47 protein-coding genes (1 of these 47 running past the window's edge) are annotated in these 57,671 nt (G+C 70.8%); 16 read left to right on the plus strand and 31 right to left on the minus strand.

The window, feature by feature from the left end; genetic code table 11:
* Positions 1–1,576, minus strand: a 1,576-nt coding sequence (locus ABUW04_RS31485; protein ID WP_449341761.1) for a protein kinase domain-containing protein, incomplete at its 3' end; no start/stop codon positions are given.
* 255 nt (positions 1,577–1,831) lie between these two features.
* Here ABUW04_RS31485 and ABUW04_RS31490 point away from each other — a divergent pair.
* From ABUW04_RS31490 to ABUW04_RS31510, 5 genes are read left to right on the plus strand one after another with little or no spacing between them, the layout of a single operon-like run.
* Positions 1,832–6,058, plus strand: coding sequence for a hypothetical protein (locus ABUW04_RS31490; protein WP_380567898.1), 4,227 nt, complete (start codon positions 1,832–1,834; stop codon positions 6,056–6,058).
* 20 nt (positions 6,059–6,078) lie between these two features.
* A complete protein-coding gene (locus ABUW04_RS31495; RefSeq protein ID WP_380567899.1) occupies positions 6,079–6,507 on the plus strand; it encodes a hypothetical protein in 429 nt (142 codons plus the stop codon).
* 7 nt (positions 6,508–6,514) lie between these two features.
* Positions 6,515–7,192: a nucleotide exchange factor GrpE gene (gene grpE / locus ABUW04_RS31500; RefSeq protein ID WP_380567900.1), complete on the plus strand. Its 678-nt coding sequence runs from the start codon at positions 6,515–6,517 to the stop codon at positions 7,190–7,192.
* A 38-nt stretch (positions 7,193–7,230) separates the two neighbouring features.
* The gene (locus tag ABUW04_RS31505) at positions 7,231–9,795 is read left to right on the plus strand and encodes an Hsp70 family protein (protein WP_380567901.1); all 2,565 of its coding nucleotides are present in this window, start codon (positions 7,231–7,233) and stop codon (positions 9,793–9,795) included.
* 29 nt (positions 9,796–9,824) lie between these two features.
* Positions 9,825–10,187, plus strand: coding sequence for a tetratricopeptide repeat protein (locus ABUW04_RS31510; RefSeq protein WP_380567902.1), 363 nt, complete (start codon positions 9,825–9,827; stop codon positions 10,185–10,187).
* An 84-nt stretch (positions 10,188–10,271) separates the two neighbouring features.
* Here the strand turns inward: ABUW04_RS31510 and ABUW04_RS31515 are convergent, their stop codons facing one another.
* The 7 genes from ABUW04_RS31515 to ABUW04_RS31545 form a co-directional block, all read right to left on the minus strand.
* Positions 10,272–11,375 carry a hypothetical protein gene (locus ABUW04_RS31515; protein WP_380567903.1) on the minus strand — a complete coding sequence of 368 codons (1,104 nt, stop codon included), beginning with the start codon at positions 11,373–11,375 and terminating at the stop codon, positions 10,272–10,274.
* A 120-nt stretch (positions 11,376–11,495) separates the two neighbouring features.
* Entirely contained in the window at positions 11,496–11,990 is a 495-nt protein-coding gene (locus ABUW04_RS31520; protein ID WP_030254051.1) for a DUF3180 domain-containing protein, read from the minus strand.
* Between the two features lie 56 nt (positions 11,991–12,046).
* The gene (folK, locus tag ABUW04_RS31525) at positions 12,047–12,634 is read right to left on the minus strand and encodes a 2-amino-4-hydroxy-6-hydroxymethyldihydropteridine diphosphokinase (RefSeq protein WP_030254049.1); all 588 of its coding nucleotides are present in this window, start codon (positions 12,632–12,634) and stop codon (positions 12,047–12,049) included.
* Positions 12,631–12,990, minus strand: a complete 360-nt coding sequence (folB, locus tag ABUW04_RS31530; RefSeq protein ID WP_030254047.1) for a dihydroneopterin aldolase — start codon at positions 12,988–12,990, stop codon at positions 12,631–12,633. Before folB ends, folK begins: the two co-directional genes overlap by 4 nt.
* 275 nt (positions 12,991–13,265) lie before the next feature.
* Positions 13,266–13,736 (minus strand): nuclear transport factor 2 family protein, encoded by a 471-nt coding sequence (locus ABUW04_RS31535; protein WP_030254045.1) that lies wholly within the window; start codon positions 13,734–13,736, stop codon positions 13,266–13,268.
* Positions 13,733–14,605, minus strand: coding sequence for a dihydropteroate synthase (gene folP / locus ABUW04_RS31540; RefSeq protein ID WP_380567904.1), 873 nt, complete (start codon positions 14,603–14,605; stop codon positions 13,733–13,735). The genes ABUW04_RS31535 and folP overlap by 4 nt, the downstream gene beginning before the upstream one ends.
* 155 nt (positions 14,606–14,760) lie before the next feature.
* Positions 14,761–16,605, minus strand: coding sequence for a phosphatidylglycerol lysyltransferase domain-containing protein (locus ABUW04_RS31545; RefSeq protein WP_380567905.1), 1,845 nt, complete (start codon positions 16,603–16,605; stop codon positions 14,761–14,763).
* Positions 16,606–16,823: 218 nt separating this feature from the next.
* Between ABUW04_RS31545 and ABUW04_RS31550 the strand changes: the two genes are divergently transcribed.
* A complete protein-coding gene (locus tag ABUW04_RS31550; protein ID WP_030254039.1) occupies positions 16,824–18,011 on the plus strand; it encodes an alpha/beta hydrolase in 1,188 nt (395 codons plus the stop codon).
* A gap of 167 nt (positions 18,012–18,178) precedes the next feature.
* Positions 18,179–19,438 (plus strand): alpha/beta hydrolase, encoded by a 1,260-nt coding sequence (locus ABUW04_RS31555; protein ID WP_380567906.1) that lies wholly within the window; start codon positions 18,179–18,181, stop codon positions 19,436–19,438.
* Here the strand turns inward: ABUW04_RS31555 and folE are convergent.
* The 6 genes from folE to dacB all read right to left on the minus strand — a co-directional run bounded on the left by folE (position 19,435) and on the right by dacB (position 27,123).
* Positions 19,435–20,043: a GTP cyclohydrolase I FolE gene (gene folE / locus ABUW04_RS31560; RefSeq protein ID WP_380567907.1), complete on the minus strand. Its 609-nt coding sequence runs from the start codon at positions 20,041–20,043 to the stop codon at positions 19,435–19,437. The genes ABUW04_RS31555 and folE overlap by 4 nt on opposite strands.
* 97 nt (positions 20,044–20,140) lie before the next feature.
* Positions 20,141–22,150, minus strand: a complete 2,010-nt coding sequence (ftsH, locus tag ABUW04_RS31565) for an ATP-dependent zinc metalloprotease FtsH (protein ID WP_030254028.1) — start codon at positions 22,148–22,150, stop codon at positions 20,141–20,143.
* Positions 22,151–22,398: 248 nt separating this feature from the next.
* Positions 22,399–22,953, minus strand: a complete 555-nt coding sequence (gene hpt, locus ABUW04_RS31570) for a hypoxanthine phosphoribosyltransferase (RefSeq protein WP_030254026.1) — start codon at positions 22,951–22,953, stop codon at positions 22,399–22,401.
* Between the two features lie 83 nt (positions 22,954–23,036).
* Positions 23,037–24,143, minus strand: a complete 1,107-nt coding sequence (gene tilS / locus ABUW04_RS31575) for a tRNA lysidine(34) synthetase TilS (RefSeq protein ID WP_030254025.1) — start codon at positions 24,141–24,143, stop codon at positions 23,037–23,039.
* Between the two features lie 238 nt (positions 24,144–24,381).
* Positions 24,382–25,569 carry a zinc-dependent metalloprotease gene (locus tag ABUW04_RS31580; protein WP_380567908.1) on the minus strand — a complete coding sequence of 396 codons (1,188 nt, stop codon included), beginning with the start codon at positions 25,567–25,569 and terminating at the stop codon, positions 24,382–24,384.
* A gap of 27 nt (positions 25,570–25,596) precedes the next feature.
* The gene (gene dacB / locus ABUW04_RS31585; protein ID WP_380567909.1) at positions 25,597–27,123 is read right to left on the minus strand and encodes a D-alanyl-D-alanine carboxypeptidase/D-alanyl-D-alanine endopeptidase; all 1,527 of its coding nucleotides are present in this window, start codon (positions 27,121–27,123) and stop codon (positions 25,597–25,599) included.
* 97 nt (positions 27,124–27,220) lie between these two features.
* Here dacB and ABUW04_RS31590 point away from each other — a divergent pair, with 97 nt between their 5' ends.
* Positions 27,221–27,715 (plus strand): inorganic diphosphatase, encoded by a 495-nt coding sequence (locus ABUW04_RS31590; RefSeq protein ID WP_030254020.1) that lies wholly within the window; start codon positions 27,221–27,223, stop codon positions 27,713–27,715.
* A 94-nt stretch (positions 27,716–27,809) separates the two neighbouring features.
* On the opposite strand, the gene ABUW04_RS31595 is transcribed toward ABUW04_RS31590, so the two are convergent.
* The 6 genes from ABUW04_RS31595 to ABUW04_RS31620 all read right to left on the minus strand — a co-directional run bounded on the left by ABUW04_RS31595 (position 27,810) and on the right by ABUW04_RS31620 (position 35,759).
* Positions 27,810–28,199: a nitroreductase/quinone reductase family protein gene (locus ABUW04_RS31595; protein ID WP_030254015.1), complete on the minus strand. Its 390-nt coding sequence runs from the start codon at positions 28,197–28,199 to the stop codon at positions 27,810–27,812.
* Positions 28,200–28,227: 28 nt separating this feature from the next.
* Positions 28,228–28,866, minus strand: coding sequence for a class I SAM-dependent DNA methyltransferase (locus ABUW04_RS31600; RefSeq protein ID WP_380567910.1), 639 nt, complete (start codon positions 28,864–28,866; stop codon positions 28,228–28,230).
* A 98-nt stretch (positions 28,867–28,964) separates the two neighbouring features.
* Positions 28,965–31,922, minus strand: coding sequence for a TniQ family protein (locus tag ABUW04_RS31605; protein ID WP_380567911.1), 2,958 nt, complete (start codon positions 31,920–31,922; stop codon positions 28,965–28,967).
* Positions 31,919–33,031, minus strand: coding sequence for an ATP-binding protein (locus ABUW04_RS31610; RefSeq protein ID WP_380567912.1), 1,113 nt, complete (start codon positions 33,029–33,031; stop codon positions 31,919–31,921). The genes ABUW04_RS31605 and ABUW04_RS31610 overlap by 4 nt, the downstream gene beginning before the upstream one ends.
* The gene (locus ABUW04_RS31615; protein WP_380567913.1) at positions 33,028–35,085 is read right to left on the minus strand and encodes a helix-turn-helix domain-containing protein; all 2,058 of its coding nucleotides are present in this window, start codon (positions 35,083–35,085) and stop codon (positions 33,028–33,030) included. The genes ABUW04_RS31610 and ABUW04_RS31615 overlap by 4 nt, the downstream gene beginning before the upstream one ends.
* Positions 35,082–35,759, minus strand: a complete 678-nt coding sequence (locus ABUW04_RS31620; protein WP_380567914.1) for a TnsA-like heteromeric transposase endonuclease subunit — start codon at positions 35,757–35,759, stop codon at positions 35,082–35,084. Before ABUW04_RS31620 ends, ABUW04_RS31615 begins: the two co-directional genes overlap by 4 nt.
* A gap of 417 nt (positions 35,760–36,176) precedes the next feature.
* Between ABUW04_RS31620 and ABUW04_RS31625 the strand changes: the two genes are divergently transcribed.
* Positions 36,177–36,905 carry a hypothetical protein gene (locus ABUW04_RS31625; RefSeq protein ID WP_380567915.1) on the plus strand — a complete coding sequence of 243 codons (729 nt, stop codon included), beginning with the start codon at positions 36,177–36,179 and terminating at the stop codon, positions 36,903–36,905.
* A gap of 206 nt (positions 36,906–37,111) precedes the next feature.
* Positions 37,112–38,602 (plus strand): ATP-dependent nuclease, encoded by a 1,491-nt coding sequence (locus tag ABUW04_RS31630; protein WP_380567916.1) that lies wholly within the window; start codon positions 37,112–37,114, stop codon positions 38,600–38,602.
* A 359-nt stretch (positions 38,603–38,961) separates the two neighbouring features.
* Here the strand turns inward: ABUW04_RS31630 and ABUW04_RS31635 are convergent, their stop codons facing one another.
* The 5 genes from ABUW04_RS31635 to ABUW04_RS31655 all read right to left on the minus strand — a co-directional run bounded on the left by ABUW04_RS31635 (position 38,962) and on the right by ABUW04_RS31655 (position 45,575).
* A complete protein-coding gene (locus tag ABUW04_RS31635) occupies positions 38,962–39,888 on the minus strand; it encodes a hypothetical protein (protein ID WP_380567917.1) in 927 nt (308 codons plus the stop codon).
* Between the two features lie 206 nt (positions 39,889–40,094).
* Positions 40,095–41,372 carry a hypothetical protein gene (locus ABUW04_RS31640; protein WP_380567918.1) on the minus strand — a complete coding sequence of 426 codons (1,278 nt, stop codon included), beginning with the start codon at positions 41,370–41,372 and terminating at the stop codon, positions 40,095–40,097.
* Between the two features lie 260 nt (positions 41,373–41,632).
* Positions 41,633–42,808 carry a C40 family peptidase gene (locus ABUW04_RS31645; protein WP_380567919.1) on the minus strand — a complete coding sequence of 392 codons (1,176 nt, stop codon included), beginning with the start codon at positions 42,806–42,808 and terminating at the stop codon, positions 41,633–41,635.
* Between the two features lie 205 nt (positions 42,809–43,013).
* Positions 43,014–43,931, minus strand: a complete 918-nt coding sequence (locus ABUW04_RS31650; protein WP_380567920.1) for a hypothetical protein — start codon at positions 43,929–43,931, stop codon at positions 43,014–43,016.
* A gap of 24 nt (positions 43,932–43,955) precedes the next feature.
* A complete protein-coding gene (locus ABUW04_RS31655; protein ID WP_380567921.1) occupies positions 43,956–45,575 on the minus strand; it encodes a threonine/serine exporter family protein in 1,620 nt (539 codons plus the stop codon).
* Between the two features lie 252 nt (positions 45,576–45,827).
* On the opposite strand from ABUW04_RS31655, the gene ABUW04_RS31660 reads away from it, so the two are divergent.
* The gene (locus ABUW04_RS31660; RefSeq protein ID WP_030254008.1) at positions 45,828–46,136 is read left to right on the plus strand and encodes a hypothetical protein; all 309 of its coding nucleotides are present in this window, start codon (positions 45,828–45,830) and stop codon (positions 46,134–46,136) included.
* A 158-nt stretch (positions 46,137–46,294) separates the two neighbouring features.
* Here the strand turns inward: ABUW04_RS31660 and ABUW04_RS31665 are convergent, their stop codons facing one another.
* The 3 genes from ABUW04_RS31665 to ABUW04_RS31675 form a co-directional block, all read right to left on the minus strand.
* Positions 46,295–46,510 carry a hypothetical protein gene (locus ABUW04_RS31665; RefSeq protein WP_030254007.1) on the minus strand — a complete coding sequence of 72 codons (216 nt, stop codon included), beginning with the start codon at positions 46,508–46,510 and terminating at the stop codon, positions 46,295–46,297.
* Positions 46,511–46,748: 238 nt separating this feature from the next.
* Positions 46,749–47,147: a hypothetical protein gene (locus ABUW04_RS31670; protein ID WP_037595152.1), complete on the minus strand. Its 399-nt coding sequence runs from the start codon at positions 47,145–47,147 to the stop codon at positions 46,749–46,751.
* A 136-nt stretch (positions 47,148–47,283) separates the two neighbouring features.
* A complete protein-coding gene (locus ABUW04_RS31675) occupies positions 47,284–47,670 on the minus strand; it encodes a Zn-ribbon domain-containing OB-fold protein (protein WP_380567922.1) in 387 nt (128 codons plus the stop codon).
* Between the two features lie 182 nt (positions 47,671–47,852).
* Here ABUW04_RS31675 and ABUW04_RS31680 point away from each other — a divergent pair, with 182 nt between their 5' ends.
* Positions 47,853–48,458, plus strand: coding sequence for a TetR/AcrR family transcriptional regulator (locus ABUW04_RS31680; protein WP_380567923.1), 606 nt, complete (start codon positions 47,853–47,855; stop codon positions 48,456–48,458).
* A 36-nt stretch (positions 48,459–48,494) separates the two neighbouring features.
* On the opposite strand, the gene trxA is transcribed toward ABUW04_RS31680, so the two are convergent.
* Positions 48,495–48,872, minus strand: coding sequence for a thioredoxin (trxA, locus tag ABUW04_RS31685; protein WP_030254004.1), 378 nt, complete (start codon positions 48,870–48,872; stop codon positions 48,495–48,497).
* Positions 48,873–48,954: 82 nt separating this feature from the next.
* Entirely contained in the window at positions 48,955–51,870 is a 2,916-nt protein-coding gene (locus ABUW04_RS31690; RefSeq protein ID WP_380567924.1) for an ATP-binding protein, read from the minus strand.
* 181 nt (positions 51,871–52,051) lie between these two features.
* Here ABUW04_RS31690 and ABUW04_RS31695 point away from each other — a divergent pair, with 181 nt between their 5' ends.
* Entirely contained in the window at positions 52,052–53,092 is a 1,041-nt protein-coding gene (locus ABUW04_RS31695; RefSeq protein WP_030254002.1) for a terpene synthase family protein, read from the plus strand.
* Between the two features lie 81 nt (positions 53,093–53,173).
* Here the strand turns inward: ABUW04_RS31695 and ABUW04_RS31700 are convergent, their stop codons facing one another.
* Positions 53,174–54,157 carry a helix-turn-helix transcriptional regulator gene (locus ABUW04_RS31700; RefSeq protein ID WP_380567925.1) on the minus strand — a complete coding sequence of 328 codons (984 nt, stop codon included), beginning with the start codon at positions 54,155–54,157 and terminating at the stop codon, positions 53,174–53,176.
* A gap of 96 nt (positions 54,158–54,253) precedes the next feature.
* On the opposite strand from ABUW04_RS31700, the gene ABUW04_RS31705 reads away from it, so the two are divergent.
* The 3 genes from ABUW04_RS31705 to ABUW04_RS31715 all read left to right on the plus strand — a co-directional run.
* Positions 54,254–55,768, plus strand: a complete 1,515-nt coding sequence (locus ABUW04_RS31705) for an MFS transporter (protein ID WP_380567926.1) — start codon at positions 54,254–54,256, stop codon at positions 55,766–55,768.
* Positions 55,769–55,968: 200 nt separating this feature from the next.
* The gene (locus ABUW04_RS31710; RefSeq protein WP_380567927.1) at positions 55,969–57,639 is read left to right on the plus strand and encodes a sensor histidine kinase; all 1,671 of its coding nucleotides are present in this window, start codon (positions 55,969–55,971) and stop codon (positions 57,637–57,639) included.
* Positions 57,636–57,671, plus strand: partial view of a roadblock/LC7 domain-containing protein gene (locus ABUW04_RS31715; protein ID WP_030253998.1) — the beginning only. It continues 366 nt past the right edge of the window; only the first 36 of its 402 coding nucleotides appear in the window; its start codon is at positions 57,636–57,638; its stop codon lies off the right edge, out of view. Before ABUW04_RS31710 ends, ABUW04_RS31715 begins: the two co-directional genes overlap by 4 nt.

Below are 57,671 nucleotides of genomic sequence, written 5' to 3' on the forward strand. Positions count from 1 at the left end.
AGCCGCTCGCGCCCCGGCTCCACAGCGCCACGCCGCCGTCCGCCAGCACCGCGCCGGCCCGCAGGCCGCCCGGTCCGGCGGCCAGGGCCGCCGCCGCGACCGGTTCGGCCAGCAGCTGCCGGGAGGCCGGCGGCTCGGCGGACTCGGCGCCGTCGTAGGAGGTGCGCCGGTAGCGGTCCGGATCGGCCACCGAGCAGTGGAACAGCCGCCCGTGACGCTCCACCAGCAGCGCCCAGCCGCCGTCCGGCTCGGCCGTGGCGGCGAGCACCCGGTCCGCCGGGCAGCGCCGCAGCTCGCTGACGGACAGCGCGACGCCGGGGGTCCAGCGCAGCATCTGGACGGTGCCGCCGCGCGCCGTCCAGGCCGCCACCTCGCCGAACGGCGTGGTCGCGGCGGCGATGCCGGCGACGCTGTGCAGCGCCTCCGACCAGCCCTGACCACTGGTGCCGCACCAGAGCACCCCGCGCCGGTCCACCGCGAACACGGCCACCCCGCCGTCGGCCGCGCGGCCCGCCGCGATCTCCCGCACCCCGGCCGGTCCCCCGGCCGGGGGCAGCGCCGGGGCCGGCGGCGGTGCGGCGTCCGGCTGCAGCCTGGTCCGCGCCCGGTCCGGCGAGGCCGCGAAGAACTCGACGCCGCCGGGACCGCCGGTGACCACCACCGGACGCCCCCAGCCGTCCGCCACCAGCTGCAGGCAGCTGATCCGGCCCTCGGCCGGCAGCGCCCGCAGCAGCTCACCGCCGCGCTCGGCCCAGGGCACCAGCGGCGACGGACGGCGCTCCGGCGCCGCGTCCAGGGCCTCGCAGAGCCAGTCGGCGACGGCGCCCGGCAGCCCGGCCTCGTGCAGCTCGCGCCGGGTCTGCGCGTCCGGCTCGTGCAGGTCGAGCCGGCCGGCGTCGGGCAGCAGCAGCGTCCTGGCCAGCGTCCCCACCGCGAACAGGTCCTTGGCCGCGGTCGGGTAGCCGCCGACCTGCTCCTGCTCGGGCGGGACGTGCCCCGGGGTGAAGACCGCCACCGTCAGCGCGGCGTCCAGCGGGGTCAGGAAGGTCAGGTCGATCAGCTTGACCAGGGCGTCGGCGTCCACCAGCACATTGGCCGCGGAGATGTCGCGGTGCACCCAGCGCTTGCCGTGCAGGTCGTCGACGATCCGGCAGAGCCGCAGCAGCACCTCGGCGGCGGCGGCCGGACCGCCGGTGGCCGAGCGGGCCCACTGGTCCAGCGGCACCGCGTCCAGCCACGGCGATATCTGGTAGGCCACCAGGCCGGTCGACGGCCGGCCGGGAGGGTGCGGCCAGGGGCCGAGCAGGAAGGTGGGGACGACCAGGTCGGCCACCCCGAGCCGGTTGGCGTTGTGGGTGACGTCCTCCCAGCGCCCCAGCCAGCGGCGCACCTCGGAGGGGTCGCGCTCCAGCATGATCTTCGCGGCGACGATCTCCTTGCGGCCGCTGTGGCTGGTCCGCTCCGCGCGCCAGACCTCGGCCTCGCCGCCGCGGTGCCGGAACTCCAGCAGCCGGTACTGCTCCGGGTCGTGGTCCGGGCCGAAGCACTGGCCCGCCGTCCAACGCGACCGCGGCACGCCACGCCCCTGCTGCATCCCGCACCCCCCGCCGCACCGACCACAACAGAGCACCACGTCCAGCCGAACCAGGGTAGACCGTCCCCGCTTTGGGGGGCACAAACTGCTGCGTTGCGGCTCGATCTTCCCTACCCTGGAAAAGGTCGCCCGGTTAACTGATCATCAATTCGGCTGAGGCAAGCAGTACTTGACGGAGCAGCAGGGGGAACCTCCGGAAATGGCCAGCAACTGTCAGCGATTCGTCCGGGGGGTCCGATGATCGCGCTGCTCGCCGTGCCCGTGGTGGTGCTGCTGCTCCTCGGCGGACTGGTCCTGCGCAGCCGGGCCCGGATCGACCAGCGCGGGATCGACCGGGCCCTGGCCGCCGCCAAGAAGGCCGCCGACGCCGGACGTTCGCCGCAGGCCGTGCAGCGCTACGGCAGGCTGGCGGCGCGGCTGGCCAGGGCCGGCACCGCGCCGGAGCTGGCCGCCCAGCGCGGCACCGCCGTGCTGGGGCAGGCCGGGGCGACCACCGACCGGGTGCAGGCACTGCGGCTCTACCGCGAGGCGTTCCCGCTGCTGGCCGACCCGGTCGCGGCGCTGCCGCCGTGGACCCTGCACGCCCTGGCCGAGCAGCGGATCCACGAGGGCGACCGGCCCGAGGACCTCGATCTGCTGCTGGCCTACCTCGGCGCGGTGTACCGGGATCCGGCCGCCGCGGCACACACGGCCGCCGAGCCGGTGCTGTTCTGGCTGCAGGCCCGCTGCGGCGCCGGGGCCGCGGCAGGCGGTCCGGGCGCCGGACCCGACGGTGACCGCGACACCTTCACCACCCGTGCCCTGGCCGCGCTGCCGCAGGCCGAGTGGACGGTGCTGGCCCGCGCCGCCGCCCTGTCCGCGCAGGGGCGCTCCGCCGAGGCCCGGGCGCCGCTCACCGCCGTGGCGCAGGCGGGCGGCAGCGCCGAGGTGTGGTTCCGGCTCGGCGCCGTGCTCAGCCGCCTCGGGCTGGACCAGGAGGCCGTCACCGCGTTCAGCGAGACCCTGGTCAGGCCGCCGGGAGTGGCCGGCCCCTGGGGCACCGGGCCCTGGGGGCGCGGCACCAGGCTGCCGGTCGAGGCCCGGCTGTTCCGCGGCCTGGCCCAGCAGCGGCTGCAGCACTGGGAGGCCGCCTCCGACGATCTGCTCGCCGCGGTCCGGCTCGGCCCCGGCGACCCCAGGACGCACTACGCACTGGGCTGCCTCGCCCTCGACTCCCCCACCCCCGACCGCGACACCGCACACGCCTGCTTCATCGCCGCGCTGCGGGCCGACCCCCGGCACGCCCCGGCCAGGTTCGGCCTGGGCCTGCTGCACGAGTGGTCCGGCGAGGTGGCCCTGGCGGCGGCCGAGTACCAGGCCGGGACGGCGCTGCGGCCCGACTGGCGGCCCGGCCGGATCCGTCTCGGCGCGGCGCTCGGCGCGGCCGGGCAGCACGCCGACGCGGTACGCGGCCTGACCACCGAGGCGGACCGGCCGAAGGACGCCTGGAGCGACACCGCGGTCTTCCATCTGGGCCTGGCCAGGGCCGGGCTCGGCAGCCCCGACGCCGCCCTGGACAGCTGGCAGGCGCTGCCCGACGACCGCCACCAGGTCCTGGCCCGCAACCGCGCCGTGCTGCGGAGCCTGCTGGCGGCACGGGAACTGACGGAGCGTCGGCCCGGCCGGGCGATGCGGCTGTGGGAGACCTGCGTGGCGGCCTTCCCGGACACCGCCGAGTACCGGACCGCGCTGGTGGAGGCCGGGCTGCGCGAGGCCGGCCTGGCACTGCTCACCGGCCGGGACCGGGCCGAGTCCCTGGACCGCGCGGACGCCGCGCTGGCCGTGGCGGCCCGGCACGAGCGGATCGACGGCGGCAGCCCGCGGCTGCGCCGGCTCAGGGGCGCGCTGGCGATGCTGCGCGACGACGCCGCCACCGCGGCCCCGCTGCTGGCCGGGGACCGCCCCCGGCTGGCCGCGCTGCAGCTCGCCGCCGGACAGCCGCGTACCGCGATCGCCCTGCTCAGGACGGTGGAGTCGGCCGAAGGGCCGACCGGCGCCGGGGCGGGCCCGGTCGAGGAGCCGGCCCTGCACCGGCTGCGCGCGCTGCTGGCGGCACGGGCCGGGGCCTGGCCGAACGCCTTCACCGCGCAGGCCCAGGCCCTCACCGCGCACGGCCCGCACGGCAGCGACACGGTCACCCCGGGCACACCCTGCTCCGGCACCGGCGCCACCGCCTGTGCCCAACCCGCGGTGGCCGGCTGCGGCCAGTGCGGCCGCCCCGCCTGCACCGCCCACCTGCACCGGTCCCGACCGCCGGCGGCGGAACCCGACGGACCTCAGCCGGCCGACACCACTGCCCTCCAACCGTCCGGGGAGCGACCGCAGCCGGCCGACGCCACCGTGGTCCTCGGAACGGTCGGTGAGCCGCCCACGGAGCCCGCCGACACCACCGTGACCGCCCCGCTCCCCACCCGCTGCCACACCTGCCTGGCCGCGGACCTGCCCGCGCTGCTCGCCCACGCGCTCCGGGCCGGTAGGCCCGAGGAGGCGGTGCCGCTGCTGGCCGCCTGGGCCGCCGTCCTGCCCCGCGACAGCGCCCCGGCAGCGCCGCTGCGGAGCGCACTCCCCCGGATCCGGCTGCACTGCGGCGACCCGGAGGCGGCCCTCGCCGAGGCCGCCGAAGCCGGTGCGGACGCCGACACCCTGCGGCTGGTCCAGCTGCACCGCGCCGCCGCCGCGGCCGCCGCCGGGGACCTGGAGCTGACGCTGACCGCCCTGCGCGAGGTCGAGGCGGTCGCCCCCGACGACCCGGTCGCCGCCGCCGCGCTCCCGCTGCTGGCCGAGCACGAGGCGCTGGCCCACAGCCGGGCCGGACGGCACGCGGACGCCTGGGACCGCTTCCACCAGCTGTGGCAGGACCGCCCGCAGGACCTGCGCGCCCTGCACTCGCTGGGCCTGGCCAGCTACCGGCTGGCCTCCGAACGCGGCGTCGCCGAGGCCGACGACGCCGTCTGGGAGTGGACCCTGGCCTGCTGGGCCGCCGCGCTGCACCACCCCGGCCTGTGGCCGGGGATCGCCGAGGCCACCGGCCGCCCGGTCCCCGAGGACCGCGGACAGGCGGTACGGACCGCGCTGACGGAACGCATCAGGCAGGACTTCCTGACCCGCGACGCCGCCCGCGACAGCGACAGTGACGGTCCGTCGGCCACCGGCTGGGCGGTCCGCTGGGGGCTGGAATGCCAGGCCGCCGCGATCCTGGCCCGGTACGCGCCGACGCTCAGCGCGGAGTCCGGCTCGGCGCAGCCGGTGGTCCGCGGCCCCCTGCTGCAGTCGCTGCTCCCCGGGGCCCGGCAGGGGCGGGCCCTCGCCCAGGACCTCGACCTGCTGCTGCGGCCGGACCACAGCGGCCCGCTCGCCGAGCAGCTGCGCCCGCTGTTCGGACCCCTCGGCGCCTACTGGTACCTGGTCCAGCAGAAACGCTTCGACGACGCGGCCGACGGGCTGCGGGCGCTGTCCACCATGGAGCGCGGCACCGAGGGCTCCGCACTGCTGGCGACCGCGGTCCGGGCCGGGGCCCAGGGGCACTACGCCCACCAGCGCTGGGCCGCCGCGCTGGACGGCTTCGAGGAGGTCGCCCGGCTCGGCGCCGAACTCACCCCGGCGCACCGCACCACCCTCGCCGACGCCGGCGTCAAGGAGGCCCAGCGGCTGCTCGGCGAGGACCGGGACGCCCACCAGGCGGCCGTCGACGTCCTGGTGCGGACCCTGGCGCTGGCCCCGGGGAACCCGACCGTCGCCGCCAACCTCAGCGCCGGCTACTCGCAGCTCGGCCTGCGGGCCAACAACCAGCGCAAGGACTACCCCGAGGCGGTGCGGCTGCTGCGGCTGGCCGTGAAGCACGCCCCGGAGGACCCCACCGCCCGCGAGTTCACCGCCGCCGCCCTCACCAACTGGGCCAACCAGCTGATGAACGCCGAGGACGACGCCTCGCTGGCGCAGGCCGCCGAACTGCTCACCGAGGCGCTGAAGCTGGAGGGCAGCAAGGAGCGCCGGCTGATGCTCAGCAATGTGCTCTACGCCAGGTCCAAGGCGATCGCGCTGACCCGGTCCCGGCTGGACACCGCCCTGGAGCTGATGACCCAGTCGGTGCTGTTCGACCCGGAGTCGGACGGCAACGACCTGCGCACCACCGCCCCCGAGGCCGAGCGCAGGCTGTCGGTGGTGCTGCACAACCGGGGCGTGGAGCTGCTGAAGGCCAAGAACCACCAGGGCGGGGTCGCCTTCCTGCTGGCGGCGCTGCAGGTGCAGAACAACCAGGTGACCCGGCAGCAACTGGCCGACGCCTACTGCGGCGAGGCCTACCGCCTCGCCAACAGGAGCCAGTTCCGCTCCGCCAGGAACGAGATGCGGACCGGCCTGGGCTACGACCCGCAGAACAAGGACCTGCTCACCCTGCAGGCCGCACTGCGGCGACGCGGCTACTGAGCCGGGAGAGGACCACACCCATGCCCCTGTCAGGACCGTCGCCCTACGAGATCCTCGGCATCGACGGCTCCGCCGGAAGCGCCGAGCTCAAGGCCGCGCAGGCCAGGGCGATCCGGGCGCGCAAGCACCGCCCCAACGAGGTGGCGCAGGCCGCCGCGGCGCTGCGCAACCCGGAGAAGCGCCTGGAGTGGGACCTGCTGGAGCACCTGCCGGCGCAGACCTCGGCCGGCCTGGACGAGGCCTTCGCCCCGGTCGGCGCGGAGCAGCCGCTGCCGGACCCGGGCGCCTTCACCATGCCGCCGGCCGCGGACCTGCTGGTGCTGCGTGAGTCGGAGCTGACCGCCGACTGGGCCGATCCCCCGCCCGAGGCCGGGGTCGAGGCGCTGCGGGTGCCCGCCGCGTACCAGGCCGGAACCGCCGTACTGCCCCCCGTCGAGATCCCGGAGTAGCCGACCCATGACCGAGACCGGAACCGAGGTCAGCACCGATCCGCTGGCGATCACCGAGGACTTCCTGCCCGTACCGGAGCGGGCCCTCGACGTCGACCTGGCCGACGCCTTCACCAAGCTGCTGTTCCGCAGCTCCATCGCCCGGCGCCGCCGGGAGGAGGACGCCAGAGCCGCCGAGTCGGCCCAACGCGGGCTGCTGCTGGGGCTGCTGGAGGTGGACGACGTGCTGTTCGCGGTGCAGGAGAAGCAGGCCCAGCTGCCGCCCGGCATCCCCCGGCCGGACAACCTGGTCGAGATGGCGGCGGCGGTGCAGGGCATCCTGCGGAAGAAGCTGGCCGTAGCCGAGGTGTCCCCGATGCGCCTGCTGAACTACGTCGCGCACCCGGCCGTCGCCGACATCGTCGGCCGTGTCCCCAGCGCCGACAAGCCCGACGAGACCGTGGTGGCGGTGGTGCGCAACGGCTTCAACTGGCGCGGGGACGTGCTGCGCCGGGCCGAGGTGGAGGTCGCCGTGCCCTGGACCGGGCAGGACCCGGAGCCCGCGCCCGCCCTCGCCCCCGCCGCGGCGCCCGTCCCGGAGCCGCAGGACGCCTCCGAACCCCGGCGCCCTCCCGCTCCCCGGCAGCGCAAGCAGCCGTCGGCGCGCAAGCCCCGCAAGACCCGCAGCTCCCGCAAGCACAAGTGACCACCCGTCAGCAGCCGCCCCGAGGGGAACCCCGCAGCATGATCCGTACGCTCGGTATCGACCTGGGCACCACCAACTCCGTGGTCGCCCAACTCCGCCGTGGAGAGCCCGAGATCGTCTACAACAAGCAGAACCAGGAGGCCACCCCCTCGGTGGTGGGCCGCGGCAGGCGCGGCGAACTGCTGGTGGGGACCTCGGCGCGGGGACGGATGGCGACCGACGGCGAGAACGTGATCCGCTCCGCCAAGCGCTTCATGGGCCGCAAGTTCCGCGACCCGCAGGTGCAGGCCGCGCTCGGCGAGCTGGACTACAAGGTCACCGCCGGGCTGGACGGCGACGTCAACGTCTGGCTTGACGGCCGCTCCTACACCCCGATCGAGATATCCGCGATCATCCTGCGCAAGCTCAAGGAGGACGCCGAGGGCCGGGCCGGCGCCCCGTTCCAGCGGGCGGTGATCACCGTCCCCGCCTACTTCGGCGAGCGCCAGGTCGCGGCCACCCAGGAGGCGGGCCGGCTGGCCGGCTTCCATGTGCTGCGGATCATCAACGAGCCCACCGCCGCCGCCCTCGCCTACGGCATGACCGGCGACCTCGGCGAGGACGGCCGCACCGTGCTGGTCTACGACCTCGGCGGCGGCACCTTCGACATCTCGATCCTGCTGCTGATCCCCGGCTCCTGCCAGGTGCTCGGCATCGAGGGCGACAACCTGCTCGGCGGCGACGACTTCGACAAGGCCATCACCAGCGCCCTGCTGGACGACATCAAGGCGGAGTACGGCGCCGACTACCAGCCGCACCGGCTGGACCGCTCCCGGATCACCGGCACCGCCGAGGCCACCAAGATCGACCTCTCCAGCCAGCAGGCCACCGAGGTCACCCTGGCCGGGATCGGCGACGGCAGCCAGATCTTCGAGGCCGAGTTCGACCGCACCCGCTTCGAGCGGCTGATCGAGGACCAGATCGAGCGCACCATCGAGCTCACCCACAAGGCGATCATGGAGGCCAACCTCACCGTCGCCGACATCGACGAGGTACTGCTGGTCGGCGGCTCCACCTCGATCCCGCTGGTGATCCGGCGGCTGGGCGAGGTCTTCGGACCCAAGCGGATCAAGCTCGGCGGCAATCCGATGCAGTGCGTCGCCCTCGGCGCCGCCGTCCAGTCGGCGCTGCTGGGCGAGGTCGAGTGCGCCGAGTGCCACCAACTGGGCGCGCTCACCGACGAGGTCTGCACCGGCTGCCAGGCGTCCCTGGTCGGCGCCGAGCGGATCTCCTGCCCCACCTGCTACCTGCCGGTCTCCCCGGACGAGAGCGCCTGCCCCAAGTGCCACCAGGCCCTGGACGGCAGCGGCAGCACGTCCGGCGGCGTCAGCAGCGGCCCGGCCGGTGCCGCCCGCCCGGTGCCGGCCGCCCGGCAGGAGCCCCGCAGCTGCCCGCGCTGCGGCACCCCGGCCGCCCCCGGCGACCGCGAGTGCGACCTGTGCGGCTCCCCGCTCGCCGGGCAGGCGGGCGCCGACACCCAGGCCGACGGACCGTCAGGGCTGCGCTGCGCGGAGTGCCGGACCGTCAACGAGCCCGGCGCCGAGACCTGTTCCGGCTGCGGCGCCTGGCTCCAGGTCGCCAACCCCTTCGACATCACCCCGAAGAGCCTCGGCATCGAGCTCAACGACGGCAGCTTCGCCGTGATCATCCCCAAGAACTCCAGCTACCCCACCACCGACCCGGTCAGCCGCGACTTCCACGTCGCCGGCTCGGGACGGCAGCGGCTGGAGGTCGCCGTGTTCGAGGGCGACCGGGAGATCGCCCAGCAGAACGAGCTGATCGGCCACCTCAGCCTGCGGCTCCCCGACGGCTTCTCCGGCCGGGTGCCGGTCACCGTCTCCTTCGGCCTCTCCCAGGACCGCACCATCACCCTCTCGGTCCGCATCCACGGCGGCCCGCAACGCACCGTCAAACTCGAACGGGTCACCCTGGAGCCGGAGCTCAAGGCCCAGTTGGACGAGAAGCGGATGGCCATCGAGGGCTACACCGAACGCTGGGAGGACGAGCTCACCGACGCCGAACGGCGGGCCGCCCGCAAGGCCATCGAGGACCTCGACGACGTCTCCGCGGGCCAGACCCGCGGCCGCTCCGCCGAGGAGCTGCTGCGCGCCTTCGAGGAGCAGGCCAGGATCCAGAGCCGGGCCCGCGGCACCGACGCCTACCTGGGCGCGGTGCTGGCCTTCTGTGACAAGCTGCTCAGCGACGAGGACCTGGCCGCGATCCGCCGCGCCCGCAAGGAGCTGAAGTCGGCGCGCGACCGCGCCGACTTCGAGGCGATGAAGCGGCTCACGCTGGCCGCGGACCGGCTCACCGACTCGATGGGGCCCAACGTCCTCATGGTGACCTACAGCCATGTGTTCGTCAGTCAGAACCTGCTCTCCCCGGCCCTGTCCCAGCGGCTGCGCAGCGCGCTGCGGGCGATCGACGAGGGCATGGAGGAGGCCAACCTGGAGAAGGTCAACCAGGCCCTGTCCGCGCTGGTCGGCCTGCACGCCGAGGCCCTGCGGGAGATGGACGACGCCCCCGCCCCCGACATCCACAGCACCCCGGTGCGGCCCGAGTAGTGGGACACCCCCCAACAGTGAGGACGGCCATGTCAGACATCCGGGTCAGCTGCCCCCAGTGCCGGCTGGACGCCCTGCCCGACACCCTGCACTGCCCCGGCTGCCAGGAGGACCTCGCTGCGCTGGCCCATCTTGTGTACCGAGGCCGCATCAGCTACAACACCGGCCTGACCCACGCCCGCGACGGCGACCACGACCGGGCCCGGGCGGCCCTGGAACGCGCGGTCCAGGAGGAGCCGGACCTCACCCCGGCCTGGCTCCTCCTCGGCAAGATCGCCGCCCACCAGGGAGACGCTCCGCGCGCCCACGAGGCCCTGACCCGGGCAGCAACCCTCGACCCAGCCGACCCAACGATCCAAGCCGCACTGTCCGCACTAACAGCAACCCCATAGGGGCGCGGGGAACTGCGCTGCCAACCATGCACCTCCGTAGAGGGCTGGTCGCGCAGTTCCCCGCGCCCCTAAAGACACAAAGAGCTAAAGCGCCCGTAGTGAGCGGACGTCAATCGGCTCGGTCTCGTCCTCCGCGGTGAGGTCGTGCACGACGTCCTCCGCCGTCCCCGCGGCCCCGTCCGCAACCCCCGCGTCCGCGTACTCCCGCTGCGCCGCCGCAGCCTCCGTACCGACCACGTCCGCGAGATCCCCCAACTCGGTGGAGATCGCCGTCTCCTGACGGCTGAAGAAGTTGAACGTCCCGCTGCTGCCGGCATCCTGCCGCAGCACGTCCCGCGACTGCCGAGGCAGCACCGGGCTGGCCGGACGCAGCGGCGGCAACGCCGCCCGCGCCCACGCCGGTCCCGCCGGCGCCTCCGCCGCGGTCGCGGCCGCCTTCTTGACCTTGGCGGCCTTCGGCGCCTTCGGCCGGAACGCCGACCGTTCCTGGACCCGCTCCCGCACCCGCTCCTGCTTCGGTTCCGGCTCGGCCGCCACCTGCTCCACCACGGGCTCGGCCACCGGCTCCACCACGACCCCGCCACCCGCAGCCCCAGCGACGCCGCCCACGGCGCCGGCGCCCGCCGCCCCCGCGGCGATCCGCTGGGCCTGTCCCACCGCCGCCCGCCGCTCCAGGCCCCGCAGGGCGGCGGCGGCCTTCAGATAGGCCGTCGCCGTCGGACGCATGCCCCGCAGCGCGACCTCCTTGCGCTGGGCCTCCTCGGCCTCCCGCAGGGCCTGCTCCGCCGCGATCCTGGCGCGCTCCCGCAGCAGCCTGGCGTTCTCGGCCTCGGCCCTGGCGATCTGGCTGCGCTGCGCCAGCAGCCGCCGCTCCAGCCGCTTGACCTGCTCCTCGGCCGCCTCCGCGGCGTACTCCAACTCGGCCACCCGGTCCTCGAAGCGGGCCTCGTCCCGGGACCTCGCGGCCACCTCGGCCTCGAGTTCGACCTCGCCGGCGTGCTCACGCAGCCGCAGCAGCACCGCACCGGCGAAGGCCCCGACGGACGCGGCCACCACCAGGACGCGGAGCGTCCCCGGATCGGTCACGAAGACCGCGGATATGAGTGCGGCGATGGCCAGCACTCCGCAGGCGGTCGGAGGGAGGAGCCTGCTCAGAGGCGAGGACTGGCGGTGGCGACCACGTGGCATGGCCAGAATCTAGCGTGACCGCGCTGCCCATGTCAGGCCAGGTCCCAAATGTGGTCTTGACAGGACCATCACATGACGTTGGGTGTACCGACCATGACGGTCGGCGACCCTTCCGAGGCCTCAGGGCCGCTCCGCCGAGCTGTGCACCGGCGTCGACGGGTCCTGGTCCTCCGGCAGCCGGCAGATGTACTGGATCCACAGCCCGGCCGCCATCACCGCGATTCCGGCCAGCACCGCGAACAGCGCCGTCAGCGCCTGCCCCCGGCGGGCCGAGGCGTCGCTGCTGCTCAGCAGGAACACGCCCATGCCGCCGTAGACCCCGGTGACCAGGGCCGAGACCAGCGCGCTCGCCTGGCCCAGCACGACCGCCCGGGCGGCCGACAGCGGGTCCACGCCCTTGGCCCCCGGCACCCGCTCCCGCTGGGCCTTCAGCCTGCCGCGCAGCGAGATCGCGGTGGCCGCCAGCACCACCGCGATGATCGCCAGCACGACCGGCGCCGCCGTGGGGACGCCGGGCAGCGACCCCATCGAGTTCCACAGCTGCGACCCGGCCCAGGACAGCACCCCGGCCACCAGGGTGATCCCGACGAGTACGACAGCGCGTAGCGCCTTCAAGATCTCCCCTTCAGATCGTCCCTAGCTCAAGCTGAGAGCCTACTCGCCGCCGCGAGTTAAGCGGGCAGGTGCAGCGAGAGGTCGTCGCGCTGCCGGACCCCGGCGGTGCCGACCGCACCGAGCAGTTCCGCGACCGGTCCGGCGCCGGGGATCTCCGCCACCGGGTCCACATCCAGCCAGGGGGCCAGCACGAAGGCCCGCTCATGGGCGCGCGGGTGCGGCAGGGTCAGCGTCGCCGAGTCCTCGACCACGCCCTCGTAGGCGAGGATGTCGACGTCCAGGGTGCGCGCGCCCCAACGGACCTCGCGGACCCGGCCGAAGGCGTCCTCGACCGCGTTGGCCCGCTCCAGCAGCGAGTGCGGCGGCAGCGTGGTGCGCAGCACCAGCACTGCGTTGAAGTAGGTCGGCTGACCCTCGGGGCCGCCGACGCCGTCGGTCTCGTAGACCGGGGAGACCGCGCGGATCCGTACGCCGGGGGTGTCCTCCAGCGCGTCCACGGCACCCTGCAGGTTCTCCAGCCGGTTGCCGAGGTTGCTGCCCAGCGCCACGACGGCGAGGACCGGGTTGTGCAGGGTGAAGTCGGCCTCGTCGACCTGCTGCTCCACCTCGGGGGCGACGGGGCTGGTGGTGGGATCGCTGCTCATCCGCGGCTCCGAACGATGGTGATGGTCACGTCGTCGAACGGCACGGTGATCGGGGCGTCCGGCTTGTGCACGGTCACCTCGACCTCCTGTACCGCATCGTGCTTCAGGCACTGGTCGGCGATGCGCTGGGCCAGGGTCTCGATCAAGTCGACGGGCTCGCCCTGCACGATCGCCACGACCTCCTCGGAGACGACCCCGTAGTGGGCGGTCCTGCTGAGATCGTCGCCCGAGGCGGCGGGACGGGTGTCCATGCCGAGGACGATGTCGACCACGAAGGTCTGGCCCTGCTCCCGCTCGCGCGGAAAGACGCCGTGGTGGCCACGGGCCCGGAGGCCCCGCACCGCGACCCGGTCCAGGCGCTGCTCCCGGTCGGACAAAGGAATCACTCCCACTGATCGAGCGCCCCCGTCCGGCTGCCGGCCGGGGCCGGGCAGGCGGGAACGTTGCAGGCGGCACTGCCTGCCCAGTCGAAAACTGTCTCAGTCAAACTACCTCCGGGGACTGACAGTGAAAGCGGGCTGCAGGGCCGTCCGGCCGTGCCCGCCGCCACCCCTTCGGCAGTCGGGTGAACATCCGCGGTGCGCGGTCGCATTCCCCGGAACGGGACCGGTTCCGAACCGGTCCGCGCGTCCTACTCCTCGTCAGCACCGCTGGTCAGCACGGGTGAACCGTGGTGCGACCAGAGCCGCCAGCCCTCCGCGGTGCGCCGGAACAGGTTGCTGGCCACCACCCGGCCGCCGACCAGTGGCCCCAGCTCGCCCTCGGCCTCGGCCTCGCCGCCGGAGAGGATGTTCTCGGTGCAGGTGACAAGTGCCACATCGCCGAGGACCTCCACCTCCACGTCGGTGAGGAAGAACTGGATGTACTCGGTGTGCGCCATGATCAGCGCGTAGGAGCGCAGCACCGAGGCCCGTCCGCGCAGCACCGGCCAGCCGGGGTGCACGCAGACCGCGCCGCGGACGTCGTCGGCGTCCGCGCCGGACACCCAGACGTCGGTGAGCCGGTCCAGGTCGCCGGCCTCCAGCGCGGCGTAGAGGGCCGCGTTGGCGGCCTCCACCGCCTGCTCGTCGCCCTCCGGCCGGGTCTCCTCCGGCCCGGTCACTTGCCGCCGTCCCTGGCCGCGCGGAGCGCGGCCTCGACCCGCACCGCGTCGGCCGTCGCCGGCACCTCGTGCACCCGTACCGCCCAGGCGCCCTGGGCCGCCGCCAGCGCGGAGACCGCGGCCGTGGCGGCGTCGCGGGCCCGGGCCGGGCGCGGGTCGCCGGTCACCGGATCGGCCAGCAGGGTGCCCAGGAACCGCTTGCGCGAGGCCGCGACCAGCACCGGCCGGCCCAGCCCCGACCAGGCGTCCAGCCGGGCCAGCAGGGCCCAGTCGTCCTCCCTGGTCTTGGCGAAGCCCAGCCCGGGATCGACGATCACCTGGGCGGGGTCGACCCCGCCCGACACCACAGCGTCCATCTGGCGCTCCACTTCCTCGATGACCTCGCCCACTACATCCCCGTAGGAGGCCAGCCCATCCATGGCCGCGGACTGCCCGCGCCAGTGCATCACCACGAAGGGGACGCCGGTCCGGGCGGCGACGCCGACCATGTCCGGGTCGGCCCGGCCGCCGCTGACGTCGTTGATGATCCGCGCCCCCGCGTCGACGGCGGCCTCGGCGACGGCGGCCCGCATGGTGTCCACGCTGACCAGGGCCCCGCCCTCGACCAGCCCCCGGACCACCGGCAGCACCCGGCGGAGTTCCTCCTCACGGGTGACCCGCACCGCGCCCGGGCGGGTTGACTCGCCGCCCACGTCCACCAGGTCCGCACCCTGGCGCACCAGGTCGAGCCCGTGCGCTACGGCCCGGTCCGGGTCGAGCCAGAGGCCGCCGTCCGAGAAGGAGTCGGGGGTGACGTTGACGATGCCCATCACCCCGCTGCGGTGCCACTCGGGGAGGCCGGGGAGCGGGGACTTGTACGTGCTGCTCATGCCGCCATTGTGGTGCAGGGTCCTTCGGGTGCGGCGCCTGCCTGGTCGGTCGCGCAGTTCCCCGCGCCCCTGAGCATGTGCAACTGGCCCGGTTGCACCAGCTAGGGGCGCGGGGAACTGCGCGACCAGCCACCCCGGGCCTGCACCCGAAAGACCTACGTCCGCGCCGGAGTCCCCCTGAGCTCACCCCTGGCCTGCTGCGACGGAAGAACCGGCTTGGGCCTGCGCCGCAGGAACTTGGGCAGCTCCATCACGATGAACGCCTCCGCCTGCAGCGCCGAGAGGCCGATCCTGGGCAGGTCCCGCGCGGTCGGGTAGACCAGGAAGCGCGGCTCCCAGATCGGGCGGAACTTGGCGTTGAACTTGTACAGCGACTCGATCTGGAACCACCGCGACAGGAACACCAGCAGCCCGCGCCACGCCCGCAGCACCGGCCCGGCGCCGATCCGCTCGCCCCGCGCCAGCGCCGAGCGGAACATCGCGAAGTTCAGCGACACCCGGCTGATCCCCAGCTCGCCCGAGGCCTGCAGCGCCTTGACGATCAGCAGCTCGTTCAGCCCGGGGTCGGCGTCCCGGTCACGGCGCATCAACTCCAGCGAGATCCCCTCCCGGCCCCAGGGCACGAAGTGCAGCACCGCGCGGATGTCCGAGGCACCCTCGGCCGCCCCCTCGGGGAGCTTGTGCGCGGTGACCACCACACAGCCGGTGTCCGCCGGGTCGCCGAAGCGGCCCAGCGCCATCGAGAAGCCGCGCTCGGTCTCGGTGCCCCGCCAGGCGTCCGCGGCGTAGCGGATCTGCTCCAGCTCCAGCTCGCTGAGCTCGTCGACCCGGCGCACCTTGCAGACGTAGCCGGACCGCTCGATCCGCTTCACCATCTGCCGGACGTTGCGCATGGCCCGGCCCTCCAGGGTGAAGTCGGCGACCTCGACGATGGCCTCGTCACCGATCTCCAGTGCGTCCAGACCGGCCTCGCGGGTCCACACCTCGCCGCCGGTCTCGCTGCAGCCCATCACCGCCGGCACCCAGGCGTGCCGGTGCGCCTCCTCCATGAACAGCTTGATCGCGCCGGGCCAGGCCTCGACGTCGCCGATCGGGTCGCCGGAGGCCAGCATCACCCCGGACACCACCCGGTAGGCGATCGCGGCCTTGCCGCTGGGCGAGAAGACCACGCTCTTGTCCCGGCGCAGTGCGAAGTAGCCCAGCGAGTCCCGGGCCCCGTGCTTCGCCAACAGCTCGCGGACCTGCTGCTCCTCCTGGGTGCTGAGCTCGGCGACCGGCTTGGACGGCTTGGTCGCCAGCCACACCGTGGAGACCGCGGTCAGCAGGCCCAGCCCGGCGAGCGAGTAGTAGACCACGTCATTGGTGCGGTCCGCGGTGTAATGGATCGGGCCGCCGATTCCGATCAGGCCCCAGACCACCTGCCAGAAACGGTCGCCGAAAGTGGGTACTCCGAGCGTGGTCTTGGCGTGCGAACTGACGATCACCAGGCCGAGTCCGAAACTCACCAGGTACATCGCGATGAAATTGCCCAGGGCGCGCCAACGGCTGCGCGGATCCGACAGCGCGTAGAACTCGCGCCTGTTCACCAGTACGACGACGAACACCACCACCGTCACCGCCGCGGTTCCGGTGTGGTGCCAGCGCAGCGCCTCCAGCAGGGCACCGATCGGCAGCAGCACCGCCACGGCCTTCCAGGCCCGCTGCTTCCTGCGGCGCAGCGCGTGCGCCAGCATGATCAGCAGGATGCCGACCACCAGCGAGGCGGCGGTGGCCACCGTGGTCACCGTTCCTGGGAGGAAGCTGGCCAGCTCGTGGACCCTGGATCCCTTGAAGTGCGGTGCCACCGCGCCGACGATGTCGCCCAGTCCGACCAGCGCCGTCGCGTATCCGACGACCCCCGGAACCCACGGACGGGACACCTTGGGCAACTGGATGCCCTTGCGGGAACGGCCGTCCGCGGCCTGCTGCTCGGCCGGGGTGGCGGCCTGGGGATCGCTCATGGTGGACCAGAGTAGAGGCTCAGGTAAGGACTTCGGTCAGACCCGAGTAGGAGAGCATCCGTCCCAGGCATGAGTTTCCGCTCTACAGGTAACTTTCCGGCAGTACACAGCAACTTCCCAGGCATGCTGGAGCGTCTGGACCTCCGCAGCCCGCACTCCGTCAGGGGGAGCAGGTACCGGCAGAGCACGGATCCAGGCCAGGCAACAGGATGTGGAACATGGGACTCACCAGCCAGAAACTGCAGATACTCGTCGCGCTGATTGCGGTGGGCTGTTTTGTGGCGACGGTCTGGATCTGGCCCCGTCTGGGTCGGCGCAATTGGCGCGCACTGCTCGGGCGGGTGGGTCTGCTGGCCGCGAGCCAGATATTCACACTTGCCGCGATCGGCCTGGCCGCCAACAACTGGGGAGCCTTCTACAGCTCCTGGAACGACCTGCTGGGCACCGACGCCGGCAACGGCACGCCGGTGACCATCAACAGCGGGGTGCACCCCAGCTCGGCCACCCAGGACAGCCAGGGGAACTCGATCCAGGTGCTGGACAGCAAGCCGGTGCCGCTGAAGCTCCCCGACGCCGGCAAGGACGCCACCGGCGGCATCCTGCAGCAGGTCACCCTCAAGGGCGGCAGCACCGGCTTCTCCGAGGACGCCTACGTCTACCTCCCGCCGCAGTACGGCCAGGCTGCGTACGCGCACACCAGGTTCCCGGTGATCCTGGTGTTCACCGGCTACCCCGGCACGCCGAAGAACCTGGTCACCCGGATGCAGTACCCCACGGTCGCCGCCCAGGCGATCCAGCAGAAGCAGATGCAGCCGACCATCCTGGTGATGATGCGGCCGGCCGTGAACCTGCCCAGGGACACCGAGTGCCAGGACGTCCCGGGCGGCCCGCAGGCGGAGACCTTCTTCACCAGGGACGTCCAGAACGCCGTCACCCACGAGTACCGCGCCGAGACCGGCGGTGCGCACTGGGGCGTCATCGGCGACTCCACCGGCGGCTACTGCGCCCTCAAGCTGACCATGCGTCACCCCGAGGCCTTCAGCGCCGCGGCCTCGCTCTCCGGGTACTACGCCTCCGCCGTGGACAGCACCACCGGTGACCTGTTCGGCGGCAGCCAGCAGCTCCGCAACGAGAACGACCTGATGTGGCGGCTGAAGAACCTGCCGATGCCCAAGGTCTCGCTGCTGGTCGCCAGCAGCCTGAAGGGCGAGGGCGACTACAAGGCGACGGTGGCCTTCGCCGCGGCGGCCAAGGCCCCGCTGGAGGTGTCCACCCTGTTCCTGCCCGAGGGCGGCCACAACTTCGGCACCTGGAACAAGGAGACGCCGCCCGCCCTGCGCTGGCTCTCCGCCAGGATCGGCGGCCCGGCCACCCCGGGCCTGCCGGCGGGCAGCCTGCCCTCCTGACCCTCCGCCCCCGCCCCCTCGCCCCGACCGTTCCGGCCCCCGGCCGCCGCCCTTTCCGCTGACGCCATGTCACTCGATCGGGGGCCACTGGGCCTTCCGGCTCGGTCCGTGCCCGGTCCAGGCAGCAGGATGGACCGACACACGGGCAGGGAGCGGGAGCACAGGCGATGGATCTGACCAGCAGCACGCTGGAGTACGGCGCAGGGCTGCTGACCTTCCTCAGCGTCTGCGCCACCCTGTGGCTCTGGCCGCGACTGGCCCGCCGCGGGCTGCGCCGGATCCTCGGGCGGCTGGCGCTGATCGGGGCCTCCCAGCTGTCGTTGGTGCTGCTGGCCGCGCTGCTGCTGAACTCCTACGGCGACTTCTACCCGACTTGGACCGACCTGGTGGGCGGCGGCAACCAGACGGTCACCCTGGGCCGGGTCCAGGGCGGCGCCGGGGGCAGCGAGGAACAGGTCTCCGACCTCGGCAGCAGGCTGGTGCTGCCGTCCCGGCTCGGACCGCTGCAGCGGTCCGACGAGCTGCCGTCCGGGCCGCCCCAGCGCAACGGCCGCTTCAACGCGGTGACCCTGGTCGGCGAGCGCACCGGCTACCGCCAGCAGGCCTACGTCTACCTGCCGCCGCAGTACTTCCAGCCCGCCTACCGGCACGTCGACTTCCCGGTGCTGACCTCGTACGTGGGCTACCCGGGCAGCATCCAGACCATGGTGGACCGGCTGCGGATGCCGCAGATCGCGGCCGGGATGATGCAGGACGGGCAGATGCAGCCCACCATCCTGGTGATCGTCTCGCAGACGGTGGCCCCGCCCAGGGACACCGACTGCATCAACGCCCCCGGCGGCCCCCAGGCCGAGACCTACCTGACCCAGGACGTGCCGGCCGCGCTCCGCTCCGCCTACCGGGTCGAGCGCGACCCGCGCGGCTGGGGGCTGACCGGCGTCTCCGAGGGCGCCACCTGCGCGCTGGAGAACACCCTGCGGCACCCCGGCACCTTCGGCGTGGCCGCCTCGCTCGGCGGCGAGTACTGGGAGTACGAGACCTCGACCACCGGCGTCCTCTTCGGCCCCCCGGGCCCGGCCAGGGACGCCCTGCTGAACAACTACAACCTGGTCTGGCGGCTGCAGCACCTGCCGGTCCCCGACGTCCGGGTGCTGGTCGCCACCACCGCCCACGGCGAGCACGACTACAAGGGCACCCAGCTGTTCGTCCGTGCCGCGAGGGCGCCGCTGCAGATCACACCGCTGGTGCTGTCCAGCGGCGGCCACAACTACACCACCTGGAGCCTGGAGCTGGAACCCGCCCTGGCCTGGCTGGGCCAGCAGCTCAACCCGCCCACCGCGGCGCCGGCCCCGGCCCCGGCGGCCACGCCGTCAACGGTCCCCAGCAGCCCGATCACAGTCCCGAGCCTCACCGCCGTCCCCGGCTAGCGGGCGATGATCAGACTCATCGCCTCGGCCCGGGTGGCCGCGTCGCGCAGCTGGCCGCGCACCGCCGAGGTGATGGTCTTGGCGCCCGGCTTGCGGATGCCGCGCATCGACATGCACATGTGCTCGCACTCGATGACCACGATGACCCCGCGCGGCTCCAGGATCCGCATCAGCGAGTCGGCGACCTGGGTGGTCAGCCGCTCCTGCACCTGGGGGCGGCGGGCGTAGACGTCCACCAGCCGGGCCAGCTTGGACAGCCCGGTGATCTTCCCACTGTGCGAGGGGATGTAGCCGACGTGGGCCACGCCACGGAAGGGGACCAGGTGGTGCTCGCAGACGCTCGTCACCTCGATGTCCTTGACCAGCACCATCTCGTCGTGGCCCAGGTCGAAGGTGGTGGTCAGGACGTCCTCCGGCTCCTGCCAGAGGCCTGCGAATATCTCCTGGTAGGCGCGGGCCACCCGGCCGGGGGTGTCCCGCAGCCCCTCGCGGTCCGGGTTCTCCCCGACCGCGATGAGCAGTTCCCTGACGGCGTCCTCGGCCCGCTTCTGGTCGAACTCACGGACGGCGCCGGTCGCACCCTCGATGGTCACCGGGTCGGTCATGGATCGTTTCCCTCCAGTAGGAATGCCGCTGCCCCAAGGCTAGAACCTTGGGGCAGCGGCACACATTCCGTGCTATTCCGTGCCGAAGCAGCGGATATCAGCTCTCCGTCGGCTCCTGCGGGAGCTTCAGGATGTCCACCGGCGCCGGGCCGTCGAGCTGGGCCACGCCGTTGGTGAGGGCCAGCTCCCGGGGGGACTGGACCGGCGGACGGGTGGACGGGGTCCGCCGCGCGGAACCGGTCCAGGCCGGGCGGGCCGGGCGCTTGACGATCGGACGGAAGATCTCGGCGATCTGCTCCTTGTTCAGGGTCTCCTTCTCCAGGAGCTCCAGCACCAGGTTGTCCAGCACGTCGCGGTTCTCGACCAGGATCTCCCACGCCTCGTTGTGGGCGTTCTCGATCAGCTTCTTGACCTCCTCGTCCACCAGCCCGGCGACCTCTTCCGAGTAGTCGCGCTGGTGACCCATCTCACGGCCCAGGAAGGGCTCGGAGCCGTCGGTCCCGAACTTGATCGCGCCCAGGCGCTCGGTCATCCCGTACTGGGTGACCATGGCCCGCGCCGTGGTGGTCGCCTTCTCGATGTCGTTGGACGCGCCGGTGGTCGGGTCGTGGAAGACCAGCTCCTCCGCCGCGCGACCGCCCATCATGTAGGCGAGCTGGTCGAGCATCTCGTTGCGGGTGGTCGAGTACTTGTCCTCGTCCGGGAGCACCATGGTGTAGCCCAGGGCCCGGCCGCGGGACAGGATGGTGACCTTGTGCACCGGGTCGCTGTTCGGAGAGGCCGCCGCGACCAGGGCGTGTCCGCCCTCGTGGTACGCGGTGATCTTCTTCTCCTTCTCCGACATGATCCGGGTGCGCTTCTGCGGACCCGCCACCACCCGGTCGATCGCCTCGTCCAGGGTGCCGTTGTCGATCAGCTTCTTGTCGCTGCGCGCGGTCAGCAGGGCTGCCTCGTTCAGGACGTTGGCCAGGTCGGCACCGGTGAAGCCGGGGGTGCGGCGGGCGACGACCATGAGGTCGACGTCCGGGGCGACCGGCTTGCCCTTCTGGTGCACCTTGAGGATGTCGTGCCGGCCGGTGAGGTCGGGACGGTCCACCGCGATCTGGCGGTCGAAGCGGCCCGGACGCAGCAGCGCCGGGTCCAGGATGTCGGGGCGGTTGGTCGCCGCGATCAGGATCACGCCGCCCTTGACGTCGAAGCCGTCCATCTCGACCAGCAGCTGGTTGAGGGTCTGCTCGCGCTCGTCGTGCCCGCCGCCGAGGCCGGCGCCGCGGTGGCGGCCGACCGCGTCGATCTCGTCGACGAAGACGATCGCCGGGGCGTTGGCCTTGGCCTGCTCGAAGAGGTCGCGGACCCGGCTGGCGCCGACACCCACGAACATCTCGACGAAGTCGGAGCCGGAGATCGAGTAGAACGGCACCCCGGCCTCACCCGCGACCGCGCGGGCCAGCAGGGTCTTACCGGTTCCGGGCGGGCCGTAGAGCAGCACACCCTTGGGGATCTTGGCACCGACCGCCTGGAACTTGGCCGGCTCCTGCAGGAACTCCTTGATCTCGTGGAGCTCCTCGACCGCCTCGTCGGCGCCCGCGACGTCCGCGAAGGTCGTCTTGGGCGTGTCCTTGGTGATCAGCTTGGCCTTGGACTTGCCGAACTGCATGACGCGCGAGCCGCCGCCCTGCATCTGGTTCATCAGGAACAGGAACACCAGGATGATCAGCACGAACGGGAGGAACGACAGCAGCAGCCCGACGAAGGCGTTCTGCTTGTCGACCTTGACCGTGTAGCTGCCCAGCTTGTTGTCGGTGACGGCCTGCTGCATGTTGGTCTGCAGCGTGGCCGCGTACTGGTCCGAGGTGTAGGGGGCCTGGATCTGGCTGGTGCCGTCGATCTGCTGGCCGCTCTTCAGCTGAACCTTGATCATCTGACTGTCGCCGGTGGTCATCTGGACCGACTGGGCCTTGCCGTCGTTGATCGCGGCGACGACGGTGCTGGTGTCCTCGGTCTTGTAACCGGCCGAGGAGGACACCACCTGCATCAGCACGACGACGGCGAGGACGGCCAGCACGATCCACATCACCGGCGCACGGAAGTATCGCTTCACGTCCATCCATGCGGGGCGACAATATGAGCCGCCCCGTCCCTCCTGCCACTGTGCGGCGTCCCAGGCTCAGCCGTGGGACGCGTCCTATGTATGACCTCGACCGGTTGGTCATCCACCGTCAACGGAGACAGTGGATTATTGGACGGTACCGCAGCCATTCTCCATGAAAGCCCATGAAGCGACTGCGCACCGGTGTCAAACGGCCCTTCCCCGGGTCCAACGGAGGGAAACCCTCCCCTGTTCCCAGCGGACCGTCAGCCTCCGTAGACGTGCGGGGCGAGGGTGCCGACGAAGGGCAGGTTGCGGTACTTCTCGGCGTAGTCCAGCCCGTATCCCACGACGAACTCGTTGGGAATGTCGAAGCCGACGTACTTCACGTCGATGGAGACCTTGGCCGCGTCCGGCTTGCGCAGCAGGGTGCAGACCTCCAGCGAGGCCGGCCCGCGCGACTGCAGGTTGCTCAGCAGCCAGGACAGGGTCAGCCCGGAGTCGATGATGTCCTCGACGATGAGCACGTCCCGGCCGTTGATGTCGGTGTCCAGGTCCTTGAGGATGCGGACCACCCCGGACGACTTGGTGCCCATGCCGTACGAGGAGACGGCCATCCAGTCCATGGTGACCGGGGTGTGCAGGGCCCTGGCCAGGTCGGCCATGACCATCACCGCGCCCTTGAGCACGCCGACGATCAGCAGGTCCTTGCCGGCGTAGTCGCGGTCGACGGTCTCCGCCAGCTCCGCCAGCTTGGCGTCGATCTCGTCCTTGCTGATGAGCACCTTCGCAAGGTCGCTGCCCATGTCCTTCTCGTCCACCCGCGGTACGTCCTTACCCTCTGGAGTCTCAAGTGCTGGAGATCCGGTGTCTACCGCACCAACCTTGCCACACCCGTCACCGCTTACATGCGGCGGAAGGCCAGCCGGCCGGAGCGACGGCGCAGTTCCACGGCGCCGGGCAGGTGCAGCGGGCCCTGCCCGTGCCAGGCGGTGACCAGCTGGTCCATGGCCTCGACATGGCGGGCGAACAGGTCCCCGGCCGGGCTGCCGGCCCGCAGCGCGCCCCGGCGCAGCACCCGGCGGCGGACCGCGGGCGGGAGGGCGGCCAGCGCGGCGGCGTCCAGGCCCTCGTCGGTCATGGCGGCGGCCTCGGCCTGCGCGGCCCAGGCGTCCAGGGCGTCGGCGTCGTCGCGGAACAGCCGCGCGGTACGGGCCAGCGCCTCGACCACGCCGCCGCCGAGGTGCTTCTCCAGCACCGGCAGCACCTCGTGGCGGACCCGGGAGCGGGTGTAGGCGGGGTCGACGTTGTGCGGGTCGTCCCAGACCGGCAGGTCCAGCACGGCGCAGGCCTGGCGGGTGATGCTGCGGTCCAGTTCCAGGAAGGGCCGGCGGTAGCGCCCGGTGGCGGCGGCCATGCCGGAGAGCGAGCGCGGCCCGGAGCCGCGGGCCAGGCCCAGCAGCACGGTCTCGGCCTGGTCGTCGCGGGTGTGGCCGAGCAGCACCACGCTGGCGCCGTGCCGCTCGGCGGCACTGTCCAGCGCGGCGTAGCGGGCGTCCCGGGCGGCCGCCTCCGGCCCTCCGGCCCGTCCCACGCGCACGCCCAGGGCGTCCACCGGGTCGAGCCCGAGCGCGCGCAGCCGCCCGGCCACCTCGACGGCGCGGCCGGTGGAGCCGTCCTGCAGGCCGTGGTCGACGGTGACCGCGCCGGCCCGCAGGCCCAGCTTGGCCGCCTCGAAGGCGGTGGCGGCGGCCAGCGCCATGGAGTCGGCCCCGCCGCTGCAGGCCACCAGGACCAGGGGGGCGTCCGGCGCGGGGCGGGGGCGGGGGGTGCGCAGCTCGGCATGGCGCGGATCGACGTCGCCGACCGGACGGAACACGGGGCGTGACGCCGTGCCGGGGCTGGGGTTGGGGATGGCGGCTGAGAAGGTGTCAGGAACCTGGGCGGCGACATCGTTGAGGACCCGGCGTACTGCCAGGCGTATCGCGGCCACTGCGGGGTGCGGACCCATGTGTTGATCACTCCTATGAGCGGACCGGAGCGGAGGGCTGATCGGCGGATCGTCCCACACTGTGATGGCTCACAGTGACGGGGCGACAACGCACTGTCGTAGGCCGATGGTCGCAGAAGTCTTCCGCGCCCAGGCCCACCCGCGTTCCCGCAACACCCATGGTCCCCCCGGAAGGGTGAATCCCCACGCCCCAATCAGGGGCGCGGGGAACTGCGCGAAGGGCAACCACCGCGGACGGCTACTTGTGCACCCGAGCAACCCACGCAGCAGGCTCGTGGATCTCCTCCTTGGTGGGCAGCGTGTTCGGCGAGGTCCACACCCGGTTGAACCCCTCCATCCCGACCGCGTCCACCACCCCGCGGACGAACACCGCACCGTCCGCGTACTGCCGCATCTTCGCGTCTAGCCCGAGCGCCTTCCGCAGCAGCTGGTCCAGCCGCCCGGTGCCCTTCGCCCGGCGCTTCTGGAACTTCTCCCGGATCTCCGCGACGCTCGGCACCACCTGCGGTCCGACCCCGTCCATCACCACGTCGGCGTGGCCCTCCAGCAGCGACATCACCGCGGTGAGTCGCCCGAGGATCTCCCGCTGGGCCGGCGTCTGCACGATGTCCATCAGACTGCCGGTGCCGCCGCTGCCGCCCTCCTCCGGCTCCGACCCGCCGCCGAACCCCGGCAGCGAACCGGCCGCGTCACGCAGCCGCTCCAGCAGGGTCGCCGGGTCGATGTCGGTCTCGGCGAGGAACGCGTGGATCTCGCCCTCGATGTGGTCGCGCAGCCACGGCACCGCGGTGAACTGGGTGCGGTGGGTCTCCTCGTGCAGGCAGACCCAGAGCCGGAAGTCGTGCGGGTCCACGTCCAGCTCGCGCTCGACGGCGACGATGTTGGGGACGACCAGCAGCAGCCGGCCGGGCTGCACCGGGTGCTCGTCGTCCAGGGTCGAGAGGTCGGAGGGGATCTCCGCGGGGGCGAAGGTCTCGTACTGGCCGAGCACCTTGGAGGAGAGGAAGGCCAGCAGCATCCCCAGCTCGATGCCGGTGACCTTGCCGCCCACCGCGCCCAGCGCCCCGCTGCCCAGCACGCCGGCGCCCGGCAGCGACGCCCGCCGCGCCTGCATCCGCTCCGCGAGCGGGGTGATGATGGTGCGGAAGCCGGCCACATTGGCCTTGATCCAGCCGGGACGGTCCACCACCAGCACCGGGGTGCCCGAGGCCCCCGGCGCCTGCATCCCGGTGAACGCCCGGACGTGCTGCTCGGCCTCGGCCGCGTGCAGCCGGAGCTCCTTCACCGCGGCGCGCGCCTCCTCCCGGGTGACCTCCGGTCCCGGACGCGCCAACCGGGTCGCGGTGGCCACCGCGAGATTCCAGTCGACCATGCCTGTCGCGTCTGCCGCGTCCGCCATATCCGCACCGCCGCTCTGGCTCGTCATGTCAGCAACCGTACGTGCTCCTGCCCGTCAGCGGCAGCCGCATACTGCGACGCGCCCGGCAAGACGGTCCAGGGCGTTGCGGGCGGCGGTCACGTCACCGCTCGCGTTGGACATGAAGGAGAACGCCAGCAGCCTGCCGTCACGGTCCATGACCAGCCCGGCAAGGGCGTTGACGGTGCTCAGCGATCCGGTCTTGGCGCGGACCAGCCCCAGTCCGGAGCTGCTGCCGTCGCCGTCGAAACGGTCGGCGAGGGTGCCGGTGTAGCCGGCGATCGGCAGTCCGGTGACCACGGAGCGCAGCTCCGGGTGGGCCGAGGAGGAGGCGAGCAGCAGCAGCCTGGTGAGCACCGCGGCCGGGATGCCGTCCTGCGAGGAGAGGCCGCTGGCGTCGACCAGGTGGGTGCTCCCCAGCGGGACGCCGAGCCGGGTGAGGGTCTGCGTCACCGCGGCCGCGCCGCCGGCGAAGGTGGCGGGCCGGCCGGTGGCGATGGCCGCCTGGTGGCCGAGGTCCTCGGCGTAGTCGTTGTCGCTCTCGGTCAGCATCTGCTCGACCAGTTCGCTCAGCGGCTGCGACTGCACCTGGGCGAGCGGTGCGGCGGCCTTGACCGCGGCGGACACCGTGGTCCTGGACGCCGTGCCCTGCTGGACCGTGATGCCGCGCTTGACGAGCAGCGCGGCGAACTGGGCGGCGGCGTTGGCCGCCGGGTCGCTGTAGCGGGGGGCGTTCTCGGTGCTGCCGGGGTCGGTCCGGCCCTCGTCCACGGTCAGCGCCTGGACCAGGGCGATGTTGTCGCCGACGTTGGCGGCCGGGGTCTGCGCGGGGCCGCCGAACAGCGAGATGTCGTACCCCAGCCGGACCGTGCTGACGCCGGTCGCCCTGAGCGCGGCGGCGGTGCGGTCGGCGAGGGTGGCCAGGCTGGCCCGGGGGTCGGCGCCGTGGGTGGCGGCCGCGGTGAGGCTGGGGTCGCCGCCGCCGACCAGGACGATCCGGCCGGGGGCGGTGCTGACCACCCGGGTGGTGAAGCGGTGCTCGGGGCCGAGCAGTGAGAGCGCGGCCACCGAGGTGGCGATCTTGTTGGTGGAGGCCGGGGCCTGCGCGGTGTCCTGGCCCTTGGCGTAGAGCGTGCGGCCGGTGGCGGCGTCCACCACCGAGGCGGTGAACTGGCCCAGGACCGGGGTGGACAGGGCCGAGCCCAGGGCCGCGGCCAGGCCCTTCGCGGTGGGGGCGGCTGCGTCCGTGCTGCCGGTGCCGGCGACGGTTGCGGCGACGACGGCCGGGGCCAGCACGGCCTGCGGCGCCAGCCAGCTCGGCGCGGGCACCGGCCTGGGGCGGACCCGCACCACGCCCCCCGCTCCGTCCAGCAGCTCGCTGACCCTGCTCCGGTCGCGCTCGGCGACCCGCTTGCCGCCCTCCCAGGGGCCGGTGGCGGCGACGCTTCCGGCCGCCAGCGCGAGGCCCAGCGCCCCGGACACCACCGCGACCCTGCGCGTCGGCGCCAGCGCGTAGCCGCGCACCAGGCCGGCCCGCGTCGCAGACCCCCACCAAGAACCCATCCGGACCTGCCCCTTTCCCGAGCACCCCTTGCTGTAGGAGACACTATTGGCTGCGAACGACTGACTGCGCACATCTATAAGAAGCAATGGAGGAGCTGTGGAGTTCGACGTCACGATCGAGATTCCGAAGGGCTCGCGGAACAAGTACGAGGTCGACCACGAGACTGGTCGCATCTTCCTGGACCGGATGCTCTTCACCTCGACGCGTTACCCCGCCGACTACGGCTTCGTCGAGGGCACCCTCGGTGAGGACGGCGACCCGCTGGACGCCCTGGTCATCCTGGAGGAGCCCACCTTCCCCGGCTGCCTGATCAAGTGCCGGGCGATCGGCATGTTCCACATGACCGACGAGGCGGGCGGCGACGACAAGCTGCTCTGCGTCCCGGCCTCGGACCCGCGCTGGGAGCACCTGCGCGACATCCACCACGTGTCGGAGTTCGACCGCCTGGAGATCCAGCACTTCTTCGAGGTCTACAAGGACCTGGAGCCGGGCAAGTCGGTCGAGGGCGCCCACTGGGTCGGCCGCGTCGAGGCCGAGGAGGAGATCGTCAACTCCATCAAGCGCCTCGCGGACTCGGGCCAGTCGCACTGACCGGCCGGCAGCGCTGCACCGACGCCGCTTCGGCACCGCGGATCGCGGGGGCCGGGGCGGCGTTGTCGTGGCGGCTCGGCCGCGGGGCTCGGGCTCAGGTGAGGTCGACCCGGACGGTCAACAGCTGGGTGCCCAGGCCCTGGACCACGGCGCTGTTGTAGCGGGGCAGCGTCCTGAGCCGGGCGCGGACGTCGTCGTCCGGGAGCAGGTGCGCGGTGCCGGTGTGCCAGACGCCCTTGAGCCGGACCCGGACCTGCGGGTCGGCCTGGATGTTGCGCACGTAGTGGGACTTGTCGCCGTACTCGGAGACCAGCCAGAACGCGTCGCCGATGCGGCGGCCGCCGACCGGGGTCCGTCTGGGCAGCCCGGACTTCCGCCCGGTGGTCTCCAGCAGCACCTGACCCGGCATCCGGCGCGCGACCGGGTTGACGATCCTCCGCTGAAAGGCCGTCACAGTACGGAACTTGAGTTCGGTCACACTCACACCCTATCCATGCTCCGCGGCTGCGTCCTCAGCCGCGGCGGGCGAAGAGGACGGCTCCCGGGACCGCTGCGTCCGGGTCGATCAGCAGTTCGGCCTCGACCGCGAAGCCCGCCTCCCGGAGCCGGCCGCCCAGTTGCGCCGGGCGGCGGCGGTGGACCTGCACCCGCATCGGGTGGCCGCCGTAGCCCTCGGTCTTCAGCCGCGACCCCTCGCCCACGTGGAAGCCGATCAGCAGCGGTGCGCCGGGGCGCAGCACCTGCCGGAAGCCGTCCAGGACCGCGGGGATCTCCTCGTCGGGGACGTGAATCAGCGACCAGAAGGCCAGCACGCCGGCGAGCGACCCGGCGGCGAGGTCCAGCGCCGTCATCGAGCCCACCTCGAACCGGAGTTCGGGGTGTTCGTCCCGGGCCACCGCGACCATGCCCGGGGAGACGTCGATCCCGAACACGTCCACGCCCAGTCGGCCGAGGTGGGCGGTGACATGGCCCGGTCCGCAGCCGACGTCCGCCACCGGGCCGCCGCCGGCGCCCTGGACCAGGTCGGCGAACAGGGCCAGCGCCGCCCGGAGGTAGGGCTTGCCGTCCAGGGCCTCGCGCAACTGGTCGGCGTAGCTGACGGCGACGGTGTCGTAGGAGTTCCGGGTGTCCGCCAACCAGTCCGGGTTCATGGTCCGTGTAGGATCCCCTGCTTGGTGTCGTAACCCAGCATCGTGACCTGCGTGTTCGCGAGGTGTCTCATCGAATTGTCGTGCCTGGTTTCTCATCGTTATGTCGCTTTCCTCGGGCGCGCAACCCTGCGGTGTTCGACTTCGTAGGCGGCGGCCCGTCGTCCCTCCGTGGTGAGGGTGTAGTAGATGCGCCTTCTCCCTGGGCCGCGCCCAACCGTGGCGCGGCCTAGCCACGATTGATCGTCTTCGGGCCGGCTGGTCAGCCATCCGGCCCGCTCCAGTCGATTGAGGATTGGATATAGCGTGCCCTCGCCGAGCCTGCTCTGGGCGCGGATCTGGACTCCATAGAACTCTTCGCTCGGATGGTCCAGGAGCACGCGCAGAAGCACGCGGGTGGAGGAACTGATGCGGATCCGCTCGACAGAGATCCCGTCGAATGGAGTCAGGGGGCCTGGCGCGCTTCGGGTGGTGGAGCGCATCGCCGCGCTGGCGAGAGCAGCGGCTCCAGGCATCGGCGGAACCTGATCGTCGCGAAGCGCTGCGTTCATCAGCACTTGGACGCGATCGAGCGTCAGATCACGGAGCAGGGCCTGCCCGCGCGCCGTGGGCCGCTGGGGCCTTCCGAAAGCTGATCGGTTGAACAGCTTGCCGCCAAGATCGCATTCCAAGCGCTGGCACTGCGTGACCAATGCGCTCCCATGTACGCCAAGGTAGTCAGCTGCGGTTGTCAGGCTCGGGAACTTCATGGCGATCTGAAAGCGTCTCAGCCGAAGCCAGCCGCCCAGAGTTCCCTCGACCGCCTTGCGGACATCGCGGGGGATGCTCCTATCCAGGCGCCGGATCAGCGCGGGTTGGCTGTGGACTCCCTTGGACCTCACCGGGATACCGAGCCTGTGCAGCCGTCGCAGTACGGTCATGTCTTCGAGGCCCAGCTCGTCGGCTATGTTCTGGCTGGAGCGCTGCTGCGCGACGTACTGATCGCGCAGCCATTCTTCGTCGATAGTGGCTGGTCGCGCGGTTCGGTAGACGGTCAAGCCCAGTGACCGGGCGCGCTCGATGATGATGGAACGGGGAATCGCGGTCTCCTCGGCAAGCCGCCTCATGTTCTTTCCGGCCTCGATGTATTCACCCTGGAGGAACTCTGCGGTGACCACGTTGCGGGCTCGCTGCCGGGCCTGCCAGGCGGAGAGGACCGTGTTGGACGCCTGCGGGGGCAGCGTCCGGTCGAGGCGCTCCAACGCGAAGCGGATGTGCGCGAGGGTTGTGCCCAGTTCCCGGGCGGCCTCCCGGGGCGCGCGCCGCTCTTCGATCACGATGCGCCGGACGGCTTCCTGGACGCTGTCGGTCAGCCGTGGACCAGGAAGGTTCAGCCCGTCTCCGCATTCATCGGGAGGTTCCCAGCTCACCGGCTCATCAATGCCGAGTTCCTGCAGGAGGCGGAAACCGTGGGCGTTCAGGGCAGCGCGTTGCGCGAGGGGCAAGGACAGTGCGAAGGAGACATAGCGGGTCCGGTCAGCTCGGGATCGCCAGGTGAGCCGGTGAGAGGGGTCTTCGAGATCGGACCCGGTGAGCAACTGCCAGAGGTAGCGCTGGGCATGCATCGACCGGGGGACTGCTGAAGTCCGGCGGCCTTGGTCACCTGGCTGGGTGTCGGTCGCGAAGCACAGCTGTCTCCAGTCCTCCGGGCTGATCGGGGACTGGGGGATGAGCGCGCGTCGGCGTTGGTAGTCGATCGGGCTGCCGTGCTCGTCCAGGTGGGAGGCCAAGCGGCAGATGGCAGCCAGCACATCCTCGTGCCCGCTCCGCACCAGAATCTGGAGCGTGACCGCGAAGTAGTTGGGCAGGTGGGGACTCAGCCGGTCGGTGACCTTGCGAGCGCTTCGCACCGGTTCGCCGGGCAGGAGGAGGAGCGCGGAGGCAACACCGCGGAAAAGGTCCTCTTGGATGCCTCGGCGGGGCATGAGCCGCAGGGTCCAGCCGGGCCAAAGGAGTTGTGGAAGGTGGCGAACGCGGGCGGCGAGCCTCGGGTCCCCCGGCCTCGGCAGTCTGGGCTCGGGGGTCCGGGTGCGAAGCCGAACGCGGTCCATCGCGCTCATCGAGGGATCCGCAGCCTGCAGGAACCGGCCTCGCAGGTCCTCCGATAACTGCTCCCACTGCGCGATGGACATGCCCCGAGGCCTGATCGACATGCTGGATTCATGGCGATGGCGTAGCTCTCGGATCATTTGGATCGCCGTTCCCTCCTCACCCGCCAGGAGAGACTGTCCGTAGTGGACGATCACGCCAGCGACGGCGGCGGGAATTGGAGTCGCCCGGGTGGTCCGGCCGGCGGGTGGGGGTTGATCGCTCCATGTCTCCCGGATCGTGCTGCCCATCATGCGGAGGTCGGCCCGGGTCAAGCAGTGCATGAGCCACCGGCTGCAGCCGAGCAGGTCAGCGAAGACGGACACGGCCTGCTCGCGATCACCATTGATGAGGTCGTTGATCCCCCGCTGGGCGTCGATCAGTTGATGCCCTGCAGGCAAGGTGGTGGCGCGAACGGCGCTCAGGTCCGACTCGCAGGTCGCCGCCCGTGGGATCTTTGCGGTGCAAGTGCCAGCCGGAAACCCGCGGCGATGGACCGGGATGCCTCGCCTGGGCGACATCTGGCAGGTGGGGCAGGTGTCCTGCAGGAGCATTCGGTGGTTTGTGCAGGCGAACACCCATGGGATCCGCCAGCGCAGCAGCCACCGTCCTCCGTTCTCAGCCAGGCAACGCGGGTAAAATCGGCACCTCTCGGTGTGCCTTGGCCCCAGGGGGAAACCCGGTCCTGCTACTGCTTCGTCGAGCCTTCCCGGCTCCAGACCAGTGCGTCTCTCGATGTCACGCAGAGTGCGGAACGGGAGGTCCGTGATGAGCGGACGGATGTGATAGATGTTCGACGGCAGGCCCAGGATCGCCATCAGGCCACGAAGGGACAGGTCGTTGCGCCTGGCCAACGCCTCCAGCCAACTGTCGAGGGATTCGCCATCCAATGGCTTGATCCTTAGCGGAAGCGCCCTGCCTGCGGAGGTCATGCCTCGCTCCCCTCAAAGCTGCAGGCGGTCTTGGCTATTGAAGGAGAGCCCGCATCCCGGGTGGCCAGCTCCGCTGCCGTGCGCTTGCGGGACTGCTCGGACGCCTCGTCAATCTTGATCTTCTCCAGCAGGGGAACGGTGAGTTGTTCGTCGCCCGCGACGATGGCCTCGTAGCAGCCACGGACGACAAGGGTCATCAGCGAGCCGATGTGACCGGTCGTGCGCTCGAACAGGTAGTCCGCGATCGAGGTCAGTGTCTCGGGCTGCATCCGGGCCAGGACCAGCCGACTCTCCGTAGTGACCAGTAGGCGGCCCCACTGCCGGGCGCGCTCGGGGTCGGTGACCGAGAACGCAGGGACCGCCAATCGGGTCCAGCGCCGCCCTGTCTGGGCCATCGCCGAGTTCTTGCCGGTCAGCCCATCAGCGAAGAAGCGGCGTTCCAGCAGCCCGACCCCAACGTAGATGAACGTCACCGGCAACTCGTTGGCCAGCCACTTCAGGTGATTGCTCACCGCCATCCCGTCCTTGCGGTGCGGGTCGATGAAGTGGATGTCGTCGATCACCCCCAGTCGGGTGTCGCAATTGAGAACACAGTCCAGAGCGTGGCTGGCCAGTTGAGCGGCATTTGCGCGATCGGTGGCCGGGTGGCCGTAGAACTCGCAGATCATGCGGTTCAAGGTCCGCAGGGTCGTATTCGAGGTGAGTCCGACGCGGAAGACCGGGATCCGTTCGTGCCCCTGATCGGTGACCGTGCCCAGCCGTAGAATCTGCTTGCGGTCGAACGCCCTCGCGTAGGTGTTGGCGATCGTGCTCTTACCCAGTCCGGGCAGGGCGTCGATCACGGCTGCCCCGCGCACCCGGTCGCTGTCCTGCCGGTTGCTGGCGACGATCTGCTCCAGCTCCGCGTGAGCCGAGGCGAGTTGCGGTGTCTGCAGAATCCCGAAGTTGGCGTGCCAGTCGTGGCGTGCCTCGTTGTACTCCTCTCTGGCTGCACTGCCCAGTGCGGTGATCTCGGCAGGGGCGAGTCGTTCGGGCTGTCGGCGCGCGGCGGCATCGACGTAGCAGCGCCAGCCTTCTTTGCGCGAGAGGCTGAACTGCGACCGGGTCATTCGAGGACCTCGTAAACGTCGAGGTAGTCGTCCCGGGGAGCGTCCAGCAACTCATCCTCGCTGTCGTCGTCGCCGACCAACGCCGCGTCGCCATCGTTGGACAGCGACTGGGTGACGAGGACGGGCCGGCTGGCCGGCCCCGCGCCGGAGGCAAGCGCCGGCCGCTCGGCTGCGAGTCTGACCGCCATCCGTCGCTCCCTTCGGTCGGTGACCATGCCTTGGTCCCAGCGGGCCAGCAACTGAATCAGTTCCTGCTCCGGATCCGTGAAACGTCCCTTCTGGGCAGCCAGGCGGCGCGTATAGGCGGCAGCTTCCCTGCTGAACGGGGTTTCGAGCATCGGCGCATGCTCCCATTCCAGTTGGTGCCAGGAGTCGTCCGCCGGATCCTGGAAGTAGAGAAACCTGACGTCGTCCGGGTTCAACCGCAGCTGCCACTTCCCGCCGAAGCCCCCGCCGTGGGGGCTGAGGGAGTTTCGGTAGGCATCGAGCACTGCGCCGTTGTAACGCATGCCCTCCGCTTCGACTCCGTAGTGCTGGATCGTGCGGGCCACTACCTCGAAGAAGTCGTAGATCAGCTCCGGGTAGGGCAGAAGACGCAGCCGCCCGGCCTTGGCAAGGCCGATCCGATACATCTCCTTGGGCGACAAATCCACCTGCGGCCACTGTGGGATGACAAGTCCGGCGTGCTTGCGCGTGTGATAGATCCCCGTGATCCACTCTCGGATCAGAGCCTCGATCTCGTGGACGAAGTAGAACGCCTGCCCCTCGATGTCCTCGCCCCGAGCGTGCAAGTGCGGACCCTTGTAGGCGGGCAGGTGCTGGATGAGACCCTCGCGCAGCGTCCTAAAGAAGCGTTCGACGGTCGGCTTGTCAGTCGGCTTGTGCGGCTGAGCAGGCTGCAGGGAGATACCGAGACGGGCGCAGACGCCCAGCACATGCGCCGACAGGAACGCCCGTCCCCGGTCGATGATCAGCGTCTCGGGTGGACACGGCAGCACGTCGACGAGCGGCCTGGTCTCGCTGAACACCACAGCCTCTGGAACTCCGTGATAGGGCGACAATCCGGCATCGTCTTCCTTCGAGAAGCGGGATTGAGCTGATGGTGCGATCGCCTCGAAGAGCGTCGCGGCGACGTCGACCGCCTTCGTCGACACCGCGGTCACCCGCAGGCCCAGGATGCAGCGCGAGAAGAGGTCTTGGGCCACGGTCAATTGGACTCCCACCCAGCGGCAGGTCACCGGCTCCATAGCGAAGATGTCCAGGTCCTGGGTATCCATCACCACGTACTCCCCGGGGCGCGTCGCCCGAAGTCGGCCATAGACCCCGGTCGGCCGGTCCGCGATCGAACGGCGCCCCTTCGCGCTGCCGGAGAGCGCATTGGTCCCCTTCGCCAGCTCGGCAAGCCGCCTATAGGCCACGGCTCGCGAGGGGACCGGAACCTTCCCGGACCCGTGAGTCACCGCGAGGATGCGCTCCACTCTGGCCAGCACGGCCGAGGATGTCGGGGTGGATTCATTGACCATCTCGGCGAAGACCTGCCGAACCGCTTCCTCCCAGCGGGGATCCACCCGTGATCTTCTCCCGGGCAGCTTGCGAGCATCGGCCAATGCCGCCTCGCCGCCCTCCCGGTAGGCCGTCACCCACCGTTCCACTGTCCGGGTACTCACCCTCAATTCAGCTGCCTTGGCCGCGTAACGCGCCTTCAACGACTGATCATTGGCGTATTCGGGTCGGGGCTCACCCGCGCGGGCCCCGGCTGAATGGCCGGCCTGGAACCCGGTCAGCGCCTCCCGGATATGTCCGGCTCGCAGCGACAGTGCCCTTCTTCCCTCCGGATCCAGGCCCGCCAGGACAACCGCATCCGGGATGGCCGCCTCCGGCGGTTCAAGAGATCGGGCCTGAGCGGCAAGTTCAACGACTGACAGCGCCTGGAACCGGCCGGTGCGCTCATTACGGACCGTGATCCGCAGACCATCCAGCTCGACTACTTCAACCAGATCGCCGTCCCACCACAGACGCCCGCCGGGCCGCACTTCCAGAGCGCCACCCGTCATGCCATCCCCCAAGCCGGGAGCCAGATTCGCGTGTCTACCCCGAGCCATGCGTTCAGATCGGCTTCCAGCAGACCCGACCAGAGCATGTGCAGCACAACAGGACGAACCGCCATGACCGGCTCCGCCATCGACTGCTCCAAACCGCCCAGGGTCGACTGATCGTGAGCGGCTTCCAGCAGGCGGGGGATCAGCGCGAGGTCCACCATTTTCGGTCGTCGGTAGCCGGCCAGGAAACGGATGTTCTCCAAGCGCGGGCCGGACTCCCCCGACCACGCCTCAAACCGCCAGCCGCGCTCACGACAGAGCTCACGCGTCCAGGCGAACTGGGCCACCACCTTCTCGTCGCCCATCCTGGACGCAGCCTTCACGTCCACCACAGTGACCGCGCCGTCCGTGTGCACCAAGAGGACATCGGGGACGTGCCGCTGGGTTCGACTGCCGTCCCTCCCTGTGAGCTGGAAGGGCTGCGGAGCGATGCCCACGACGGTGTGATCAAAGTCCGCGAGGAGGATCCTCGCCAGCTCCAGGCGGCTCTCGTAGACGAGCAGGCGACCCATCGTCGCCGACCAGTACCAGCCGGAATAATGCCGTCGCCCCTTGTAGACGCGGAACTCGCGGACCGGAAGCCCAGGCACGACATCAGAGGCCACCACACGGTCCAACGTGGTCTCCAAGAATCCACGGTCCGAAGGTCGGTAGCGGACTTGCACCTCCTCCAGACCCTGATGCGTTCCAGCCGACGACGACTTCACCAGCACCCCCAGACAAGTCATCACAACATGGGACATCGCTCACGTCTGTCGCGCAGATGCTTTCCTCGGATGAGCCCAAGCCATGCCTAATGGCCCGACGAGTCCCATATGTTCGAAACTGCCGTTCCCCTGCCCTCCCATACGCCGACAGCACTACTGTCCGGCAAGGGAATCAGCCTGAACCCACTGTGCGAACCACACCCCACTCGCCTAGCGTGTCCTCGACGCCCGATCAGGGCGCCCTGTGAGTCAGAGAGCGCTCCCGCAACGGTCGAGGACTCACAGGGTCGAGCTGACGATGACCGAGCGGCCCGACCCCGCTGTAGAGCGAGGGAAACAATGGCGACCTTTTCGTATATCCCCGATCCACCCGACCGCGGCACGGACTTCGAGCCGCTTCTTGATGAACTAGTCGCGATCTTCCACTTGGACCCGACGCCCCTGACGTCCTGGCCCAACGGCGAGACAGCGAACCAGTACAGCCGCTGCGAGAAGAAGCGCTGGGCAGTCGGCAAGGCCGCCTCCCAGGATCTTGCGACGACGCGTGAGCACGCTCCTCTTGTGCTGCGAGCAACCGTCCATGACCAGTGCCGCAGCGGGATTAGACAACTCGTCGATCCGCTCATCAGTGCGCTCGGATACCGCCCGTTGCAGGAAGCACTGATTGACTATGTCGAAACCGGCAACGATGCCGAGAAGATCGGCGCGACCATGGCTATGTACCCGGCGGGCCCAGGAATGCGCTACCTCAACTGGGAGAAGCGGATTCTGACCCCGGAAAGCATCGCGCTTCGAGACTCGCTCGCCGATCTGCGCGACCGGTATCGGGCGGTATGCCTCCACGCCTTCGTAACGTCGAAGGCTCCGGAGACACGTCACGCCCTGTCGTTGGGATTCACCCTAGACCCGACTGCCTATCCCCCAGAACTACTGCAGGAACTCGACCAGGCCCGCCGTGTAGCGGAGGCCAATCCCGACTCCTATGAACGCCTCCTGCAGACTCTGGGCCGCGAACAGCCGGATCACGCAACTCCCGGTCCTGCCGTACCGCCCGATACTGGCGCGTAGGCGACCGGCTCCACCGGCTCGCACCGGCGGCGACATGTCGGCGAGAAGCGACGGATCCAGAGGAACCTAGTCGCCCGAACCCTGGGTACCTGGTAGACCTGAGCGAGCTGATCCGAAGGACCATGCTGGAGGCCACAACACGGCCTTGGCGTTGGACGACCCGCTGCGTACCGACAGCACCGCAGCAGAGCGGCGAAGGAGAACACGTGGACGAGTACCGAAGCGAGATCAGCCAAAGCGTCATCATCGGCCTGGAAGAGAAGGTCGCGAAAGACAGCTACGGCAAGTACCTCAAGAAAGTCACGCTGCGAAAGGTCCGGGGGTTCACTGACCGCACCGTTACCTTCGACTTCCCGGTCACGGCCCTCGTCGGACCAAATGGGGGAGGCAAGACCACAGTCCTCGGCTCTGCAGCTCTCGCATACAAGAGCGTCCTTCCACGGAGATTCTTCGCCAAGAGCGGGAAGTACGACGCGAGCATGCAGGACTGGTCGATCGAGTACGAGGTCATCGACAAGTCGGTAAGTCCCCGAGGACCCATTTCTCGTGCCGCACGCTTCACGACCTCGAAGTGGAGCCGGGACTCTGTGCTTGACCGCGAGGTCAAGACATTTGGGGTGGATCGCACTCTTCCGGCCACTGAACGGGCTCAGCTAAAAAAGGCCATCGGCGGAAAGTTTGCGGCACTGAAGGAAGTGCAACTACCGCCCGAGGTGGCTGAGCACGTCGCGAGGATCCTCGGCAAGCAAATCGAAGGCTTTCAACAGCTCTTCCTTGACGAAGCTGGCAATGTCACACTCTTTTCCGGCCGCACACACCGGGATGTCCAGTATTCCGAGTTTCATTTCGGAGCAGGAGAGGCCAGCGTCATTCGGATCGTTGCCGGCGTCGAAACCGCAATGGACGGTTCGCTGATCCTGATCGAAGAGATCGAAAATGGTCTTCATCCCGTCGCTACACGGCGCATGGTCGAGTACCTGATCGGCGTAGCGAAGCGCAAGGGCTGCCAGGTCATCTTCACGACTCATTCGAACGATGCCCTTGCACCCCTGCCCTCCAAGGCTATCTGGGCTGCCTACAATGGTGAGGTACTCCAAGGGAAGCTGGATGTGCGAGCCCTGCGCACCATCACGGGCCAGATCCACGCCAAACTAGCTATCTTCGTTGAGGACAAATTCGCCGAACTGATGGTGACTACTGCCCTGCGAGCCCACGGAGGTATCGAAATGGATGCCGTGAAGATCCACGGCATGGGCGGCGCCGACCCTGCAATCAAGGTGAATAATCAGCACAACGTAGATCCAACAAGTTCCTTCCCATCAGTATGCATTCTCGACGGCGATCAATCTCATCGAGTAGATGTAGGCGAGCGAATCTTTGCCCTCCCTGGCTACAGCTCGCCAGAGGCTCACATTCTTGGTCGTGTTCTTGAACGCCTTGACAGCCTTGCAGCCAAGCTTGCTATGTACTTGCAATTGAGCCTGCATCAGCAGGAGCGCGTCAAAGAGGTAGTGCGGAATCGCGCTGTGACCAACTGGGATCGGCACGTCATCTGGGAGCAGATTGGCGCTGACCTCGACTTCACGGCGGGAAACATCGTGGCAAGCGCCTTCCTCACCGCTTGGGCACTGGAGTTCCCCCAGGAGGTAAACGACCTGGTGGACTCCCTCGGAGACCTTCTTCCACGCCGAGAGTAAGTCTCCCAGCAGATCTCGCGGTATCTCGATATCCATAGTCCCAGCCCAGCAAAGCTAAGCCGTAGTGAACACTGCAATCCTGGGATACGAAGGAGCTTCCTGGCCCGGTCCCCGACCGGGTGGCGGGATGACAGCAACATCGGACTGACATGTGGCAGCCGCGCGCCGGGGCGGTTCCGATACCCATGGATGCCGCGCTCTGGGCCGAGCTCGCCTTCCCGCCACATCGGCCCCGGCTGCCGGTGGTCGGCGGGCTGCCTACAGGCTCGGGAAGTTCATCGCGATCTGAAATCGTCGCAGCCTGTGCCAGCCGCTTCCCGAACTTGACCTGGCTACGCCATGGTGGATAAGCCTTGCTCCTAGCTGATCGGCTCGCCAAGGAGAAGTGAACGCGCACGGGTCCTGAAGCCCGCATCAAGCTGGGCTGATGTGACAAGGTATCCGACAACGTCGGCAGCTTGCTTGGCTGCGAGCCCCTCGTAAAGGCCACCCATCTCTTCGGGGCCTGTTACCCGCTCTCCAATTGCGGTGACTGCTGTGAGGAACTCCAGCAGTCTGAGAGTGGGCAGCACGTTGTCGGGGCGCCTCAGGATCCTGGTTGTGAGTTCACGCAGCAGTGGGAAATAGGTCGGCAGCGGGTCGACATGGACGTTCTCCGGGAGCGCACCTGCCTTACGTAGTTCATCGAGCAGGCGTGACAATTCTTGCTTCTCCCGCAGTCCGGATGGGCCGCCGAACAAGTACTCCTGCAAACCACGATCGGGATCGGACACGTGTGAGGTGCGTACAGCCGCGACTGCATGACTCAGAGTAACCAAGTAGAGCCAGGCGCAATCCAGGACGAGTGCAAGATGCAGGGGATTGCGCGGATCCAAGTGTGCGGAAACTGCCCGCAGGTTTGCTACAAGTTGCAACGGGTTGCGGTGTTCTTCATAGAGCCAGTAATTGAACTCCCGATATTCGAGCAGCGGCTTGAGGCGTCGATCCAAGCCATTGAAGGCGGCAAGTTCGCTAGCAGCTTTAGTCCGATCGAACAGCCATGAAAGTGGCTCGGCGTCCAACGCCAGGGGCGAAGGATGCAAGCTCTCAAGCCTCGTGAGGTCCTCACTCGTTAGCGCAGAAATCCGGAGCCGCGAGGTCAGCTGACGGGCAGCGTCGCTGATTTCCCGCTCCCGCACCATGTAGGCAGCGTCCGCCGCAAAGAAGTCGGCAACCCCACGAACCCAAAACATCCGCCCTGTCGAACCTTTGACGGTGGTCTTGCAGTCGACGATTGCGCTCTGCACCTGGAACCCGCCAGTTACGGTCAGGCCGAGAACATCGAGGTCAGTGAACGCCTCAGGTGCGGAAGTTCGTCGCGTCCGACCCCCTGAGCCATCGGGTCTCTGTGGACCACCTCCCACTCCTCGTAGCTGCACATCGAGGCGAGTCGTATAGCCCATCCTCCATAGCAGTCGCCGAGAGGCAACCTTCAGTCCAAGATCAAGCTCAGTCACATCTTCCCCCTACCCAAGGCAGCGTCGATCACGTTCTGCCACTGCCTGTTGTTGACTGCAGCCTTGCCCCGCACGCGTGCCATGGTCTGCATAGGGGCACTGAAGGGCTGACCAAGGGCCAACGTCTTGCGGGCCTCATCGTCGCCAGCGCGCCCAGAAACTTGCTCACCGTGCGTCAGGAGGTCCCGAGCGATCTGGAAAGCCTCCCGATTGTCTGCAGTATCTATGAATCGAGGCGTGACCCAATTGCCCCCCGGCATGAGGTCGGGGTCGAAGGCAAGAAGGCCGGCGGAGTGCATGAGGCGATACTGCCGCTCATGGGAACTATGGGGTAGCAGAAACCCGCGGTTCGGATCCACCAACTTGTCGATCACGTCGACGAGCCCTGCTGCGGAGAGGTTGGTGGCACCTCCGTAGTGCTGGCCGCAACGCAGGCAGGCAAGGATAGCCAAGGCCTTCTCTAGGACTGGCTTGCGGCCATGCAACAGTTCCCGATCAAGCGTGTATGGAAGGGCGGCGAACGGCTGCACCATACCCCCCGGGAGTTCCACGGCAGGGGCCAGCAGAAGTCCTCGGGCGATGGCATCCTGCAGAAGAGGCTGCGTATCTGTCACTGGCAGGCCTTGCTCGCCTCGAACAGACGCAAACGCAATGGCCATCTCCTCTGATCCATGATCGCGAACGAGGTCGCCAAGGAGGTCAGGATTCTCAAAGCTGAAGAACGGAGAGTAGATGACGTCGCCGTCCAACAACTGGATCTTCTGTACCAACTGCGCGCTCTGACCCACCTCAAGAAGTTGGGGGATAGCAGCCGAATCGAGCCCTATCCGGGCTGCGAGTTCCTCCACAGGTAGTGGCGAGTCGGCCAGATGATCGACTAGGAGCACCATCTGCTGTTCAATTTCTGTTGGCTGTCTGTCACGCCACGCCTCGCCGAGCCGGGCGTACAAATCATCATAGTAGGGAACGTTCTCGGTGAATTTTGTGATCTTCCCGCCTGAGCGCTGGACTCCTTCCACGAAGCCGATGTCTGCCAGGGCCAAGACCGCCGAGTCGAAGGCAAACTGGTTGACGTCTAGCTGCTCTGCGGCGACTGCTCGCAGAGCCTGCGCATCAGCGATGACATCTTGCCCTCTCACCAGAGCGGCGAGACTGGCGGCCATGCCGATCAGCTGCGTGTCTGCCAGGGGCGTCAGAGTCCCGGAGTTGGGGTCCACGTTGCGCAGCCCGGCGTGAACGTCTTGACAGCGGAGCCCTTCGTCGAATTGTTCCACGGTGCCACCGATCAGTAGGTACCACTCAAGGTCTGTCAGGCTAGCGGAAGTTGATGGTGGAGAGTGTCGTAATTTGCCTGCTCTGAGGGGGCGTCTGGCGGGCCGAGCGCTGGGCTCCTTCAAGGGAAGGGTGCTCCGGTCGGCGACGTGATCGTCCACATCCCCGCAGTTGTCTCGCCAATCCGTCGCAAGCGACAGAGCGACGACATCTCGGCAAGAAAGCGACAGATTCACCAAGGAACTACAGTCCGACACAGTAGTCAGGGGCGGGCGTAGAAGTTCGGGGTTCCCATGATCCAGAGGCTGGCGACCTTGACCACGTCGCCGGTGCGGGGGGCCTCGATCATCTGGTCGTCGCCGAGGTAGATGGCGACGTGGTAGATGTCCTGCGGGGTCCCGTCGTGGGACCAGAAGACCAGGTCGCCGGGGTGGAGCCGGCTGTAGGAGAGCGGGGTGGACCGGGCGAACTGGTCGGCGGCGAAGTGCGGCAGGTCGACGCCGGCGCGCTGCCAGGAGCGCATGGTCAGGCCCGAGCAGTCGTAGGTGTCCGGTCCTGCGCCGCCCCAGACGTAGGGGCGGCCGAGCTGGGCCCGGGCGAAGGCGACCGCCGCCGAGGCGTCACCGGGGCGGTACGGGGACGCTCCGTCCGGGCTCGTGTCGGAGGCCGTCAGTGCGGCCTTGCGGGCGGCCTCAGCCGCTGTCTTGGCGGCGGCATCGGCGAGGGCCTGCTGCCGGACGGCGGCCAGCTCCACGGAGGTCTGCTGGGCGGCGGCGAGTTGCGCCAGCAGGGTGGTGCGCTCGGCGGCGAGCCGCGCCACCTCGGTCCGCTGGGCCGTCAGCTGGGCCTGCATCTGCTGCTGAGCCTGCGTCACCTCGACGGTGGCCGCGCGGGCGGCGGTCGCCGCCAGGGTCGCTGCGGCGGAGGCGGCACCGGCGTCCGCGGAGGCGGCGGAGGCGGTGTCCTCGACCCTGCGGGTCTCCTCGACGACGGACCGGACCGCCTCCCGCCGGACGCTCGCCGCGTGCAGGTCCCGCACCGAGAGCAGGCCCGCCAGACCGGCCAGACCGGGCCGTACGTCGCCGCGGTACTGGGCCGCGGCCAGGGCCGCGGCGGCGGTACGGGCCGCGTCCGCGGTGGCGGCGGCGGTCGCCGCCGTGCGGCGGGCCTGGGCGGCCCGCGCCTCCGCCTGCTGCTGGTGCAGCACCGCGCCGTTGTGCCGCTCGACGGCCTGCTCGGCCCGGACGTCCAGGGCCTGGGCGGACGCCTGCGCGGCGGCGAGGGCCCGGGTGGCGGCCTCCGCCTGGCCCGAACGGCGGGCTGCCGTCTGCTGGGCGGCCTGCACCTGGGCGGCACTGGGGGTGTTCTCGTCCGCGCGGGCCGCACCGACGGGAAGGAGTCCGAGCAGTACCGCGAGGGCTAGGGTTCGGCTGCGCACGCGGGGACACCTCCGGGGCGGGTCAACTGACTACTCGTCACCAGTGTTGTCACAGGGGCTGGAGGTTCGCAGCGGACGTGCACCCAGGTGGGCGGCTTGTCGCGCAGTTCCCCGCGCCCCTAGGGGGCTGCAACTGGCGCAGTTGCACATGCTTTTTAGGGGCGCGGGGAACTGCGCGAACAGAAACCATGCAGCCCTGTGCACCTCACCCCCGACGTCGTGCCGGACCCCTGCGGGGCCTCCCCGCGGTGACGGTGCTGCGACGGGCCCTCGCGGCCCGGAGCCGGCGGATGCGTTCGTCGTCCAGCGCGGGACGCGCCGGCCGCTCCAGCCTCGCTGCCATCCGTTCGGCGAGCAGATGGGCCCGGGTGGGCCTGGTCCCCGGCGGCGTCGGCTTGCCGGCGATCAGGTCGAAGAGCCACTGCCGGGCGGTGTCCGCGCGCCGGTGCCACCGGCCCTCCCGTCGCCGCGCCCTGGCGAACTTCCGCGGGTTGCCGGTGTAGCGCCAGCGGGCCCACGGGCTGTTTGGCCGGGCCAGCCGCACCGCGGCGATCCAGGAGACGCCCGGCACCATGATGCCGATCATCCCGCTCCAGAACTTCCCCTTCAGCAGCGTCGCCACGGTGAACAGCGCATTGGCGCAGATCACCCCGATCAGCCCCCAGCGGACGTTGCTGTCCGGGGTGACCCCCAGCGGCAGGTAGCCGACCAGCAGCAGCCCGGTGAAGAGGATGCCGACGATGACCGCGTCCACGGACTTGCGGCCCTGCTCGCTCCAGTAGACGTCCTCCAGGTGCAGCAGCAGGGCGAACTCGTCCAGCACCAGTCCGCAGCCGATGCCGAAGACCAGGCCGAAGACGTCCAGCCAGGGGTGGGTCCCGGCGGTGGCGAACGCGCCGATCCCGCCCAGCAGCAGGAAGAACATGCCGAAGACGACATGGTGGATGTGCAGGCCGCCGGGGGTGACGTTGCCCGGCCACCAGCGCACTCCGCGGCGGATCATGCGCACGCTGAAGCGGATGAAGAGGAAGGAGCCGATGAAGCCGACCAGCACCAGGAACAGCGGCTGCTTGCCCGGGTCCTGGATGTGGCGGGCGTAGAGCTCCCAGAAGTGCTGCCACACGGTCGTCGCTCCCCTCCCGGCCGGTCAGAAGCCGCGGGTGCGCTTGGCCGCGCGGCGCACCACTGCGGGCCCGTCGCCCTGGGGGACCTTCAGGAACAGCCGGGCCACCTCGCCGCCCAGGTTCACCCCGACGGCCAGGGCCAGGGCGATGGCCGCCGCCCGGCTGATCGAGACCAGGCCGGCGATCGGCTGGCCCTTGGCGAAGGCCAGCAGGCCCAGGTAGATCACCGAGCCCGGCATCAGCGGTCCGAGCGCGGCGGTGACGTACGGCAGCGAGGAGGCGTAACGGTAGCGCGAGGCCAGCTGGCCGAACAGGCCCACCGTCCCGGAGGCCAGCCCGGTGGCGATGATCGGGGAGAGCCTGCCCTCGACGGTGAGCACCCCGTACACCGCCCAGCCGATGCCGCCGAAGCAGGTGACGAAGGGCAGCACCTGGCGGGAGGTCTGCAGCAGCACCGCGAAGAACAGGGTCAGCGCCATCGCGGCCGGCAGTTGCAGCGCCGGGAAGGCATGGGTGGCGAAGGTCTGCTCGGGGTGCAGCGAGGCACTGACGTTGACGCCGACGTAGAGCACCAGCAGCACGCCCAGGACGATGCCGACGACCAGGTAGAGCACCTCCAGCAGCCGCGCCGCCGCGGTGATGTAGAAGCCGGTGAGGCCGTCGGCGACGGCGGCGACCAGGGCGCGGCCGGGCAGCAGCGCGAACAGGCCACCGGTGATCACCACCGAGCCGCGCAGCCCGGAGTCGCCCAGGGTGAGCACCACGCCCATCCCGGCGGCCGGCATCGCCGCGACCACGAACTGGTAGAACTCCGGCAGCCCCTTCCTGGCCACGCCCCAGGCCAGCCGGTCGCCGATGACGGAGGCGACGAAGGCGGCGGCGAACACCAGCCAGGCCTGGGCGTCGCCCCGGCCGCCGACCAGCAGCGTCGCCGAGCCGGCCAGCAGCCCGGTGGCGAGCGACAGCACCCAGCCGGGGTAGGGGTGCCGGTTGCGGCGGATCTCGGCCAGCCTGCGATAGGCGTCCTCGGTGCTGGCCTGCTCCCCGGTGATGTCGGCGACCAGCCGGTAGACCGCGCCGAGCCGGGTGTAGTCCGAGCCCCGGCGGCGCACCACCCGGGAGGCGGTGACCGGCGGCTCCACCAGCGAGGGCTGGTAGGAGATGGAGATCAGGGTGAAGGTGACCTGCGGCTCGCAGCGGTCCAGGCCGTAGGCGTGGCTGACGCCCAGCATGGCCGCCTCGACGTCCTCGGCGCTCTCGCCGCTGGCCAGCAGCAGTTCGCCGATACGGAGCGTCAGGTCCAGCACCCGAGGGACGTTCGGCCCGACCTCGGCCGGCTCGGGGGTGGTGCTGCGCTCGAAGGCGGGCCGTTCGTACATGGGGGTGCGCAGCAGGGCGCGCATCCGGTCCGGCCAGGGGGCGCCGCCGGGGCCGCCGACGCCCAGCTTGGTGAGGGAGATGCCGGAGGGAGGGGTGTAGCCGAGCGCTATCCAGTCCTCGGCCGGGGGCTGCGCCGGGGCGGGAACGGGGCTCTGCTCCAGCGACGAGGGGGTGGTGCCGACCGGTTCGGCGTGCCCGAGCAGTCCGGGGGTAACGGTCCCCCATGTGTCGTCGTCCTGGTCAGGCTTGCTGCCCTCGGGCACCCTCGGCTCCTTGTAGTCGTCTCCGGGCTCAACTGTGCCTGATCAGCGAGGGTGACGCACACTCGCGCATTGACGCGGCAGCGGCCCAACGAAGGGGACGACCATCGGTCACTGACCCCATTCGGGGGACATGCACCGATCTGGATGGAACTTTATCGACTTGTTGGTGAATGCTGGGCACGCGACGTCAGGACCGACGGCAGGGGCCGGCCAACCCCCCGTCACCATCCACACCATGAACAGGGAGATCGCGTGTCCCGTTTGCGCACCTTCGCGGCGTTCACCGCGCTGGCAGCCTTCATGTGCCTCGGTATCGGCACGGCCGCCGCCGCGAGCAACGCCTCCGGCGCCTCGCAGCAGTCCAACAGCAGCATCGTCAGCAATGACGGCTCTGGCGGCCTCAGCGGCGGCGTCAAGGGCAACGCCGACGCGTCCCAGCAGACCGGCACCGGGGGCGGCGCCGCCAACGCGGCCAACACCGGCGGGGTGGCCGGCAACGCCGGCACGGTGGCCGCGGGCCAGTCCAACAGCAACTGGTCGGCGGTGGACGTCTACTACTAGCCACGTCGGCGCAGTGCGCGCCGCCCGTGCCCGGTACCACCCCGCTCCACCAGCGCCGGAGCGGGTGGGTGAGCGGGCCGGAGAGGGTCACCCGAGGCCGACAGCAGATGGGGCTGTCGGCCTCGTCCCGTCCCCGGAGCTCCTGTCCGGTGGCGCCGCTACGCCTGGTGGCGGACCACCACGAAGGCGTCCAGCGCCGGGTCGTAGTGGTCGTGGTGCTGCACACCCGAGGCCCGGGTCTCGGACCTGGCGCGGTCCCCCGCCAGGCGCGACGGGCCGTCGCCCGAGTAGGTGGCCACGACGGTGCCACCGCCCGGAGGGCAGAGGTGACAGGTCGCCGTCGCGAGGGCCGTGGTGTCGATCATGGTGGTCATGGCGTACTCCCGTTCTCGTGCCGTACGGGACGGTCGTACGGCCTCTCCTGGTTCCCTGCCCGTTAACCGCACAGATAGCCGAAAGAGGAGCGACGAGCCGTCCTGCACGTGCCACGCAGAGTACCCACAGGCACTGACAAAGCAACAGCACCCCTGGTGACAGCCGTCACTGAGCATGCCTCAGCGTGACCAGGCGTCAGCACAGCCCCGCCAGCACCGCCCCGTCAGCACAGCCCCGTCAGCGCACCCGGACCGCGACCACCGCCGAGGTGCGGTCGACCGTGTGGTGGTGCGGCCCGGTCAGCGCGACCAGCTGGGCCCGGAAGCGCAGGATGCCGCGGTGACGGGCCCTCAGCTTCAGCTGGAGCCGGTGGTTCTGCGGGCCGCAGGCCAGCTGCCGCCAGGCGCCCCGGCCGGTCCGCCCGTCGATGCAGATCCGGACGGCGGCGCCGCCGAAGTCGTCGGAGTCCCCCTCTGCCTGCACCCGGACCGTGCCGCCGAGGGCCACGGTGCGGCTGCCGACACCGACGGCCAGGTCGGACTTGGCCGAGGCCGCCGTCGAGCAGACGGCGAGGCCCGCGGTCGCGACCGCGGTGGCCACGGCCAGGGTGCCGAGGCGGCGGGAGAGGCTCTGCATGGGACCGTCCTTGAACGAAGCGTTGCGTCCGGCTCCGCAGGGTAGCGACTGGACCCGCCCGCTGTCAGAACGCCACAGCCAGAACGCCAGAGCCAGAACACCGCAGCCAGAACACGCAGCCGCCAGGGGCCGACGCTCAGGCCGCCACCGCGCGGAACGCCGGCCGCAGCGCCCCGCCGTCCTCGGTGACCTCCAGTCGGACCGGGGCCCCGGGCCACAGCCGGTGCGCCGGGACGGGCACCAGCCGGGCGCTCATCCGGAAGCCCTCGGCCAGCTCCACCACCGCGGTACCGCCGGCCGCTCCCCCGCCGGTCGGCTCCGCCATGCGGTAGATCCGGCCCCGGCCACTGCTGCGCTCCCAGTCGAACTCGGTGCCGCCGCAGGTCGCGCACAGCAGCCGGAGCTGGGCGGAGCGGTCGGCGCACCAGCGGCAACGCCGGTAGCGCAGTTCCCCGAGGGCGAGTCCGTCCCGGAAGACCTCGGCGGGGTCGTGTTCGCCGGGGTCGAGCTCGGCGGTCGGCATGGCGGATCACTCCCCGGCACGGGTCGGCAACTCGAACGATCGTTAAATTACGGATGCCGGAGGTTACTGTCCAGTCCCGTGCAGTGATGTGACGGACGCCATCCACCGGGTGCTTTCCGGCCGATCCCGGCTAGGATCTGAACGATCGATCTGTAGCCCCGCCCCCAGCAAGGACACCGCCGATGCGACCCTCCGGACAGGACGCGCTACTGGAGGCCGCCCGGCAGGAGTTCTCCGAGCAGGGCTTCGGCAGCGCCTCGATCCGCGCGATCGCCCAGCGCGCCGGGATGAGCCTCTCGGCGATGTACCACTACTACTCCGGCAAGCAGGAGCTGCTGCACGCCATCCTGGACGAGAGCCTGGACACCTACTTCGCCAGCTGCGCCCGCGCCCTGGCCCAGGTCGGCGAGGAGCCCGCGGACCGGCTGTCCGCCGTGGTGGCGGCCACCACCCGGTTCCGCGCCGAGCACCTGGCCCGGAGCAACATCCTGCTCTCCGAGGAGCGCAGCCTGGACCCGGAGCGGCTGGCCAGCTACAGCAGCCGGCACGCCGAGGCCACCAACCTGTTCCGGCACGCCATCGACGCGGGGGTGGCGGCGGGGATCTTCCTGACCCCCTACCCGGACGAGTCCCGCAGGGCGGTCATCGCCATGTGCAACGCCGTCGCCCAGTGGTTCCGGCCGGACGGGCCGCTCAGCCTGGACGAACTGGTCGACCGCCATGTGGCGATCGCCCTGACCATCGTGGAGTACCGACCGCAGCGCTCCTGGTCGGCCGGTCGCGGCTGAGGCCCGGAAGCCGGGCCCCCGAGGGACCCGAGGCGCTCAGCCCTCCTCGGCGGCCTTGGCGTCCTGGCCGGTCTCCCGGCGCACCTCGTCCATGTCCAGCGCCCTGGCCTGCTTGATCAGGTCCTCCAGCGCGGGGGCGGGAAGCGCGCCCGGCTGCGAGAAGACCACGGTGCGGTCACGGATGATCATCAGCGTGGGGATCGAGCGGATCTCGAACGCCGCGGCCAGCTCTTGCTGGGCCTCGGTGTCGACCTTGGCGAAGACCAGGTCGGGGTTGGCCTCCGACGCCTTGTCGTACACCGGTGCGAACATCCGGCAGGGGCCGCACCAGGACGCCCAGAAGTCGACCAGAACGAAGGGGCTCTGCTCCACGACCTCGTTGAAGTTGTCCTTGGTGAGCTCGAGCGTGCTCATCTGTGCTGCCCTGCTTCCTGCCGTGAGGGGAGTTGGCCGGTCGGCCCTTGGCCTGCTGCCGTCAACAGCAGGCCGGCAGTCACTATTCCAGGCCGATCGCCGCCGCCAGGCCCTCGGGACCGGTGCCCACCTTGCGGTAGACCGAGGCCAGCCGCTGGGCCACCACCGCCTGGCTGATGCCCAGCTCGGCGGCGATCCGCTGGGGAGGGACGCCCCGGGCGGAGCGCTCGGCCACCACCCGCTCCGGCTCGCTGAGCACCCGGGCGGCGATCGCGTGCAGCCGTTCCGAGCTGGCACCGGCCGCGGCCAGCTCGGACCGTGCCCTGACCACCAGCCCGTCCGCCCCGCACTGCGCCGCCAGCTGCACGCCCTGCCCCAGGGCGTCGCCGGCCTCGCGCGGACGTCCGGTCCGGCGCAGCGCCGACCCGTAGTCGACCAGCGCGAGCGCCAGCTCGTAGGCGGCCGGTGACTGCTCCAGGTGCTGCACGGCCTGTCGCAGCAGGCCGACCGCCTGCTGCGGCGGGTTCACCGCGGCGAGCCAGCGCATGGCGCTGCCCACCGCCGAGTTCACGCCGACCCGCATCGCCCGCTTGAGCGCCTCGGCCGCTATCGCCCTGGCCCGCTCCGGCTCCTCCTCGGCGACGGCCACGGCCAGCGGCCCGGCCCACGGCGCCCACAGCCCGTTGTGCCACTCCTTGTCCTCGAGACCGCGGCCGGACTCGGTGAGGATCTCCGCCGCCTCCTTGGCCCGGCCCTGCGCCAGCAGCAGCCTGCCGTACAGCGTGGCCGCGTCCGGGACCACCATGACCGGGGAGAACGGCGGCTTGAAGGCGTACTCCTCGGCGAGGTCGACCGCCTGGTCGGTCCGGCCGCGCGCCATCAGGGTGTCGCAGAGCAGCGCGACCAGGTCCCACTGCAGCGGGGTGCCCCGGCCGAGCCGGTCGGAGCGCTTCAGGGTCTCCCGGAGGAACTTCTCGGCCTCCTCCAGCCGGCCCCAGCGGAACAGCACCAGTCCGCGCATGAAGTTGGCGAAGGCCAGGTGGCCGCCGCTCCAGCCGGCCAGCTCGAACTCCTGGGCGGCCTGGTTGAAGAGGTCCGAGGCCAGGTCGAGGCGGTCGTTGTAGACGAAGGTGAGGCCCAGCAGCACCGGGATCTCGAAGCCCCAGACCTGGTTGGTCCAGTCGATCCCCTCGGCCAGCCGGCCCCGGTCGAAGGCCTGCTCGGCGAGGGCCAGGGCCTCCGCGGAGTCCTCGCCGCGCTGGGTGAGGTCGAAGGCCCGGAGCACCCGCACCGCCCGCGCCCCGGCGTCGGTTCCGGTCAGGCTGTCGGCGAGTTCGGCGAGCATCCGGGAGCGCTCGACCCCGTCCGGCTCCTCGCGCAGGAAGGCCCGCCACATGAAGTACGCGGCCTGCAGCCGGGTCCGGCTCAGTCCGGGATCGGTGCGCCTGCTCTCCGCGGCGGCGGCCTCGGCGGCCTCCTTGACCAGGTTGCTGTGCCCGAGGGCGGAGCTGAGGCGCAGCGTGGCCAGCTCGCGGCGCTGCGCGTTGAGGCCGGGGTTGGCGTCCAGCGACTGCCGCAGGTGGTTGATGGTGACGTCGGGCGCGGTGAGCAGGGTCGAGCAGCCGAGTTCGTAGAGCACGTCGGCGCGGTCCTCGTCGGCCGGGGGCTCGCGCAGGGCGCGTTCCAGGCAGCGCCGGGCCGCGTCCGGGGCGCCGACGGCCAGGTGCTGGTCGGCGGCCTTGCGCAGCAGCCTGACCACCTCCAGGTCGTCCTCCGGCAGCACCTCAAGCAGGTGCCTGGAGGCGGCCGCCTCGGTGCCGCCGGCCAGCAGCACCGCCTTGGCGGCCTGGCCGTGCATCGAGGTGCGGAAGGCGGTCAGCCGCATCGACTGGTAGATGGCGGTGCCGATGGTGGGGTGGCAGAACTCCAGCACCGTGTGACCGGACACCGAGTGGTGGTCCTCCCGGAGGATCCCATCCTCCCGCAGCTGCTCGACCGCGGTGCGGGCCGCCGCCGGGGAGACCACCGCGATACTGGCCGCCACGTCCGGGTTGATCTCGTTGTCCAGCACCGCCGCGGCCAGCGCGAAGCGGTAGGTGTCGGCCGGCATCCGCTCCAGGGTCGCCACGATGGCCGGCCCCTTGCCGGCGGCCACCAGGTCGCGCAGCTGCGGGATGCTCTCGTCCACCGGGTCGAGCTGGCGCTCCTTCATCTTGCTGACGACCAGGCTGAGTTCGTACGGGTTGCCGCCGGTCAGCTCCCAGCACTGACGGACGAACAGGTCGTCGTAGTCCTCCGGGCCGAACTCGCTCCTGAGCAGCTCCTCGACAGCGCCCGGGGTGAGGTTGCGCAGCTTCAGCAGATTGCCGCGGTTCGCCGCGTCCGGGATCGCCGCGCCCTCGGGCGGCAGCTCCTCCGGCCGGTAGGCGGCGGCCACCAGCAGCGGCAGGCCGGGGATGCGCGAGGTGAACGAGCTGAGCCAGGCCAGCGACTCCGAGTCGGCCCAGTGCAGGTCGTCCACGATCAGCAGCAACGGACCCTCGCGGACCGCGAGTTGGGTCACCACCCAGTTGAGCGCGTCCTGGACGCCTTGGGGGTCGTTGGACGCACCGGCCGCCGGCACCGCCAGGCCCAGCGCCGGCGCCGCCAGGTCGTAGTTGGACCCGTCCAGCAGCTCCCGGCGCCCCTCGGGGGTCCGCTTGGCCAGCACCGGCTGGAGCAGCTGCCTGACGATGTTGAAGGGGACGTTGCGCTGCTGCTCGCCGCCGCGGGAGTAGAGCACCGTGCACTCCGGTTCGCGGGCGGCCGCCTGGCGGAGCCGGGCCAGCAGGCTGGTCTTCCCCTGCCCGGCCGATCCGCTGAAGAGGAGCAGGCTGCCCAGGCCGGTGAGCCCGGATCTGGCCCCTTCGCAGAGGTCCTGCAGAGCCTGCTCGGCCTGCCCTGTAGCCTCGTCGCGCTCGTACAGTTCGCGATCGGTCACCGCTTGTGCTCCGTCCATCGCCGTCTGCTCCGAGGCTATGCCAGTCGGACACCGGCGGGCGAGGACTCGGCAGAACAGACGGGGCTTTCTTGGCCAACTACGGTTGATACTTGAACATATGACCGATCAAAGCCTCACCGGAAAAGATCACATCCGGTAGCGTCACCCGAGCCGACTGCGCCTGACGAAGGGACTGGACGTGGACCTGCAGCTCCCCTTCCCCGAGCGGACCAACCCCCGCAGGGGCACTGCCGCACAGCGCAATCTCGAATGGCTCCGCGCGCACGACATGTTGCGGGGCCCGGAAGCCGCCGCGCTCTACGAGCGCTGGAACATAGCGGGGCTGGCCGCGGCCAGCTTCCCCGACCTGGAACTCGACGACCTGTGCCTCGCCGTGGACCAGTGTGCCTTCTACTTCCTCTTCGACGACCAGTTCGACAGCGACCTCGGGCTCGACCCCGCCGAGGTCGCCAGGGTCTGTGCGCCACTGATCGAACTGGCCCGCACCGGCCCCGGCGAGCAGCCCGCCACCGAGATCCCGGACACCCCGGTGAACTCGGCCTTCGCCGACCTGTGGCGGCGCGGCTGCCAGGGCATGTCGCCGCGGTGGCGGGCCCGCGCCTCGTACCACTGGGAGTGGTACTTCGCGGCCCACCCCAACGAGGCCCTGGGCCGCACCCTCGCGGCCGAGGCCGAGCGGGACGGCGGCGCCGCCGCGATCCCCACCCGGGACGCCTACATGCTGCTGCGGCGCGGCGCGTCCGGGGTGGAGACGGTGCTGGACATGATCGAGCGCTTCCACCGGGAAGTACCGGCCATCGCGTACCACAGCCCGGAGTTGCGCCAGATGCGGCTGCTGGCCGGGGACGCCCCGGCGATCAACAACGACGTCTGGTCCTACGACAAGGAGGCGCCGCGCGGCGACGTCTACAACCTGGTGGTGATCCTGCAGCACGAGCGGCAGTGCGGCCTCCAGGAGGCCCAGGCGGCGGTGCAGGCGCAGGCCCAGTGGATGGTGGACGAGTGGGTCCGGCTCTCCGAGGAACTGCCCCGGGTGTGCCGGCGGCTCGGCCTGGACCGGAGCGAACGGCAGGCGGTCGAGGAGTACCGGGACGGCATGGCCGGGTGGATGCGGGGCTACTTCGACTGGGAGCGGAGCACCGTCCGGTACCGGGCGGAGGGGCGGATGCCGGTTGACCGGCCGAACTTCGTGGAGCGGTTGCTCAGTCGACGGTGGTGAACATGTGCACGTAGCTGCATGGTTGCTGTTCGCGCAGTTCCCCGCGCCCCTAGATAGTGCAACTGAGCCAGTTGCAGCGCCTTAGGGGCGCGGGGAACTGCGCGACAAGCCACCCGCCGAACGGGAGACTCTGGCACCGAGCTCAGCCAGGTACTCCCTCAGCTCATCCGGCTCCTCGACGACGAACTCGCAACCAAGCATGGCCAACCGCACCGCAAGCCACTCCATCGCGTCGGCCCGCGTGTGCACCACGCAGCTGTGCTCGTCGATCGGCTCGACCCGGACAACGCTGCTGCCGAGCTTCGCCGTGATCTGCTCCGCAGGAGCCTGCAGGGTCACCACCGCCTCGACGGACCGCTGCAGGCCCCTGAGCTTCTGCTGGACGAAGGCAGCAGGGTCGTCCCCTGGCAGCGCCCGCGGTGCGAACCTCGCGCCGGTGAGCTGCGGCTCGCTGATCCGGTCCACCCGGAACATCCGCCAGTCGGCGCGGTCGGCGTCGTAGGCGACCAGGTACCAGCGGCGTCCGGCCGTGACCAGCCGGTGCGGCTCCACCAGCCGGCGGCTCTCGGCCCGGTCCGCGGCCAGATAGCCGAAGCGCAGCTTCTCGTGCCCGGCGGTGCCGGCCGCCAGCACCGTCAGCACCTCGGGGTCGACCGTCGCGCCGGCCCAGCCCGCCAGCGAGACGGTGGCCGCGCTCAGTGACCCCACCCGGTGCCGCAGCCGGGCCGGCAGCACCTGCTGCAATTTGGCCAGGGCCCGCATCGAGGCCTCCTCGATGCCGTCCACCGGGCTGCCCGCGGCGGCGCGCAGACCGACCGCGATGGCCACCGCCTCCTCGTCGTCGAGCAGCAGCGGTGGCATCGCCTTTCCGGCCACCAGCCGGTACCCGCCGACCGCGCCCATGGTGGCCTCGACCGGATAGCCCAGCTCGCGCAGCCGGTCGATGTCGCGGCGGATGGTCCGCGCGCTGACCTGCAGCCGCTCGGCCAGTTCGCTGCCGGGCCACTCGCGCGGGGTCTGCAGCAGGGACAGCAGGGTCAGCAGTCGTGCCGGTGTGTCCGTCATGGGTCCAAGGATGCCCGACAAGGCGGACAGGATCTGACCTACATGCCTCCTAGAGTCGGGGACGTACCGCAGCCGGACCAGTCGAAAGGCAATCTGATGACCGCTCAGGACGACTCAGCAGCAGCTCCGTTGGACCCCAGGAGGTGGCTGGCGCTCGCGGTGGTGCTGACCGCCAGCCTGATGGACATGATGGACGTGACCATCGTCAACATCGCCGTCCCCAGCATCCAGAAGGACACCGGCGCCTCCTTCAGCTCGGTCCAGTGGATCACCGCGGGCTATGCGCTGGCCTTCGCCATCGGCCTGATCACCGGCGGACGGCTGGGTGACATCGTCGGCCGCAAGCGGATGTTCCTGGTCGGGATCGGCGGCTTCACCGTCGCCTCGGCGCTGTGCGGCCTGGCCGTGGGCCCGGAGATGCTGGTCTCCACCCGGCTGCTGCAGGGCGCGGCGGCGGCGATGATGGTGCCGCAGGTGCTGGCGATCGTGCACACCACCTTCCCGGCCGAGGAGCGCGGCAAGGTGTTCGGGATGTTCGGGGCGATGATCGGCCTGGGTGCCGTCAGCGGACCGCTGTTCGGCGCGCTGCTGACCCAGTGGAACCTGTTCGGGCTGCAGTGGCGGCCGATCTTCCTGATCAACCTGCCGCTGGGCGTCGCCGGGCTGGTCCTGGGCATCCGCTACATCACCGAGTCCAAGGCCCCGAAGGCGCTGCGGCTGGACCTGGTCGGCGTCGCGCTGGGCAGCCTCGGCCTGCTGATGCTGCTGTACCCGCTGATGCAGGGCCAGCAGTCGGGCTGGCCGCTGTGGGGCTTCGTCTCGATGGCTGCCAGCCTGCCGGTCTTCGCGGTGTTCGTCCGGTACGAGCGGGCCAAGACGGCACGGGACGGCTCGCCGCTGGTGGAGCTGTCGCTGTTCCGGGTGAAGAGCTTCGCCGCCGGCATCGGCATCCAGCTGGCGCAGGGAGTGTTCTGCGGCATCTTCTTCCTGACCTGGACCCTCTACATGCAGCTCGGCCTCGGCTGGACCCCGCTGCACGCCGGCCTGACCGGGCTGCCGTTCGCCCTGGGCGTCTCCACCGCGGCCGGGCTCTCGGTCCAGCTGCTGGTGCCCCGGTTCGGCCGCAGGGTGCTGCAGGCGGGCGCCCTGGTGATGGCCCTGGGCACGGCCCTCTACGCCTGGGAGGTCGGGCGCTACGGCGGCGGGCTGCACTCCTGGCAGATGATCCTGCCGCTGCTGGTGATGGGCGCGGGCATGGGCCTGATCGTCGCCCCGCTGACCGACGCGGTGCTGTCCGAGGTCCCCAGGGAGCACGCCGGTTCGGCCTCCGGCCTGATCAACACCACCATGCAGCTGGGCGCGGCGCTGGGGATGGGGCTGGTCTCGGTCTGCTTCCTGGGCGTGGTCGAGCACGCCGACCGGACCCGGCACAGCACCGCGCAGATCTTCGGCGGGGCGTTCACCGAGTCGCTGTGGTGGGTCGCCGGCGGGCTGCTGCTGGCCTTCGCGCTGATGTTCGCGCTGCCCCGCAGGGCCGTCCAGCACGACGTACCGGTGGCCTCGGGCACGCCCGCAGAGGCGGACGGGGCCGAACTCGCCCTGGTCCGCTGAGCCGACCTGCGGCGTAAGCGAGGGCGCCGTGCCGCCGGGAGTCTCCCGGTGGCACGGCGCCTTCACATTCCCCGGATTCCCTGACTCCAATTTTGCTGCGGGAGCGTCAAGTGGCGGACGTTGCAGGTGTTTTCAGCGGGTAGGGTGGGAGCTGCGTGGTCATACGATATTTTCTTCCGCTCGCCACGAGGAACTGATTGATGTCTGTCCAGATGTCCTCCCGTCCGCCGGATGTCCGCCGCAGGTCGAAGGCATGGTCCTGGCTCGTTCCCCCCCTGGCGGCGGTGCTGGCCGGGGCGGTCTGCGCCTGGGTGACCGCCAGGGCCGGCGCGGCGGACCGGGTCCCCGTCGCCTGCTTCGGCGCCGCCGCGGCCCTGCTCCTGGGCGCCACCCTGACCCTGGCCCTGCTCCGCTCCCGCAGCTCCGCCGCCCACCGGGCCCGGCTGGAGACGGTGCGGGCCGAGGCCGAGCGCTCCGTCGCCGAGCAGGCCGCGCAGGTCGGCCAGGCCGCGAGCGACGCCCAGGCCGCCCGCCACGACGCCTGGAACGCCGACGCGGAGCGCCAGCGCGCCGCAGCGGCCGAGACCGCGATCCGCGCCGCCCTCGACGCCGAGAAGGCCAGGTCGGCGGCGCTGGAGGCGGAGATCGGCCAACTGGTGGCCCAGGTCGACCAGTTCGTCGGCGAGGCCGAGCAGCTCACCGGCCAGGCCATCCCGCAGGCGGTGAAGCAGCTGCGCGAGGGCGTCTCCATGGAGACCGTGCTCGCCGGCGCCCCCGGCCACCTCGACGAGACGCACCAGCAGGTGCTGCGGACCCTGGTCCAGGAGGTCGGCACCAGCGAGCGCCTGCGCGCCTCCGGCATGGCCGCCTGCGCCAACGCCGCCGGACGGGTCCAGGCGCTGGCCACCAGCATGCTCGCCGACCTGCGCGAGATGGAGAACCGGCACAACGAGGAGGTCCTCGGCGACCTGCTCCGGCTGGACCACGGCACCGCCCAGGCCGGCCGGCTCGCGGACAGCATCGCGGTGCTGACCGGAGCCCGCTCCGGGCGGCGCTGGACCAAGCCGATCGTGATGGAGAGCGTGCTGCGCGGCGCCATGGGCCGGATCAGCGCCTACCAGCGGGTCAGGCTGCACTCGGCCAGCACGGCCGCGGTGGCCGGCTACGCGGCGGAGGGCGTGATGCACGCCCTGGCCGAGCTGATGGACAACGCCACCAGCTTCTCCCCGCCCACCGAGGAGGTGCACGTCTACGTCCAGGAGATGCACTCCGGCGTGGTGGTCACCATCGAGGACGGCGGCCTGGTGATGCCGGCCGCCACCCTGGCCAAGGCCGAGCGGCTGGTCTCGGCGGAACCGCTGGACCTGATGACCCTGGGCGGCACCCGGCTCGGCCTGGCCGTGGTCGGCTGCCTGGCCCGCAAGCACGGCCTCACGGTGTCCTTCCGGCCGTCCTCGCGCGGCGGAACGGGCGTGGTGGTGCTGATCCCGCAGCAGCTGATCATGCGCGGCCCCGGCAACCGGCTCACCACCGCACGCGAGTCCGTCGCCGGCGGGACCTCACGACCGGCGCCGACCCCGGCCCCGGCCGGGGTCGCCACGGCGGCCCCGGCCACCACGTCCGCGCTGCCCGTCCCCGACGACTCCGCGCTGGAACTGCCCAAGCGGCCGCCGGGACGGACCCTCGCCGCGGCCCTGCGCAGCACTCCGGCGGTGGCCCCGACCGCTGCCGAGGACGTTCCCTCCCGCGCCGACGCGGGCGCCCGGTTCGGCGCCTTCCGCACGGCCGCCCGCGGCGGGTCCCAGGACGCCGCCCCCGCAGAGACCGAACCGACCGAGACCGACCGGACCGAAGAGGACACCGAGCGATGAGCACCACCGACCGCAGCCTCGACTGGCTGCTG

Origin of the sequence: Streptacidiphilus jeojiensis (assembly GCF_042510965.1) — a bacterium.
Classification (GTDB): domain Bacteria; phylum Actinomycetota; class Actinomycetes; order Streptomycetales; family Streptomycetaceae; genus Streptacidiphilus; species Streptacidiphilus jeojiensis.

Excerpts from the sequence above, each read along its gene's own strand:
- ftsH (WP_030254028.1), bottom strand. The coding sequence starts at position 22,150 with ATGGACGTGAAGCGATACTTCCGTGCGCCGGTGATGTGGATCGTGCTG.
- ABUW04_RS31510 (WP_380567902.1), top strand. The coding sequence starts at position 9,825 with ATGTCAGACATCCGGGTCAGCTGCCCCCAGTGCCGGCTGGACGCCCTG.
- ABUW04_RS31700 (WP_380567925.1), bottom strand. The coding sequence starts at position 54,157 with ATGACGGACACACCGGCACGACTGCTGACCCTGCTGTCCCTGCTGCAG.
- folE (WP_380567907.1), bottom strand. The coding sequence starts at position 20,043 with ATGACCGACCCGGTGACCATCGAGGGTGCGACCGGCGCCGTCCGTGAG.
- folK (WP_030254049.1), bottom strand. The coding sequence starts at position 12,634 with ATGAGCAGCGATCCCACCACCAGCCCCGTCGCCCCCGAGGTGGAGCAG.
- ABUW04_RS31600 (WP_380567910.1), bottom strand. The coding sequence starts at position 28,866 with ATGAACCCGGACTGGTTGGCGGACACCCGGAACTCCTACGACACCGTC.
- ABUW04_RS31515 (WP_380567903.1), bottom strand. The coding sequence starts at position 11,375 with ATGCCACGTGGTCGCCACCGCCAGTCCTCGCCTCTGAGCAGGCTCCTC.
- trxA (WP_030254004.1), bottom strand. The coding sequence starts at position 48,872 with ATGAGCACGCTCGAGCTCACCAAGGACAACTTCAACGAGGTCGTGGAG.
- dacB (WP_380567909.1), bottom strand. The coding sequence starts at position 27,123 with ATGGGTTCTTGGTGGGGGTCTGCGACGCGGGCCGGCCTGGTGCGCGGC.
- ABUW04_RS31615 (WP_380567913.1), bottom strand. The coding sequence starts at position 35,085 with ATGACGGGTGGCGCTCTGGAAGTGCGGCCCGGCGGGCGTCTGTGGTGG.
- ABUW04_RS31675 (WP_380567922.1), bottom strand. The coding sequence starts at position 47,670 with ATGCCGACCGCCGAGCTCGACCCCGGCGAACACGACCCCGCCGAGGTC.
- ABUW04_RS31705 (WP_380567926.1), top strand. The coding sequence starts at position 54,254 with ATGACCGCTCAGGACGACTCAGCAGCAGCTCCGTTGGACCCCAGGAGG.
- ABUW04_RS31495 (WP_380567899.1), top strand. The coding sequence starts at position 6,079 with ATGCCCCTGTCAGGACCGTCGCCCTACGAGATCCTCGGCATCGACGGC.
- ABUW04_RS31610 (WP_380567912.1), bottom strand. The coding sequence starts at position 33,031 with ATGACCCGGTCGCAGTTCAGCCTCTCGCGCAAAGAAGGCTGGCGCTGC.
- ABUW04_RS31670 (WP_037595152.1), bottom strand. The coding sequence starts at position 47,147 with ATGCAGAGCCTCTCCCGCCGCCTCGGCACCCTGGCCGTGGCCACCGCG.
- ABUW04_RS31605 (WP_380567911.1), bottom strand. The coding sequence starts at position 31,922 with ATGACCTCCGCAGGCAGGGCGCTTCCGCTAAGGATCAAGCCATTGGAT.
- ABUW04_RS31555 (WP_380567906.1), top strand. The coding sequence starts at position 18,179 with ATGGATCTGACCAGCAGCACGCTGGAGTACGGCGCAGGGCTGCTGACC.
- ABUW04_RS31625 (WP_380567915.1), top strand. The coding sequence starts at position 36,177 with ATGGCGACCTTTTCGTATATCCCCGATCCACCCGACCGCGGCACGGAC.
- ABUW04_RS31710 (WP_380567927.1), top strand. The coding sequence starts at position 55,969 with ATGTCTGTCCAGATGTCCTCCCGTCCGCCGGATGTCCGCCGCAGGTCG.
- folP (WP_380567904.1), bottom strand. The coding sequence starts at position 14,605 with ATGAGCAGCACGTACAAGTCCCCGCTCCCCGGCCTCCCCGAGTGGCAC.
- ABUW04_RS31680 (WP_380567923.1), top strand. The coding sequence starts at position 47,853 with ATGCGACCCTCCGGACAGGACGCGCTACTGGAGGCCGCCCGGCAGGAG.
- ABUW04_RS31550 (WP_030254039.1), top strand. The coding sequence starts at position 16,824 with ATGGGACTCACCAGCCAGAAACTGCAGATACTCGTCGCGCTGATTGCG.
- ABUW04_RS31545 (WP_380567905.1), bottom strand. The coding sequence starts at position 16,605 with ATGAGCGATCCCCAGGCCGCCACCCCGGCCGAGCAGCAGGCCGCGGAC.
- ABUW04_RS31690 (WP_380567924.1), bottom strand. The coding sequence starts at position 51,870 with ATGGACGGAGCACAAGCGGTGACCGATCGCGAACTGTACGAGCGCGAC.
- grpE (WP_380567900.1), top strand. The coding sequence starts at position 6,515 with ATGACCGAGACCGGAACCGAGGTCAGCACCGATCCGCTGGCGATCACC.
- ABUW04_RS31505 (WP_380567901.1), top strand. The coding sequence starts at position 7,231 with ATGATCCGTACGCTCGGTATCGACCTGGGCACCACCAACTCCGTGGTC.
- ABUW04_RS31665 (WP_030254007.1), bottom strand. The coding sequence starts at position 46,510 with ATGACCACCATGATCGACACCACGGCCCTCGCGACGGCGACCTGTCAC.
- ABUW04_RS31580 (WP_380567908.1), bottom strand. The coding sequence starts at position 25,569 with ATGACGAGCCAGAGCGGCGGTGCGGATATGGCGGACGCGGCAGACGCG.
- tilS (WP_030254025.1), bottom strand. The coding sequence starts at position 24,143 with ATGGGTCCGCACCCCGCAGTGGCCGCGATACGCCTGGCAGTACGCCGG.
- ABUW04_RS31490 (WP_380567898.1), top strand. The coding sequence starts at position 1,832 with ATGATCGCGCTGCTCGCCGTGCCCGTGGTGGTGCTGCTGCTCCTCGGC.